The 57,671-nt window shown below is 62.4% G+C and carries 50 protein-coding genes (1 of these 50 running past the window's edge); 27 read left to right on the plus strand and 23 right to left on the minus strand.

What is annotated here, in order from left to right; translation table 11 throughout:
- Window positions 1-205 (minus strand): S46 family peptidase (locus VGH41_RS25320; protein ID WP_331600409.1); only part of this gene is annotated, 205 nt, incomplete at its 3' end.
- A gap of 255 nt (window positions 206-460) precedes the next feature.
- On the opposite strand from VGH41_RS25320, the gene VGH41_RS25325 reads away from it, so the two are divergent.
- Both VGH41_RS25325 and VGH41_RS25330 read left to right on the plus strand, forming a co-directional pair.
- Window positions 461-814: a hypothetical protein gene (locus VGH41_RS25325; RefSeq protein ID WP_331600410.1), complete on the plus strand. Its 354-nt coding sequence runs from the start codon at window positions 461-463 to the stop codon at window positions 812-814.
- A gap of 191 nt (window positions 815-1,005) precedes the next feature.
- The gene (locus VGH41_RS25330; protein WP_331600411.1) at window positions 1,006-1,947 is read left to right on the plus strand and encodes a LysR family transcriptional regulator; all 942 of its coding nucleotides are present in this window, start codon (window positions 1,006-1,008) and stop codon (window positions 1,945-1,947) included.
- An 8-nt stretch (window positions 1,948-1,955) separates the two neighbouring features.
- On the opposite strand, the gene VGH41_RS25335 is transcribed toward VGH41_RS25330, so the two are convergent.
- Both VGH41_RS25335 and VGH41_RS25340 read right to left on the minus strand, forming a co-directional pair.
- On the minus strand, window positions 1,956-2,900 hold the full coding sequence (locus VGH41_RS25335) for a cupin (RefSeq protein ID WP_331600412.1): 945 nt from the start codon (window positions 2,898-2,900) through the stop codon (window positions 1,956-1,958).
- Window positions 2,901-3,076: 176 nt separating this feature from the next.
- A complete protein-coding gene (locus VGH41_RS25340; protein WP_331600413.1) occupies window positions 3,077-4,060 on the minus strand; it encodes a dienelactone hydrolase in 984 nt (327 codons plus the stop codon).
- Window positions 4,061-4,550: 490 nt separating this feature from the next.
- On the opposite strand from VGH41_RS25340, the gene VGH41_RS25345 reads away from it, so the two are divergent.
- The 3 genes from VGH41_RS25345 to VGH41_RS25355 all read left to right on the plus strand — a co-directional run bounded on the left by VGH41_RS25345 (window position 4,551) and on the right by VGH41_RS25355 (window position 9,022).
- Entirely contained in the window at window positions 4,551-6,065 is a 1,515-nt protein-coding gene (locus VGH41_RS25345; protein WP_331600414.1) for an alpha-galactosidase, read from the plus strand.
- 274 nt (window positions 6,066-6,339) lie between these two features.
- On the plus strand, window positions 6,340-7,494 hold the full coding sequence (locus VGH41_RS25350; RefSeq protein WP_331600415.1) for a peptidyl-alpha-hydroxyglycine alpha-amidating lyase family protein: 1,155 nt from the start codon (window positions 6,340-6,342) through the stop codon (window positions 7,492-7,494).
- A 208-nt stretch (window positions 7,495-7,702) separates the two neighbouring features.
- The gene (locus VGH41_RS25355) at window positions 7,703-9,022 is read left to right on the plus strand and encodes an MFS transporter (protein WP_331600416.1); all 1,320 of its coding nucleotides are present in this window, start codon (window positions 7,703-7,705) and stop codon (window positions 9,020-9,022) included.
- A 25-nt stretch (window positions 9,023-9,047) separates the two neighbouring features.
- Here VGH41_RS25355 and VGH41_RS25360 read toward each other — a convergent pair whose 3' ends face one another.
- The 4 genes from VGH41_RS25360 to VGH41_RS25375 all read right to left on the minus strand — a co-directional run bounded on the left by VGH41_RS25360 (window position 9,048) and on the right by VGH41_RS25375 (window position 13,399).
- Window positions 9,048-9,953 (minus strand): ABC transporter permease, encoded by a 906-nt coding sequence (locus tag VGH41_RS25360; RefSeq protein WP_331600417.1) that lies wholly within the window; start codon window positions 9,951-9,953, stop codon window positions 9,048-9,050.
- A gap of 1 nt (window position 9,954) precedes the next feature.
- Window positions 9,955-10,869 carry an ABC transporter permease gene (locus tag VGH41_RS25365; protein ID WP_331600418.1) on the minus strand — a complete coding sequence of 305 codons (915 nt, stop codon included), beginning with the start codon at window positions 10,867-10,869 and terminating at the stop codon, window positions 9,955-9,957.
- Window positions 10,870-10,984: 115 nt separating this feature from the next.
- Window positions 10,985-12,286: a PotD/PotF family extracellular solute-binding protein gene (locus tag VGH41_RS25370; protein WP_331600419.1), complete on the minus strand. Its 1,302-nt coding sequence runs from the start codon at window positions 12,284-12,286 to the stop codon at window positions 10,985-10,987.
- A 54-nt stretch (window positions 12,287-12,340) separates the two neighbouring features.
- Entirely contained in the window at window positions 12,341-13,399 is a 1,059-nt protein-coding gene (locus tag VGH41_RS25375; RefSeq protein ID WP_331600420.1) for an ABC transporter ATP-binding protein, read from the minus strand.
- Window positions 13,400-13,730: 331 nt separating this feature from the next.
- On the opposite strand from VGH41_RS25375, the gene VGH41_RS25380 reads away from it, so the two are divergent.
- Entirely contained in the window at window positions 13,731-14,696 is a 966-nt protein-coding gene (locus VGH41_RS25380; RefSeq protein ID WP_331600421.1) for a polysaccharide deacetylase family protein, read from the plus strand.
- Window positions 14,693-15,409, plus strand: a complete 717-nt coding sequence (locus tag VGH41_RS25385; RefSeq protein ID WP_331600422.1) for a GntR family transcriptional regulator — start codon at window positions 14,693-14,695, stop codon at window positions 15,407-15,409. The genes VGH41_RS25380 and VGH41_RS25385 overlap by 4 nt, the downstream gene beginning before the upstream one ends.
- Window positions 15,410-15,494: 85 nt before the next feature.
- Here VGH41_RS25385 and VGH41_RS25390 read toward each other — a convergent pair whose 3' ends face one another.
- The 4 genes from VGH41_RS25390 to VGH41_RS25405 form a co-directional block, all read right to left on the minus strand.
- Window positions 15,495-17,099 carry a gamma-glutamyltransferase family protein gene (locus tag VGH41_RS25390; protein ID WP_331600423.1) on the minus strand — a complete coding sequence of 535 codons (1,605 nt, stop codon included), beginning with the start codon at window positions 17,097-17,099 and terminating at the stop codon, window positions 15,495-15,497.
- Window positions 17,100-17,229: 130 nt separating this feature from the next.
- Window positions 17,230-18,114 (minus strand): 4-hydroxy-tetrahydrodipicolinate synthase, encoded by an 885-nt coding sequence (locus VGH41_RS25395; protein WP_331600424.1) that lies wholly within the window; start codon window positions 18,112-18,114, stop codon window positions 17,230-17,232.
- Between the two features lie 2 nt (window positions 18,115-18,116).
- Window positions 18,117-18,464 (minus strand): hypothetical protein, encoded by a 348-nt coding sequence (locus VGH41_RS25400; RefSeq protein WP_331600425.1) that lies wholly within the window; start codon window positions 18,462-18,464, stop codon window positions 18,117-18,119.
- 159 nt (window positions 18,465-18,623) lie between these two features.
- The gene (locus VGH41_RS25405; protein WP_414696715.1) at window positions 18,624-19,586 is read right to left on the minus strand and encodes a DUF4410 domain-containing protein; all 963 of its coding nucleotides are present in this window, start codon (window positions 19,584-19,586) and stop codon (window positions 18,624-18,626) included.
- Between the two features lie 211 nt (window positions 19,587-19,797).
- On the opposite strand from VGH41_RS25405, the gene VGH41_RS25410 reads away from it, so the two are divergent.
- The 6 genes from VGH41_RS25410 (at window position 19,798) to VGH41_RS25435 (ending at window position 26,588) form a co-directional block, all read left to right on the plus strand.
- Window positions 19,798-21,189: a GH1 family beta-glucosidase gene (locus tag VGH41_RS25410; protein WP_331600426.1), complete on the plus strand. Its 1,392-nt coding sequence runs from the start codon at window positions 19,798-19,800 to the stop codon at window positions 21,187-21,189.
- A gap of 61 nt (window positions 21,190-21,250) precedes the next feature.
- Window positions 21,251-22,489, plus strand: a complete 1,239-nt coding sequence (locus VGH41_RS25415) for an ABC transporter substrate-binding protein (RefSeq protein WP_331600427.1) — start codon at window positions 21,251-21,253, stop codon at window positions 22,487-22,489.
- Between the two features lie 41 nt (window positions 22,490-22,530).
- Complete coding sequence (locus tag VGH41_RS25420; protein ID WP_331600428.1) at window positions 22,531-23,433, plus strand: sugar ABC transporter permease; 903 nt, start codon at window positions 22,531-22,533, stop codon at window positions 23,431-23,433.
- Entirely contained in the window at window positions 23,433-24,332 is a 900-nt protein-coding gene (locus VGH41_RS25425; protein WP_331600429.1) for a carbohydrate ABC transporter permease, read from the plus strand. The genes VGH41_RS25420 and VGH41_RS25425 overlap by 1 nt, the downstream gene beginning before the upstream one ends.
- A 4-nt stretch (window positions 24,333-24,336) precedes the next feature.
- Window positions 24,337-25,473, plus strand: a complete 1,137-nt coding sequence (locus tag VGH41_RS25430; RefSeq protein ID WP_331600430.1) for an ABC transporter ATP-binding protein — start codon at window positions 24,337-24,339, stop codon at window positions 25,471-25,473.
- A gap of 50 nt (window positions 25,474-25,523) precedes the next feature.
- Complete coding sequence (locus VGH41_RS25435; RefSeq protein WP_331600431.1) at window positions 25,524-26,588, plus strand: LacI family DNA-binding transcriptional regulator; 1,065 nt, start codon at window positions 25,524-25,526, stop codon at window positions 26,586-26,588.
- Here the strand turns inward: VGH41_RS25435 and VGH41_RS25440 are convergent.
- The gene (locus tag VGH41_RS25440; RefSeq protein ID WP_331600432.1) at window positions 26,571-27,428 is read right to left on the minus strand and encodes a PA4780 family RIO1-like protein kinase; all 858 of its coding nucleotides are present in this window, start codon (window positions 27,426-27,428) and stop codon (window positions 26,571-26,573) included. The genes VGH41_RS25435 and VGH41_RS25440 overlap by 18 nt on opposite strands.
- Before the next feature lie 184 nt (window positions 27,429-27,612).
- A complete protein-coding gene (locus VGH41_RS25445; protein ID WP_331600433.1) occupies window positions 27,613-28,515 on the minus strand; it encodes a LysR family transcriptional regulator in 903 nt (300 codons plus the stop codon).
- 119 nt (window positions 28,516-28,634) lie between these two features.
- Here VGH41_RS25445 and VGH41_RS25450 point away from each other — a divergent pair, with 119 nt between their 5' ends.
- The 4 genes from VGH41_RS25450 (at window position 28,635) to VGH41_RS25465 (ending at window position 34,574) form a co-directional block, all read left to right on the plus strand.
- Window positions 28,635-29,822 (plus strand): M20 aminoacylase family protein, encoded by a 1,188-nt coding sequence (locus VGH41_RS25450; protein WP_331600434.1) that lies wholly within the window; start codon window positions 28,635-28,637, stop codon window positions 29,820-29,822.
- A gap of 61 nt (window positions 29,823-29,883) precedes the next feature.
- Complete coding sequence (locus VGH41_RS25455) at window positions 29,884-31,053, plus strand: porin (protein WP_331600435.1); 1,170 nt, start codon at window positions 29,884-29,886, stop codon at window positions 31,051-31,053.
- 12 nt (window positions 31,054-31,065) lie between these two features.
- Entirely contained in the window at window positions 31,066-32,397 is a 1,332-nt protein-coding gene (locus VGH41_RS25460; RefSeq protein ID WP_331600436.1) for an MFS transporter, read from the plus strand.
- 467 nt (window positions 32,398-32,864) lie between these two features.
- Window positions 32,865-34,574, plus strand: a complete 1,710-nt coding sequence (locus VGH41_RS25465; RefSeq protein WP_331600437.1) for a SulP family inorganic anion transporter — start codon at window positions 32,865-32,867, stop codon at window positions 34,572-34,574.
- Window positions 34,575-34,636: 62 nt separating this feature from the next.
- Here the strand turns inward: VGH41_RS25465 and VGH41_RS25470 are convergent, their stop codons facing one another.
- Together VGH41_RS25470 and VGH41_RS25475 are read right to left on the minus strand one after the other, a co-directional pair.
- Window positions 34,637-34,993, minus strand: coding sequence for a hypothetical protein (locus tag VGH41_RS25470; protein WP_331600438.1), 357 nt, complete (start codon window positions 34,991-34,993; stop codon window positions 34,637-34,639).
- A 41-nt stretch (window positions 34,994-35,034) separates the two neighbouring features.
- A complete protein-coding gene (locus VGH41_RS25475) occupies window positions 35,035-35,673 on the minus strand; it encodes a LysE family translocator (protein ID WP_331600439.1) in 639 nt (212 codons plus the stop codon).
- 369 nt (window positions 35,674-36,042) lie between these two features.
- Between VGH41_RS25475 and VGH41_RS25480 the strand changes: the two genes are divergently transcribed.
- Window positions 36,043-36,489, plus strand: a complete 447-nt coding sequence (locus VGH41_RS25480; RefSeq protein ID WP_414696717.1) for a VOC family protein — start codon at window positions 36,043-36,045, stop codon at window positions 36,487-36,489.
- A 119-nt stretch (window positions 36,490-36,608) separates the two neighbouring features.
- On the opposite strand, the gene VGH41_RS25485 is transcribed toward VGH41_RS25480, so the two are convergent.
- The 3 genes from VGH41_RS25485 to VGH41_RS25495 form a co-directional block, all read right to left on the minus strand.
- Window positions 36,609-37,916 (minus strand): MFS transporter, encoded by a 1,308-nt coding sequence (locus VGH41_RS25485; protein ID WP_331600441.1) that lies wholly within the window; start codon window positions 37,914-37,916, stop codon window positions 36,609-36,611.
- Window positions 37,917-38,056: 140 nt separating this feature from the next.
- The gene (locus VGH41_RS25490; protein WP_331600442.1) at window positions 38,057-39,031 is read right to left on the minus strand and encodes a dihydrodipicolinate synthase family protein; all 975 of its coding nucleotides are present in this window, start codon (window positions 39,029-39,031) and stop codon (window positions 38,057-38,059) included.
- A gap of 229 nt (window positions 39,032-39,260) precedes the next feature.
- Window positions 39,261-40,151 carry a LysR family transcriptional regulator gene (locus tag VGH41_RS25495; RefSeq protein WP_331600443.1) on the minus strand — a complete coding sequence of 297 codons (891 nt, stop codon included), beginning with the start codon at window positions 40,149-40,151 and terminating at the stop codon, window positions 39,261-39,263.
- A gap of 125 nt (window positions 40,152-40,276) precedes the next feature.
- Between VGH41_RS25495 and VGH41_RS25500 the strand changes: the two genes are divergently transcribed.
- The gene (locus VGH41_RS25500) at window positions 40,277-41,401 is read left to right on the plus strand and encodes a mandelate racemase/muconate lactonizing enzyme family protein (RefSeq protein ID WP_331600444.1); all 1,125 of its coding nucleotides are present in this window, start codon (window positions 40,277-40,279) and stop codon (window positions 41,399-41,401) included.
- A 62-nt stretch (window positions 41,402-41,463) separates the two neighbouring features.
- Here the strand turns inward: VGH41_RS25500 and VGH41_RS25505 are convergent, their stop codons facing one another.
- Window positions 41,464-41,943: a hypothetical protein gene (locus tag VGH41_RS25505; RefSeq protein WP_331600445.1), complete on the minus strand. Its 480-nt coding sequence runs from the start codon at window positions 41,941-41,943 to the stop codon at window positions 41,464-41,466.
- Window positions 41,944-42,185: 242 nt separating this feature from the next.
- On the opposite strand from VGH41_RS25505, the gene VGH41_RS25510 reads away from it, so the two are divergent.
- From VGH41_RS25510 to VGH41_RS25530, 5 genes are all read left to right on the plus strand, one after another.
- Complete coding sequence (locus tag VGH41_RS25510; protein ID WP_331600446.1) at window positions 42,186-45,407, plus strand: efflux RND transporter permease subunit; 3,222 nt, start codon at window positions 42,186-42,188, stop codon at window positions 45,405-45,407.
- A gap of 23 nt (window positions 45,408-45,430) precedes the next feature.
- Window positions 45,431-46,660 carry an efflux RND transporter periplasmic adaptor subunit gene (locus tag VGH41_RS25515; RefSeq protein WP_331600447.1) on the plus strand — a complete coding sequence of 410 codons (1,230 nt, stop codon included), beginning with the start codon at window positions 45,431-45,433 and terminating at the stop codon, window positions 46,658-46,660.
- Complete coding sequence (locus tag VGH41_RS25520) at window positions 46,660-48,171, plus strand: efflux transporter outer membrane subunit (protein WP_331600448.1); 1,512 nt, start codon at window positions 46,660-46,662, stop codon at window positions 48,169-48,171. Before VGH41_RS25515 ends, VGH41_RS25520 begins: the two co-directional genes overlap by 1 nt.
- 81 nt (window positions 48,172-48,252) lie before the next feature.
- Window positions 48,253-48,939, plus strand: a complete 687-nt coding sequence (locus VGH41_RS25525) for a heavy metal response regulator transcription factor (RefSeq protein WP_117336918.1) — start codon at window positions 48,253-48,255, stop codon at window positions 48,937-48,939.
- Window positions 48,936-50,396 (plus strand): heavy metal sensor histidine kinase, encoded by a 1,461-nt coding sequence (locus VGH41_RS25530; protein ID WP_331600449.1) that lies wholly within the window; start codon window positions 48,936-48,938, stop codon window positions 50,394-50,396. Before VGH41_RS25525 ends, VGH41_RS25530 begins: the two co-directional genes overlap by 4 nt.
- Window positions 50,397-50,504: 108 nt before the next feature.
- Here the strand turns inward: VGH41_RS25530 and VGH41_RS25535 are convergent, their stop codons facing one another.
- Together VGH41_RS25535 and nikR are read right to left on the minus strand one after the other, a co-directional pair.
- On the minus strand, window positions 50,505-51,632 hold the full coding sequence (locus tag VGH41_RS25535) for a 3-deoxy-7-phosphoheptulonate synthase (protein WP_331600450.1): 1,128 nt from the start codon (window positions 51,630-51,632) through the stop codon (window positions 50,505-50,507).
- A 102-nt stretch (window positions 51,633-51,734) separates the two neighbouring features.
- Window positions 51,735-52,193, minus strand: a complete 459-nt coding sequence (gene nikR, locus VGH41_RS25540; protein ID WP_331600451.1) for a nickel-responsive transcriptional regulator NikR — start codon at window positions 52,191-52,193, stop codon at window positions 51,735-51,737.
- A gap of 188 nt (window positions 52,194-52,381) precedes the next feature.
- Here nikR and VGH41_RS25545 point away from each other — a divergent pair, with 188 nt between their 5' ends.
- Window positions 52,382-53,446: a HoxN/HupN/NixA family nickel/cobalt transporter gene (locus tag VGH41_RS25545; RefSeq protein ID WP_331600452.1), complete on the plus strand. Its 1,065-nt coding sequence runs from the start codon at window positions 52,382-52,384 to the stop codon at window positions 53,444-53,446.
- A 4-nt stretch (window positions 53,447-53,450) separates the two neighbouring features.
- On the opposite strand, the gene VGH41_RS25550 is transcribed toward VGH41_RS25545, so the two are convergent.
- A complete protein-coding gene (locus tag VGH41_RS25550) occupies window positions 53,451-55,007 on the minus strand; it encodes a diguanylate cyclase (protein WP_331600453.1) in 1,557 nt (518 codons plus the stop codon).
- Between the two features lie 420 nt (window positions 55,008-55,427).
- Here VGH41_RS25550 and VGH41_RS25555 point away from each other — a divergent pair, with 420 nt between their 5' ends.
- Entirely contained in the window at window positions 55,428-56,159 is a 732-nt protein-coding gene (locus VGH41_RS25555) for a DUF899 family protein (protein ID WP_331600454.1), read from the plus strand.
- Between the two features lie 30 nt (window positions 56,160-56,189).
- On the opposite strand, the gene VGH41_RS25560 is transcribed toward VGH41_RS25555, so the two are convergent.
- Window positions 56,190-57,122, minus strand: a complete 933-nt coding sequence (locus VGH41_RS25560; protein ID WP_331600455.1) for a hypothetical protein — start codon at window positions 57,120-57,122, stop codon at window positions 56,190-56,192.
- Between the two features lie 275 nt (window positions 57,123-57,397).
- Here VGH41_RS25560 and VGH41_RS25565 point away from each other — a divergent pair, with 275 nt between their 5' ends.
- Window positions 57,398-57,671: the 5' portion of a GAF domain-containing protein gene (locus tag VGH41_RS25565; RefSeq protein WP_331600456.1), read on the plus strand. The gene runs 227 nt beyond the window's last position; the window shows 274 of its 501 coding nt (coding positions 1-274); it begins with the start codon at window positions 57,398-57,400; the stop codon falls past the right edge of the window.

Raw genomic sequence — 57,671 nt, forward strand, 5'->3', positions numbered from 1 at the left:
GGCTCACCACCGCATCGAGCGGCCATGATTTCAGGGTAGCGAGTTGTTTGGGATCGAGCGCCAGTCCGCGTTGTTGAAGTTGAGGCGCGAGGCTGGGAAGTTGCGGCGGCTGCCACATGCCTTCATCGGCGGACGCGTTAAGGGATAGGAATGTGGCCGACGCAAGGAGCGTCACGCCTGTAGCCAACGAAGTCTTCAAAACCATCAGGTCCTCAAGGATTCTTGTTGTGGTTTGGGCATGTGCGTTGTGTGCAGTCAGCCCAGTGGATATCGCGCGGGTTCAAACCGGTCAGGCTCGACCTTGCGTTTTATTTATTTCGCATGAGACAAGAGGTTTGGCTCGCGTCCCAGCCGCGAAGAGTAACGTAGCCGTTTTTCGCACGCAATGCCGCCCTGCAAATTGCGGATGGTGCAGGCAGACCTTCAACTGTCAGTCAAACTCCACGCTACTGAAGGTCCGATGATCACGACTTTGAGTTGCTTCGACATCGCGACCGAATCCTTGAGAGCGACTTTCAGTTTGCCTTTCTGGATGGGCGTGAGCACGAGCGGCAGGACATTGGCGGGTCTGGTGATGGAGATGGATGATGTGGGGCTATGCCGGGGCGCTCAATTCAACGCGGCTGAATGCGCCAAGTTGTCGCACATCGGATTGCTCCGGTCCCGACGCGATCACGGTTTCGGCCCATGCCGCGGCGCCAGACAGGCTGCATGCTGCCAGCAGGCTCAACTGCAGGGCGCGGACGCAGCTTTTATTCTGGTTCATGCCGTTTGGCTCGCGGCTAAAGGAACCGGCAATGTATCAACAGCATGAAAGCAGGGCAAGCACGCGGCCGGAACGGACCGTCCTGTGTTTGAAGCCCGCACCGTACACTGACGGTTGCGGTACATTCGGTAAATTCGGTCGCAATGCTTCCGGTTCGCTTTCGACGCCAGGTTGGCTCTACCGAATCGGTCGCTATCTTGGCGGCCACCTTCAGCACCTTGATTCAAAGCAGATCATTTATGGACTATTTCGCGGCGGTACGCGCCTTCGTTCACGCAGCGGAAGTGCAGAGTTTCAGCAAGACGGCGCACGAACTGGCCGTCAAGACCTCGACTGTCTCCCGTTATGTCAGCGAACTGGAGAAGGACCTGGGCATCGCGCTCTTCAACCGCTCCACACGCGGCCTCGTGCTGACGGAGGGCGGCAGGGTCTTTCGTGAACACGCTGTGCTGGCGCTGCAGGCGCTCGACGAAGCGCGTCAGGTGACGTCTTCGCTCAATCTGACGCCGCAGGGTTTGCTGCGCGTCACGATCCCGTCGGCGTTCGGGCGGCGCCATGTGGTGCCGCATCTGCCGGAGTTCATGAAACAGAATCCGGATATCGACCTCGATCTCGTCGTGAGCGACGAGACGCTCAACATGATCGACACCAGCATCGACGTCGCGATCCGCATCGGCGTGTTGCCCGATTCGTCGTTGATGGCCAAACGCCTCGCGCCGCATCGGCGTATCGTGTGCGGCAGTCCGGCCTATTTTGAGCAACATGGTGTGCCCGGTGCGCCAGCGGACCTGAATGATCACGACGCGCTGCGCCTGTCGTTGGTGCCGGACAACAAATGGTATTTTGTGCGCGCAGTTGCGGACGATACGTCACTGGAGCCGACGCTGGTAGAACTGAAAGGGCGCTTTCGCGGCGACGATTCGGAGGCCGTGCTGGAGATGGCGTTGGCGGGTTGCGGCGTCGCGCTGCTGCCAACCTGGCTCGCCGGTCCGGCGCTGCGCGAAGGGCGCCTGATCCACGCACTTCCCGAGTGGCTGGCGCGCACCGGACGGGGCGAACCCGCGATCTGGGCCGTGTACCCGCCCAAGAAAATCGTTTCGTCGAAGGTGCGCGCGTTCGTCGATTTTTACGCCAGGGTGATTGGCGAGCCGCCGTACTGGGACGACGGACTCGTGTTGTAAAACGCGGTCTACTGCGCGAAGCGGATGTCGAGCGTGCGCAGATACGTCTGCAGGCCGGCATCCTGAATCGGAATCACATACGCGTTTTCATTGGTTTCGTTGAAATGCGCGTGCCAGTATCCGGGCGGCGTCACGAATGCCATGCCGGTCTCCCAATCCACGCGAGTCGGATTCACGATGTCGCCGTTCTCGTCCAGTTCCTTGCCGACCAGCGTATACACACCCGGATTGCCGCCGGCGATGAAGTCCAGTGCGATCGACTGGTGACGGTGCGGCTTTTGCACCGAATGCGGCGGCACGATGCCGAACATCGCCCACAGCACATGCGTCACAGTGCGGGTTTGCGGGAAGTTGGTGTTACCCATCAACACGCTGACGCGGTTGCGCAGGCTCGCATGGCCGTCTTCCGCCACCTTGCGCAGTTCGGCCTGCGCACGTGCGGCCGGATAAAGCGTGGCGGCAAAGCGCGCCTGCACACCGCTCGTACCCAGATAGGTCAGGAGCGGCGCGTCGTTGACGTAGTAGAGCGTGGCGGCGGCGTGAGCGGCAAGCTGGGCGGCGGTGCCGCCGGGCAGCGTGAAAAAGTCGCCTTGTGCAAACGGAAAGCCCGCTTCGCCTTGAGTCAGCTCGCCGTTGCCGCTAATGACATAGCAGAGCTGCGAAGTTGCGTTCGGGTCCAGCGTGAGGGTTTCGCCGGTATTGATGCGCAAGAAGCTCGCGCTCAGTCCGGGGCCGGTAGCCGGGCCGGGGCAGCCCAGTTCCGCGGAAAGGTCGAGCGGCACCACTCGCGTGGCGCCATCCGCATACAGCGAAGGGGCGAAATTGCGGAACGGCACACGTGAAATCAGCTTCGCGCCGATCGGGTTAGCGGACGACGTGTACTCGAAATATTCCGCGTCCCGGGTGGCGTTCGAGGTTTCCGCGAGCGTAGCGGGGGAGGTTCGGTTCAGCATGGTCAGCTCCTGTGCGTGAGAGGAAAGTCGTGCAGGCGCGCTTGCTGACGTGCGCCTGTCTGTCTGGGTGAACCCAGTTTAGGGAGCCGATCCTGCCCCAAGAAGTGCCCGGGGTCGAAATCACCTTTGCGAAAAGTGGCTAGCAGGTGGGGCTTTTTGCGCTCTGCTTCACCGGTTTAACGCAGCGTATCGTTGAAAAATCGCACTATGTCTGCGTTGAACTGCTCATGGAACGCCGCGCGGTCGAAGCCGGGCAAACTGCTGCAGATGCCCGGTGCAACCTTTGACAGATGCGTGCCGCATGGCGGCAAGAAATCATAGTGACCGGCGTTGGCGACCACGTGATATTCGGGTGGCTCCGGCAGGTTCACGCGCACTGCGTCGTCATAGAAAGGGGGCGGCTGGTGATGGTCTGCAGCCGCGCTCCACAACTGCACCGGCACCCGCACATTGCCAAGTCCCGCGCGGTCGAAGGCAAAGCCGAACGCCGGGGCGGCGACGACAATAGCCTTGATGCGCGGGTCATGAATCCACACGCCGGGCGCCACATTCGCAACCAGACGCGGATCGACGCCCGCCTGCCTGAGCGTCACGCAGAGGTCGTGGTCCGCGTGGGCCGCGCAATACGGACCCATCAGCGAGAGGTCCGGAATGCCACCTGCGGCCACCAGCACCGTGAAGCCGCCATTGGAAAAACCGAATGCGCCGACACGTGCCGCGTCGAGTTTGTCGTGCTGCGGCCATTCGCCGAGCATGTAGTCCACGAGGCGGTGAAGCTGGGCGGGGCGCAGCCATAACTGCAGGACGCGGCTTTCGTCCTTGCCGGTGTCGCCGGCATGACTGACGGCCGCTGCCACGAAGCCGGCGCGAGCGAGGCTTAGGGCCGTGTCGTAATGACCTTCGTACGAGCCGCCTCCGCCGTGCGATATCACCACGAGCGGCAGACCGTGACCCGCGACTGGCGCTTGCGGCGCCACGCTTTGTGTGGCGTCGCCCAAGGCGTGCTCCGCCGCTGCGACGTCGGTGGGATACCAGATGCCAACCGTCAAAGGCGCTTCCGGGCCATTCGGAATCTTGACTTCCTCGAAGCCGACATTCGCAGCAAAAGCCGGTGCGGCGAGACCGGCAAGCAGAATAACAAGTATGGCGAACCGTCTCACGTTGTCTCCTTTGCTAGCGGCCTTTGCCTACCAGGCGAAGGCCGTGTGCGAACTACAACGGCATGGCAACCTCGTGCAAAACGAATTGGCGAGCGTTCAATCATATCGCGGCCGTTCAGGAGGGCATGCAGGCGGACAGACCATAGGCCATGCATGGCATCATCATCTTCCGGAGCCAGCCGCGTGCAACAGCTCAAATGCGCTCTATTGAAGTGGCCTCCGAATGAGACGCGTGCATTGAACGATAACCTCGGGACATCAAACCATGCATCGCAAACGAAACATCGGGGCGAGCCTCGCACGAGCGGCCATGCTGCTGTGTTGTGTTTTGAGCATAAGCGTCCTTGACGCCTGCAGTGGCGCGTTCAATAAGCCGGACGCTTCCGGTATCGCGGCTGTGTTTCCCGCTGCGTCTGGTGCAACGCTTGAGCAGATAGCGGTGCCGCCACCGCCAATGGGCTGGTCGTCCTGGAACAGCCTGGCGGAGGGAGTGAATTACGCAGCCATCAAGGCGCAAGCGGACGGACTTGCTACGCTGAACGCGAAGATCGCCTCGGGTGCCCGCTACGAGTATGTGAATATCGACGAGGGTTGGTGGGCCTCGGGAGAACGGGACCCACGCGGCGACTTCGTCATCGACGAAAAGCAATGGCCGGGTGGCATGCCGGCCATTGCACGCTATATCCATGGCAAGGGGTTGAAGGCGGGCATCTACATTGATTCGGGTCCGCAAGGCTGCGGTCAACGCGCCAATGGCAGCCATTACGTGGGCAGCGATTACGCGCATTACGATCACGATTTTCTGCAGTTCGCCCGCTGGGGCTTTGACTTCGTCAAAGTCGACTTCTGCGGTGGCTTGCACGCGGGCTACGATCCGCAGGACGCGTACCGGAGAATTGCGCAGTCGATCCAGAACGCCGGTTTGCACACGGGACAGTATCTGACGTTCAGCATCTGTGATGCGGGCTATCGTCCGCCTGATGCTTCGTTTCCCGATCGTAACGAGGGCCCCTGGACTTGGGGCGCCGGTGTCGGCGCGATGTGGCGCACCACCGACGACATTTATGGCCCGGGCTCCGGCGCGCCTGACTTCAGGCGCGTCACCGGCAACCTCAAGGGCAACTATCATCCGCAGAGCCAGCATACGGGCTATTACAACGATCCCGACATGATGGTGGCCGGGATGGGCATGTCCGCGGAAAACGACCGGGCTCACATGAGTCTGTGGGCGATTTCAGGCGCTCCGTTGATTCTCGGCAACGATTTGTCGAAGCCGTTGGCGGACAGCACCGTGCGCCTGCTGACCAACGTCGAGATCATCGCGATCGATCAGGATGGGCTTGGCGTGCAGGGTCTCCTCGTCAACGAAGCGGCCGGCCGCCAGGTCTGGGCGAAGCTGCTGACGGGAACCGGCCGGCGGGCGGTCGCGCTCTTCAATAACACCGCAAACGCAGCGCCGATGAGCGTGACCTGGCAGCAGCTTGGGCTCGCGGTGTCATCGCAGGCAAGGGTGCGGGACGTCTGGGCGCACGAGGATCTTGGCCGCTTCGCCGGCGCCTTTACTGCGCAGGCTGTGCCAGCGGGCGGGGTGGTGATGCTCGAGATACAGGGCGTCGATCTCGCGGCGCAAGACTGGGTCGAAGCGCCATCAACAGAAACGAACGGTGCACCGTGTCCGTCGTGCGTCAAGGTTGCCTTCAACGCCGCAGTCGCAAACGAGGGTGGCGCTTTTATCCAGATCGCCTACATCAACGCCGGCAACCTCACGGGCAAGATGCACTTCAGCATGAATGGCGCGCAGGCAACTACGGTTGCGTTGCCGCCCACACGTGCAAACGGCGGTGCGGGAACGGTCGTCGTCTATGCATGGTTGCAGGCCGGACAAAACTCGCTTGCCATCACAGGAGAGGGCAATTCAAACCCCGTACCGGTGATCCGCGGCATAACGACGGTCGCCGGTCCTGTCGCCCAACCTGGCTTCGATGCATCGCACAAGGCGTCGTGAACTCGATCCTTCACTTCGCTAAACACTGAATACATGCACTATAGTGAGGACTGCGTTTGCGCTGAACATGACTCATCCATGTCCGGCCGGCAAGCTTACGACCGGAAAGCTTGCAGCACGCGTTGGCTGCCACATCGCATATGCAGCAACGAAACTGGAATCACGAAAGCCAGCGCAAGAAGAATGCTGTCTACGCAGATGCCATGACCCTGCGAGGTAGCGTGGAGACAACCGGAGTCCGGCACGGTCAATGAAGAACAAGGAGGTCAAACGAATGAAGCTCCAAGATTCGGAATCCTGTCCATGCTGTGGCGATCCGCAACACCGCGCGCTCACGCGGCGCCGCTTTCTCGCTTTGGCGGGGCAAGGCGCTGCCGCGCTCGCACTGGCGCCGCGCTTTGGCTACGCAGAAACTGAAACGGTTCCGAGTATTGCGTACGAGTCCGTGCCCGATCCCGTGCGATTGCCGCGCGACATCTACTTTGGCGAGTGTTCCGGCGTAGCGCTGAATTCGAAAGGTCATATCTTCGTGCTGTCGCGCGGCAATAGCACTGGGCCGGCTTACGGCGCGGCTGCCGCTCAGTTGCTTGAATTCGCACCTGATGGACGCTTCATTCGCGAGATTGGTCACAACCTGTATGCGTGGTCATTTGCGCACACGGTGAAGGTCGATGCTCACGACAACATCTGGGTCACCGACAAGGGCTCGGACATGGTGATCAAGTTCACGCCTGAGGGCCGCGTCGCCATGGTGTTCGGCCGCAAGCAGGAGGCCGCGGACGAAGACACTGCGCCGCTCAAGCATCCAAACCCGCCGCTGCCGGCCGAGCCCGGCCGCTTCCGGCAAGTGACCGACGTGGCATGGGACGCCGCCGGCAATACCTACATCAGCGACGGCTATATCAACTCGCGCGTGGCCAAGGTCGACAAGGACGGCAACTGGCTCAAGTCATGGGGCGAGCGCGGCACGGGCCCAGGACAGTTCCATACGCCGCACAGCATCGCGCTCGACAATAACGGCAGCGTCTATGTGGCGGACCGCAGCAACCGGCGCATCCAGGTGTTCGACGGCGAGGGCAATTTTCAGCGCCAGTTCACCATCGACGTGCCGGTCCCGCCCAATGCGCGCCCGGCCATCGGCTACGCGCCAGACGAGGCAGCCATTGCCGCCGGCACTTTCGCGCCAGGATCGCCATGGGCCATCTGCATTTCGCCTGGGCCGAATCAGGTGCTCTATAGCTCAGATGCCTTCCCCGGCCGCATCTACAAGATGACGCTCGATGGAAAGGTGCTCGGGGTGCTCGGCGAATCCGGCAAGCAGCTCAAGCAGTTCGGCTGGATTCATCAAATGGCCTGTCCTTCCGAAAACGTCCTTTACGTTGCCGAGCTGTTGAACTGGCGTGTGCAAAAGCTGATGCTGCACGCTTGAGCGCGCGAGTCACGAGCCGGTCGCGGATCGAGCCATGAGGGAGGAGACGCTCGAACGCGGCCGGCTATTCGATCACCGGTTCAAAGGTGGTCAGTCAAAAAAGAGCTCACGGCGGTCTTCTGATTGAGGATTAATATGTACAGGTAGGGCCGGCTTCAGATCACCCAAGCCAAGCATACCGGCGCATCCAAAACATTCAGGAGACGACATGCAACCCGACCATACCCCGCCAGCGTCCGGCGGCACGACTGCGGCGCTGTCGAAGTTTGGCGCGGTGCTGCGCGTGACGAGCGGCAACTTCCTCGAGCAGTTCGATTTCTTTCTGTTCGGCTTCTACGCCACGTACATTGCAAAAACGTTTTTCCCGGCCGCAAGCGAGTTTGCGTCGCTGATGCAGACCTTCGCCGTGTTCGGCGCAGGTTTCCTGATGCGGCCATTGGGGGCGATCCTCCTCGGCGCGTATATCGACAAGGTCGGGCGTCGCCGTGGCCTGATCGTCACACTGTCCATCATGGCAAGCGGCACGATCCTGATAGCCTGCGTGCCCGGCTATGCGTCGATCGGCCTGCTGGCGCCGGCCCTCGTGCTGATCGGACGCCTTCTGCAAGGCTTTTCCGCGGGCGCGGAACTGGGCGGCGTCTCGGTGTATCTCGCCGAAATGGCGACGCCCGGCAAGAAAGGTTTCTATACCGCGTGGCAGTCGGCGAGCCAGCAGGTGGCCATCGTCGTGGCCGCCGCGCTTGGCTATGCATTGAATCTCTGGATGGCGCCGCCGCAGATCGCCGCCTGGGGCTGGCGCCTGCCGTTCCTGATCGGCTGCATGATCGTGCCGTTTCTCTACGTGCTACGCCGCTCGCTGCAGGAGACCGCCGAATTCCAGGCGCGCCGCCATCATCCCGCCACGTCCGAAGTCTTTCGCTCAATGGTCACCAACTGGAAGACGGTGCTTGCCGGCATGCTGATGGTTGCGATGACCACCACGACGTTTTATCTGATCACGGTTTATACGCCGACTTTCGGTCGCACCGTGCTGCATCTGAGCACCGCGGACAGCCTCGTCGTGACCTTTCTCGTGGGCGTGTCGAACTTTATCTGGCTGCCGATCGGCGGCGCCATTTCAGATCGGATCGGCCGTCGTCCATTGTTGTTGTTCGTGTCGGCGCTCGCGATCGTGACCACGTATCCCGCCCTCGAGTGGCTCGCGCACGCACCGAGCTTTGTGCGAATGCTGGTCGTATTGCTGTACTTCTCGTTCTTCTTTGGCGTCTATAACGGCGCGATGGTCGCGGCGCTGACCGAAGTGATGCCGGTCGACGTACGCGTTGCCGGATTTTCGCTGGCGTACAGTCTGGCGACGGCGATATTCGGCGGCTTTACTCCGGCCGTCTCCACGTTTCTGATCGAGATCACCGGCGACAAGGCCGCACCTGCCTACTGGATGATCTTCGCGGCAATATGCGGGTTTGGCGCCACTGTGGTGCTTTATCGGCGTGGCGGCGCGGCCGAACTGCAGGGGAAGCTCGGATAAGGGGATGCCGCCTGCTGCGGCGCGGCTAGCGGAGCGCCGCGGCAAGACGCCTGCGCGTGAGCCAGCGTACCGCCACGAGACAGCCAATCAGGATCGTGAATGACAGCACCGTGGTCAGCGTGCCGAGCGCGTAAATTACCGGCGTCGTCACGGAGGTGGTGAGGCCCTGCAGTTCGAGCGGCAGGGTGTTCTGATCGCCAATCGCCTGTGAGGTGCGGGCGATTTCGTCCCATGACAGCGTAAAGCCGAACATCGCGACGCCGATCACGGAAGGGCCGATGATGGGCAGCACGATATGGCGGAAGTTTTGCCATGGCGTGGCGCCCAGGTCGCGGCCTGCTTCTTCATAGGCCGGATTGAAGCGGTTGAACACCGCGAACATGACGAGCAAGCCGAACGGCAAGGTCCACGTCAGATGCGCGCCGAGCGCCGAGGTGAACAGACCCATCGAGGTCGTATAGCTGTCGACGAAGGCTTGATGGCCAGTTACGGTGGCGAGATATTTGACGCCGCTATCCAGCAGACGAAACGTGAGGCCAATGCCGAGCGACACGATGATCGACGGCATGATCAGACTCGCCACGGACACATAGAATACTGCTGTATCGCCGCGAAACCGCTTGCGAAACGCGAGGCCGGCCGCCACCGAAAACAGGACCGTGAGCACCGTGACGGCCAGGGCGAGCCGTACGGAGCGCAGGAACGCGGACGCTATATCGACGTCGCCCACGCCGTCTCGCAGTGCCGAGAACCAGTGCAGCGAGACGCCGCGCATCGGGAAGGTGAGGCCGCCTTCCGGTCCCTGAAAGGACAGGATGAAGATGGTGATCACGGGTCCGTACAGGAACAGGACGAACAGGCCGAACAGCAACGCCAGCCAGTAAAAACTCGCGGGGCGCCGCTCACGATGTTTCAGTCTGACAGCCTGCATGCTAAAGCTCCTTACGGATGTCGACTACCCGCGTCAAACCCCAGACAATCATCAATACGACAGCGAGCAGAATGATTGCATTGGCGGCGGCCGCGGGAAACTGCAGATAGCCGGTCTGCACCTGAATGATCTTGCCGACCGAGGCGATCTGTTGACCGCCCATCACGCCGACCGTAAGAAAATCGCCCATCACGATGGTGATCACGAAGATCGAACCGATCACGATGCCGGTCTTCGAAAGCGGCAACACGACCTCGCGGATGACCTGCCAGCCGCTCGCGCCGGCATCGCGCGCGGCTTCGAGCAGCGAGCGGTCAATCCGCATCATCGCGTTGAAGATCGGCACGATCATGAAGAACGTGTAGAGATGAACGAAGGCGAGCACCACCGAAAAATTCGAATACAGCAGCCATTCGAGCGGCTGGTCGATCAGGTGCGTGCCAAGCAGGGCCTGATTCACGAGGCCGTTGCGGCCCAGCAAAGGAATCCACGAGATCATGCGGATTACGTTCGAGGTCCAGAACGGAATCGTGCACACGAGGAACAGGATGGTTTGCATGGCTGTCGTGCGCACGTGAAACGACAGGAAGTAAGCAATCGAAAAACCCAGCACGAGCGTGACTGCCCAAACGATCGCGCAAAACTTGAGCGTCGAAAGATAGGTCTTGAAGGTGACGCACAGGTCCGTCGTCGACGAGCATCCGTCGAAAATCGCCGCATAGTTCTTAAGCGTGAAGGCGGGAATGATCTGGTATTCGTTGTAGTCCCAAAAGCTTACGATCAACGTGATGACGAGCGGCAGAATAAAAAATAGTGCAAAGGTCAGCGTCAGCGGTGTCGCCTGCAGCCATGCGGACGCGCGCCGGTGTCGCGCGGGTTCATCCTGCACCTGAGTCGGAAGATTGATCGTTGCCATCGCGGGAGTTCCGTCGTCGTATCAAGCATGCAGGCGGCTGCCACCGGCGCCGGCAGAGTGGCAGCCAAAGTTGGGTCAAGGCGAAGAACGCGGTTCAGACAGGCGCCGGGCTACGCTAAGCGGCGATGAACTCGTTCCACTTCTGTACCATGTAGATGTTCTCGTCCATCACTGCATTCCAGCACGCAATGGCGCTCATGCGCTCGTTATACGAGCCGCCGTCGCGTACTGTGCCGGCCTTTTCGAGCAACTGGCCATCCGGTGCGTGGATATCCTGCGCCGCAGGTTTGCCTTCAATCCAGTAGTCCCATTCGTATGGCTGCATATGCGTCTTTGCGGTTTCGAGCACGCCGGAGTAATAGCCCTGGCGCATCAGATAGGCGCCGGCCCAACCGTCCTGGAACCAGTTGACGAATTCATAGCCGGCATCGAGCTTGCGGCCCTGCAGCGAGCGCGGAAAGCCGAAGCCCGACGCCCACGAACGATAGCCTTCCTTGAGCGGCTGAAACTTGCACGCAATGCCCATGGTGCGCACTTTGGTCACGGCAGGTGACCACATCGACTGGATCACCACTTCGCCTGACGCCATCAGGTTGACGCTTTCGTTGAAGTCCTTCCAGAATGCGCGGAACTGACCCGCACGCTTGGCTTCGATCAGGATCTTGATGGTCTGATCAATCTCGGACTTCGTCATGTTGCCCTTGTCGCCATACTTGATGTGGCCCATTGCTTCGATGGCCATTGCCGAGTCCATGATGCCGATGGCGGGAATGTTGAGCAGCGCTGCTTTGCCCTTGAATTCAGGGTTGAGCAACTGGGACCAGCTCGTGACGGGATGTTTGATCAGGTCGGGGCGAATGCCGAGCGTGTCGGCGTTATACGTGGTGGGAATCAGCGTCATCCACTCGGTTGGCGTCGCTGAAAATTCCGTCGATCGGGCGCCGGTCAGGAACATCACTTTCTTGGGCGCCGTGCCCTGATCGCCGATCTTCTTGCCGTTCACTTCACCTTGCGTGAGCACCGGCGTGATTTTGTCGGCGAGCTTGATTTTCTTCGCGTCCATGCCGGCCAGCGTACCGGCCGGAATCAGTTTCTTGAGCGAGAAATATTCGGTGTCGACGATATCGAACGAATTCGGCTGCGTGATGATGCGCTTGGCGACATCGTCGGTGGTGACGGGAATGTATTGAATCTCGATGCCGGTATCTTCCTTGAACTTCCTGGCAATATCCGAGCTCTGGTTGACCGCCGTCCCCAGATAGCGCAATACGATCTTTTCCTGCGCATGCACATACGGGAAACCGGCTATGCCTGCCGCCGCCACCGCGCCCTTGAGCAAGGTGCGGCGGGTCTGGCCTTGTCGCGTCAACTCGGGTTCAGCCGTTGCCGCTGCCGGGCTCTCGTTCTGCTCACTCATTGCAATCTCCTCAGTTGACGTTCTGGTTTAGTGCTACGCGAGAAACAAAACGGCCTAGGCCGCAAGCGGGTGGGCGTCGTGTTCGTTCCACCAGACCACGACGCGCGCTTCAGGTCCAAAACGCGCGGGATCGTAGTCGCTGTCGCTGACGAGCGAGACGAGTTCGGGGGAGCCGTCGAGCGGTACGAGAGTCATGCGCAAATGGGTGCCCTGATACTCGGTCTCACGCACGGTGCAGGGCACTCCGCCAATCCGCGTGACGCCATGTTCGCCAGTCAGCGTCTGAACCGGCGTGACGCCGTGCGGCACGATGCGCAGATGGTCGGCGCGTACCGTGAAGAGGCGCCCGTTGGTGTTGAAGACGTTATGACCGCCCAGAAAACGCGCGACAAATTCGGTGCGCGGGCGGTTGAAAACGGCATGTGGCGTACCGCTTTGCTCGATGTGACCGTGACTCATCACGACCACGAGATCGGCAAGCGCCATGGCTTCTTCCTGCGAATGCGTGACGTGAACGAAGGTAATGCCGAGTTCCTTTTGCCAGCGCTTGAGTTCCGCGCGCATCTGCACCCGCAAGAACGGGTCGAGCGCGGAGAGCGGTTCGTCGAGCAACAGACAGCGCGGCTGGTTCAGCAAGGCACGCGCAAGCGCCACGCGTTGCTGCTGGCCGCCTGACAACTGTGCGGGCTTGCGCTCGGCATACGCCGACATCGCGACGAGTTCGAGCAACTCACCGGCACGCTTGCGGCGTGTATCTTTGGCGACCCCGCGCATCTTCAGACTGAAAGCGACGTTATCGAGCGCGCTCAAGTGCGGAAACAGCGCGTAGCTCTGGAACACCATGGCGGTGCCGCGCGCCGCAGGTTCTTCGCGGGTGACATTGCGCCCGCCGATCAGTATGTCGCCTTCGGTCACGGATTCATGTCCCGCGATCATGCGTAAGGTCGAGGTCTTGCCACAGCCTGACGGGCCGAGCAGACAGCAATACTGACCGCCCGGAATGCGCAGGTCGATTGCGTCGACAGCCAGTGCGTCGCCGTACTGCTTCGAGACGTGCACGAGCTCGATGTCGGCGGCTTCGGTGTGTAGCACCGTTGAAGCAGGCTGGATCATGAAGAAAGTGTCCTCGTGAGCGGAATAGGCGGCACAGGTGGGGCATGTGCGAAGGCCCTCGAATGCAAGACATGTGCCATCTGGAGTGCGGCGAGCCAGACAGGCGCCAATGGGTTGCGTCGTCTAACGTCGACGAGTTGGCGCACATATTGCAAACGATCGGCAGCTCGAATCGTTGGCGATTTCCGATGCCTGTTTGCGCAATCGCGGTGCGTCGGCGGTCCGATACGGGGCACGGCCACGCCAAACCGGTTCATGCGGATCGCTAAGCGTTGCTAGCCCTTCAACCCGTCGTCCACGCGTTACTCACCTGCACTTATGGCTGCTCCAAATGACTGAATCACGGACCCTGAGCATAGCGCTGGATCGCGCGCGGGAACCGCTCGCCACGCATGGCCGCTTCGCGTATCGGCCTATTACGGATACCGATGCATTCCGCTGGCCGGGCGGCGCTGGACTCGCGGTGTACCTGGGCTTCAATCTCGAGCACTTTGCCTTTGGCGAGGGCCTCGGTGCGGCCCTTGGACCCGTCTCGCCGCAGCCGGACGTGCTTAACCACAGCTGGCGGGAGTACGGCAACCGGGTCGGCGCATGGCGCTGCATCGAGCTGTTCGAGCGCCTTGAAATGCCGGTAGGCACGCTGATCAATACGGCGCTTTACGATCATTGTCCGGAGCTGGTCGCCGCATGTGTCGCGCGTGGCGACGAACTGATTGGACACGGCCATTCGAATGCACACCGGCAAAGCGATCTGGACGAGAGCGGTGAGCGTGAACTGCTGTTGCATTGTCGTGAGCGCATCGCTCAGGCAAGCGGCGTCGCGCCGCTAGGCTGGCTCTCGCCGTGGATTTCCGAGTCGTATCTGACGCCTGATCTGCTGGCTGAGACGGGTTATGGCTATACATTGAACTGGTGCCACGACGACCGCCCGGTACGCATGGCTACGCGCGGAGCCCCGCTATGGTCGATTCCTTATCCGCAGGAACTGAACGACCTGCCGATGATGGTGGGGCGTCAGATGGACGGCAAGGCATTCGCGGACATGATTGTCGATCAGTTCGACGAAATGCTCGACCAGGCCAACCGGAGCAGCGCGCCGCAAGCGCTCGTGATGGGGATTGCGCTGCATCCTTATCTGGTGGGGCAGCCCTACCGGCTGCGACATTTGCGTCGGGCACTTCAGCATATCGCCGCGGCGCGAGCGAATGGCGACGTCTGGATGACCACGCCTGGCGCCATCGCACGTTTCATGGACGAAGTGGAGCGCAACTCAGCCACTCCGCAGAGCACACCATGACAGCGAAATCCACGGCGGTGGCCGCTAAAGAGACGGCCAAAGATGACGCCGATATCGACGCGCGCATCTATCAGTCGATCTTCGACGGAGTGCTGAACCATCGCTTGACGCCGGGTACCAAGCTCCCGGAGCCCGAGCTGTGCCAACTGTTCGGCGCAGGCCGTGCGGTCGTGCGGCGCGTGCTGGAAAGGCTCGCTTACGACGGTATCGTGGTGTTGCGCCCGAACAAAGGCGCGGTGATCGCCGCGCCGACGCCCGAGGAGACCCGCGAGATCTTCGAAGCGCGCCGCGCGCTGGAAAGCACCCTGGTGGAGCTTGCCGTGCAACGCGCAAGCGCGCGCGACATCGAGGCGTTGCGCCGGCAACTGGCAGAGGAACACGAGGCGATGCACCGGTTCGATCAACCCTCATGGGCCCGTCTCACAAGCTGCTTTCATTTGCGTATTGGCGAGCTCGCGGGAAATACTATTCTGCATAACTATCTGACGGAACTGATTTCGCGGTGCTCGTTGATCGTCGGCGTGTACGAAGCGCCGGGCAATGCGCCGTGTGAGCACGACGAACATGCGGCAATTGTGGATTGCATCGAAGCGCGCGACGCAGCGGGTGCGCTCGCTCGCATGTCGGCGCATCTTCGTGAGCTGGAAGCGCGCATTGAGACGTCACGCATGCCTCGCGAGAAAAGCCTTGGGCATTTGCTCGGCATGACCTGACATCGTTGCGGCGAGCGTTTGCTACCAGATGCAGATGCGGCCGAATTTACACGCGTTGGGCCGGCGGCCAGGTTTGAATACTGCGTTAAAGCGTGCCGTCTTCTTCGATGCCCATCGCGCGACCGTCGCTGCGCGGATCGTGTGCGCCGGTGATTGCGCCGTCAGGATCGATCCGGATCACGCCCGGATGACCGGCGAGCGGACTTTGCGCCGGTATTGCACTGACCTCGTGACCGCGCGCGGCAAGCGCTTCGAACAAATCGGCGCCGGCGTCTTCTTCGAGCTTGAGCGCATCGCGTGTATCCGAAAACGTTTTGCCGAGCAAAAAGCGCGGACGGGTGAGAGCGCTATACGGATCCAGCCCGTAGTCGATCAGACGCGTGAGGACGGCAGCGAGCGTTTGTGGCTGACCGTCGGCGCCTTGCGTGCCGAACAGCAGGTGCGGCTTGCCGTCTTTCAGATACATACCGGGGTTAAGCGTATGAAATGGCCGCTTGCCGGGTTGTAGCGCGTTGCGATGCGTGGGGTCGGTGCTGAATGAGGCACCACGGTTGTGCCAGAGAATACCCGTGTCGCCCGCCACGACGCCGCAGCCCCAGTCGAAGTAGACGGTCTGCAGGACGCTGACGCTGCGGCCGTGGCGATCCGTTGCGCCGATGAAAACCGTGTCGCCGGGCCGAAACACCTGCGGCCACGTGCGAGCCGTCTGCATGCTGATGGCGCGCGCGTGCGCGTCGAGCGTGGCCGTGCAAAGCATGTCGTCGACGGGTACGTGGCCGAAATCCGGGTCGCTCACGAAGCGATCGCGATCGATAAACGCGCATTTCACCGCTTCGACCAGCAGGTGGTAATAGTCGGCGCTGCCTTCGGCGATCGAGTGCACATCAAAACGATCTAGCATGCCCATGATCTGCAGCGTCGTTACCCCCTGCGTGGGCGGCCGCATGGAAACCAGTTCGCCGCCGCGATACGCGACGCGCAACGGCGCTTCATCGCGCGCCTTCGTTTTGGCCAGATCGGCTTTCGTCAGCGGCGAGCCCGCTGCTTTCAGTCCGCGTGCAATGAGGTCCGCAAGATCGCCTTCATAGAACTCGCGCGCGCCGCATTCGGCAATGCGTTGCAGACTGCGCGCTAGCGCGGGTTGAGCAAACCGCTCGGCGATGGCAGGAATCCTGCCGTCCGGCGCAAATGTGCTGGCGAAACCGGGAAACGCGTGCAAGTCATCGGCACGCAGGCTTTGCCAGAAATGCTGTGACGGCGTGACCGGAAAACCTGCCGATGCATATTCGATCGCACGGTCGAACAGCGACGACCAGGACCGCGTGCCGTGCCATGACGTCCTGCTGATCTCATACACCTGATGCCAGGTATCGACGGTCGCGGCGGAGGTCAACGCCGATGCAGGGCCGCGTACCGGAATGGCACCGTCATAGGCGGGCAGATTCGCCGCGGCCTGGCCGATGCCCGACACGGTGCGCAGCAGCGCGTCGCGGTCGCCGATGACCCAGAATGCGTCGCCGCCCAAACCGGTGAAATGCGGATACGTCACGCATAACGCCGTGCCGATCGCAATGGCCGCTTCGATGGCATTGCCGCCCGCACGTAATACCTCGAGGCCCGCAGCACTCGCCAGCGCGTGCGGACTCGTGACCATGCCGCCAATGGAGCGGGCGAGTTTGGTATGCTGCATGGAGGCTCCGCTGCGCAAGATTCGCCGTTGTGTGTGCCGAGTATAGTTGGCAGGCTCGAGCGAGGCAAAGGGCGGCAGGGCAGCGGGGTTGGCGGTTGACTCATCCTCGCCGCGGGCGGCGAGCGAAATGCTAGTTCGGTGCTCCAGAGAACACGGCACGCAGATCGTGTAGTACCTCGCGTGCTTCGCGCAAGCGCTCCACCAGTTGCGCAGAGGCGCGTGAGATCGGCATGCGCGTTTCATCGGTCATGGGATGATCGAACGCGAGGATTGCCTTGATCGCGGAAGGATTTGGCGCGGAAAACAAAAGCCGCAGCACGGGCAACAGGCTTGCGAAGAGTGCTTGTGCTTCTTCCGCGCAATTCGTATTGAACAGTTCCTGTACTTCGACCAGCAAATCCGCGCACACATGCGCGCTTGCCAGAATGCCGCCCGAACCGCCGGCGCGCAGACAGTCGAGAAACGCATCGTCGGTGCCGCATAGCAGGCTGACCGGCACATCGCTCAACGCGACGAAGTTGTCCTTTACGCATTCCTTGATCGCGACGATATTGTCATGTTCGGTCAGGCGCGCGACCGTGTCCGGCGTGAGCGCCACACCGGTGCGATGCGGGACGTTATAGAGGACGATCGAGCGTTCGGTTGCGCGCGCAACCTGTCCGTAATGCCATTGCACGCCGGCCTGGTCCGGGCAGATGTACGACGGCGGCGAGACCAGATAGCCATTGCAATCCCAATGTTCATAGAGGCGCATTTCGCGCACTACTTCGCGCGTATCGGAAGCGCCGACGCCCACCAGTACCGGCAGACGGCCGCCGACCACATCCGAGACGGCCTGCAATACGGTGACGCGTTCGGTTTCCGTCAGCAAGGCCGCTTCCGCGGTGGTGCCTAACGCGACGAAGCCGCTGATTTCCGTGCGCAAATAGTGATCGGCGAGACGCTGCAGCGCGTCGGTGTCGACCTCACCATTGCGAAACGGCGTGACAAGCGGCAACCAGATGCCTGAATACATGATTAACGCGTCTCCCGGGTGACATTGCGCCGCTTGAGCGGGCCGATCATTGCGTGCGGCAGCGAGGTGATCAACGCGTGCATCGTGAAGTCGAGATCGTCCGGGGCAATGTCCAGTTGCAAACGCACCTGGTTTCGGACCAGTTCGGTGCTGATGACGTAGACGCCGAGCGGCGAGTGCAGGAGCGCTCTGAGTTGCGCCCGTGAATCCTCTTCGGATTCGCTCAGCAGGGTCACCGGTAGCTGAACGCGCGGTGAGGGGAAGGGGATGACGTTGTGACGTGAGACTGACGGAGTACGTTGACGTTCGGGGCCGACGTCGAAAACCTGGAGTGACTGAATGAGAGCCATGTTAGGCGGCGAGGCCGCAGCGGTTGTTCAACACAGTCACTAGCGTAGTCGCCTCGGTGTAAACATCGCGCAAAAATCCGCAGGCGGGGCGGAAAAATGCGGTTGTGGCTTTTAAGGCGGCCCCTTGCGATCACAAGAAGGCCGCCAGAGCTCGGGTGCTTAGCCCCGGGTAGGGTCGGAGCTCATCCAGCCTTGGGCTTTACCGAGGTCCTGTACCTGTTTGGCGATCGACTCCGCCAGTTTCTTCGCATCGCCGGCCGCGCCGTCCTTGCGGGTCTCGGACGCGCCGTGCAGTCCGGCGCCCGCTGCGGCGGAGGTGGCGATATGGCCCGCCGCGGCGCCGACGCCCGCCGTCTCGGCAATGCCCGGCATCTTGCCGCTGTCGGCGCTGGCTTCGAAGCTTTGAATCAGCTGCGGGGTACCGCCAGCGGGCTTATACACGAGTTGCACCGAAGTACTGAGTTCGCTCTTGCCTGCGCCGAGGCCGATCAACGTCCGGCGGCGGCGATTGCCGGCGTCGATGGTATCGAAACTGCCTTGCACCATCAGGACGTTTTGATCGGAAGGGGCCGGAGTGTCTGAACGGACTGCGTGCAGCCCCATCTTTTGCAGCTGGTGAACGAGTTCGTTGGCGACCTGTTCGCGGACTTCGGCAGCTTGCTCGGCCTGCTTCTGCTGCGCGGTGGTGCCGCTCAACGCAGCCTCCACTTTGTGGATCACGCCGCTGTTGTCGAGCTTGACCTGATCCGCGCTGCTGGCAAAGGAATAGACGTAAATGTTGTCCGGGCGCACCGGCACTTGAGACGAATACTGGGTGGCGTTCGTGACGGTGCCTGCGCACCCGCTCAGCAAAGCGGAAACAGCAATGACGGCTACGGCGGCACAGCGTGCGCCCTGTTTGCCTACGAATTGGATTGATGAAGAGAACATGGTCATCCTTTGATTGACACGATCGTGTCGCGACTCGCTTAAACGTATCGTCCGATGATTGGCGAAATCGTAGGATGCGGGTTCATCTTCGATCTCATTCATGCGTGATACACCTGCTGATCTCATGCACTCTTGCAGGCGCACCGGCAGCAGAAGCGAGTATGGTGGAATGACCGTGCGGACTCCATTCATGAAGTATGTCTTTCTATGTCATGAGTGGCGGGGCTGAAGCGCGGACCTGAGCGGATTGCGTTGCGAGCCTGCCCAACCCTATCCAGACAAACCCTCATTGCTGCGATGAATTCGCGACTGCTATCGTGCGTTGGTCTTGTGGAAGCGCTTCCACTGCGCTTCTGCTGAGCTGCAACCCAACCCGGTTCAACGACCTCGCGCAGGAGAATCCGTGGCACACGACGCATCCGCTCCCACCCAAGACCTGAACGGCGACCCGTTCACGCCGCCGGCCGATTCCACCCTCTGGCGCAAGAACTTCCTGCTCGGCGCGGCGACCGCCTCGTATCAGATCGAAGGCGCCATCAGCGAGGACGGCCGCCTGCCGTCCATCTGGGACACCTTCTCCGCCACACCGGGCAAGGTACTCGCGGGCGACACGGGCGCGGTTGCCTGTGATCACTATCATCGCTGGGAAGCCGACTTCGACATGCTGTCGGCGCTCAACTTCGAAGCCTACCGTTTGTCGATTGCGTGGCCGCGCGTGATGGACGAAGCCGGCAAGCCGAACCAGAAAGGCCTCGATTTCTACAGGCGCCTGCTGGGCCGTCTGAAAGAGAAAGGCCTGAAGACGTTCGTGACGCTGTATCACTGGGACTTGCCGCAGCATCTCGAGGATCGCGGCGGCTGGCTCAATCGCGATACGGCTTACCGTTTTGCGGATTATGCGGATCTGATGAGCCGTGAACTGGCGGGCCAGGTCGACGCATGGGCCACACTCAATGAGCCGTGGTGCTCGGCCTATCTCGGCTATGGTAATGGCCACCATGCGCCGGGACTCGCAAACGGGCGCTTCGCGACGCAAGCCATGCATCACCTGCTGCTGGCGCACGGCAAGGCTGTGCCCATCTTGCGCGCCAATGATCCGGCTTCGATGAAGGGCATTGTTGCGAACATCGGCCGTGGTACGGCGAATTCCGCGAGCGAAGCGGATCAACGTGCCGCGCACCTGTTCGAGGTCCAGCACAACGGATGGATTCTCGATCCGCTGCTCAACGGCGCCTATCCGCAGGACCTGTTCGAACTCTGGCCGGGTACCGAGCCGCTGGTACTCGAGGGCGACATGCAAACCATCGCCGCGCCGCTCGATTTCCTCGGCATCAACTATTACTTCCGCACCAACGTGAAGAGCGACGGCGCGCATGGTTTTACGGAAGTGCCGCTGGAAGGCGTCGAGCGCACGCAGATGGGCTGGGAAGTCTATCCGGACGGGCTGCGTGATCTGCTGATCGGCTTCAACCAGGCCTACGCGAATCTGCCGCCCATCTACATCACCGAAAACGGCATGGCCTCGGACGACCAGGTGATCGAAGGGCGCGTCGACGATCCGCAGCGTATTGCGTTTCTCAAGCGCCATCTGGCGGCGGTGGATAGCGCGATCAAGGCCGGCGTCGATATTCGCGGCTATTTCGTCTGGTCGCTGATGGACAACTTCGAGTGGGCCTTCGGTTATGAGCGGCGCTTCGGCGTCGTGCATGTCGACTACGGCACGCAAGAACGCACCGTTAAACGCAGTGCGGAACTGATCGCAAAGTTTCTGGCGGAGCGCAAAGCCCACGCCTGAATGTGTTGAGCTGGTTTGTATGTCGACCTGAAACAAAGGCGCAAAGCCTCGAGGAGACGGAATGAACAGCAGAAGGAAAATTGCGAGCGGCATGGCTTTAGCTTTGGCGCTAACCGGCATCACCGCGCATGCGGATCCGTTGAAGGCCAACGTGATCCACTGGTGGACCTCAGGCGGTGAATCCGCCGCCATCCGCCAGTTCGCCGACGCGTACAACAAAGCCGGCGGCCTGTGGATCGATAATGCGGTGGCCGGTGCCGACCAGGCGCGCTCCACCGCAATCAACCGGATCGTCGGCGGCGATCCACCCACCGCCGCGCAGTTCAATACCTCCAAGCAGTTTCATGACCTGATCGATCAGGGCATGCTCAACAACGTCGACACGGTGGCCGCCAAGGAAAACTGGAACGCCATCTTCCCGCAATCCATTCTCGATTCGATCAAGGTCAAAGGACATTTCTACGCCGCGCCCGTGGATATTCACATGCAGGACTGGTTCTTCTATTCGAAGCCGGCCTTCAAGAAAGCGGGTATTACAGGCGAGCCGCAAACCTTCGACGAACTCTTCACGGATCTGGACAAGCTCAAGGCAGCCGGACTGATTCCGCTCGCGCTCGGCGGCCAGGCCTGGCAGGAAAAGATCACGTTCGACGCGGTGTTTGCAGATGTGGGCGGAACGGACCTGTATATGAAGGTCTATCGCGATCGTGACCAGAACGCGGTCAACTCCGCAGCGTTCAAGAACGTGCTGACCACCTTCAAGCGTTTGCACAACTACGTCGACCCGGGCTCGCCCGGCCGCAACTGGAATGATGCAACCGCACTGGTGATTTCCGGCAAGGCCGGCGTGCAGATCATGGGTGACTGGGCGAAGGGCGAGTTCTCCGCGGCGCATCAGGAAGCCGGCAAGGACTTCGGCTGTTTCCCGGGCTTTGGTCCGAAATCGCCGTACATGGTGGCGGGCGACGTATTCGTTTTCCCGAAGACCGACAATCCCGAAGTGATCAAGGCCCAGAACCTGCTTGCCACGGTGATGACTTCGCCCTCGGCCCAGGTTGCGTTCAGCGAGAAGAAAGGCTCGATTCCGATTCGTCCTGATGTAGACACGTCGAGCCTCGACATCTGCGCGAAAGAGGGGATTGCGATCATGAAAGACAAGTCGCGCCAGTTGCCGAATCCGGAAATGCTGATTCCGCCTGACGTGCAAGGTGCATTGACGGACGTGATCACCAACTTCTGGAACAAGAACGAGTCGGTCGACGATGCGCAAAAGGCTTTTGCCAGCGCGCTGAAGAGCTGAGCGTCACGATGCGCGCGCTCGGCCTGTCAACGAGGACGGATATGACGACGAAGCGCGCCAGGCCACTCGGCCGACGCTGGCCGCTGGCCGCGTGGGTGGCGCTGTTGCCGATGGTGGCAACCGTCGTCTTCGCGTACCTCGGCACCATGCTGTGGACCGCACGGGTGTCGCTCAGCAATTCGCGCACGTTTCCGTCAGGTGATTTTGCGGGCGTCACGCAGTACGTGCGGCTCTTTCACAACGACCGGTGGATGGTGTCGCTGCAGCACATCGTGATCTATGGCGTGTGTTTCATCATCGCGTGCATGGTGATCGGTTTGCTGCTGGCGATCTTCATCGATCAGCGCGTGGTCGCAGAGGGCGCCCTGCGCACGGTGTTCCTGTATCCATACGCGATGTCGTTCGTGGCGACGGGCCTCGTCTGGCAATGGATTCTCAATCCGCAACTGGGCGTGCAGGAAGTCTTGCATCGTCTTGGCTTCACGCATGCGCGCTTCGACTGGATTGTCGACCAGGACTACGTGGTCTATACGCTGGTGATCGCAACGGTCTGGCAGGCGTCCGGGCTCGTGATGGCGTTATTGCTCGCCGGACTGCGCGGCATTGACGACGAAATCTGGAAAGCGGCGCGCATTGACGGCATTCCGCGCTGGCGAGTGTACGTCAGCATTGTCGTGCCGATGCTCAAGTCGTCCATGTCCACCGCGTTCGTGCTGTTGTTCGTGATGGTCGTGAAGCTGTACGACGCCGTGGTCGCCATGACTCAGGGTGGCCCCGGCACGGCAAGCGAAGTGCCCGCCAAATTCATCATGGACTATCTGTTTGGGCGCGCGAACATCGGGCTCGCGTCAGCGGCCTCGATTGTCTTGCTGACCACGGTGCTGGCGATTCTCGCGCCGTTCTTCTATGTGCGCAGCCGCGCCGCGTTGCGAAAGGACGTTTGATGAACACGGCCCTGTCTGCGGCAAGAGCCGCTCCGAAAAAGCGCCGTGCGCGCTTCACGCCGGCCCGCTTCGGCGTCTACGCGTTCCTGATTACCGCGGCCTTGTTCTTCCTGCTGCCGCTTTACGTGATGCTCGTCACGTCCGTCAAGCCGATGACCGAGATTCGTCTCGGTAACCTGCTGGCGCTGCCCGTGCAATTCACGCTTGCACCGTGGCGCGATGCATGGGAAGCCGCCTGTACGGGGCTGGATTGCAACGGCATTCAGGTCGGCTTCTGGAATTCCGTGCGTATCGTCGTGCCGAGCACGATTCTGTCAATCATGATCGGCGCGGTGAACGGTTACGCATTGTCGTTCTGGCGGCCGCGCGGGGCGGGTATCCTGTTCGCCGTGTTGCTGATGGGCGCGTTCATTCCCGTGCAGGTGATGGTCTATCCGCTGGTGCGTGTGCTGGCAAGCGTGCATCTGTTCAGCTCGTTGCCGGGCATCGTGGTGATTCATACCATCTTCGGCATGCCCATCATGACGCTGCTATTCCGCAATTACTATGCGGCGATTCCGCTTGAACTGTTCAAGGCCGCACGCATCGACGGCGGCGGTTTCTGGCGTATTTTCCTGCAACTGATGCTGCCCATGTCGACGCCGATCATCGTCGTCGCGGTGATCATGCAGGTCACGGGCATCTGGAACGACTTCATTCTGGGCCTGGTGTTCGCGGGCACCCGGAATCTGCCGATGACGGTGCAGCTCAACAATATCATCAATACCACGACCGGCGAGCGGCTCTACAACGTGAACATGGCGGCGACGATTCTCACGTCGATGGTGCCGCTTGCAATCTACTTTATTTCGGGCCGCTGGTTTGTCCGCGGCATTGCTACCGGTGCAGTCAAGGGGTAGTTGCATGAACAACGTATCTGGTGTGCCCAACGTGGCGAACGGGGCAAACGTCGCGAATGGGTCGAATGTGTCGAATGTGTCGATCCGCAACCTGCGCATCGATCTGGGCGCGAACACGATCATCGATTCGCTCGACCTGGATGTGAACGCGGGCGAATTCATCGTCCTGCTCGGACCCTCGGGTTGTGGTAAATCCACCTTGCTGCACAGCATCGCGGGGTTGATCGACGTCGCCGAAGGCAGCATCGAAATCGGCGGCGAGGACATGACCTGGGCCGATCCGAAAGACCGCCGCATTGCGCTGGTGTTCCAGTCGTATGCGCTTTATCCGACCATGAGCGTGGAGCGCAATCTGTCGTTTGCGTTGCGCATCAACGGCACGCCCAAGGCGGAAATCGAGCGCCGCGTGACGCGCGCCTCCGAGATGCTGCAACTTGGACCGCTGCTCAAGCGCAAGCCTGCGCAACTGTCCGGCGGTCAGCGGCAGCGTGTTGCGATTGGCCGCGCCATCGTGCGCGAAGCGGACGTGTTTCTGTTCGACGAACCGCTTTCCAATCTCGACGCCAAACTGCGCACCGAACTGCGCCGCGAGCTGAAGCAGCTGCATCAACGGCTGGGCGCGACGATGATCTATGTGACGCATGACCAGGTCGAGGCCATGACACTGGCCACGCGCATGGCGGTGATGCGCGGCGGGGTGATCCAGCAGTTCGGTACGCCCGCCGAAGTCTACGCTCGGCCCGACAATCTGTTCGTGGCGACCTTCCTCGGTTCGCCTGCCATGAACATGCTGAAAGGGAAACTGGAGCGGCGCGAGGAAGGGATGCGATTTCGCACGGCGCATCTGGATCTGGATGTGTCGAAGTACCCGTTCAGGCGCCTGCCCGACATCAACCTGCCGGTCGTGCTGGGCATCAGGCCGGAGGACGTACGCGTGGGCGCCGGTCTTGCGCAGAATGGCAAGGTGTCGCTGGTCGAACCAATGGGCAACCACCAGGTTATCTGGCTCGATTATCATGGCGCCCAGATCGCGTCGATCGATCAGGACAAAACGCCCGTCGAGATTGGGCAAACGTGGTCTTTTTCGCTCGACAGCGCCCATATTTCGCTGTTCGACGAGGCCGGTGGCGCCCGTCTTTGAGCAGCATGGCTCATTGAGATGCGACGCGGTGAGCGCAACGCGGAGTGCGTGTGGCAGCAACCTTGAAAGACGTGGCGGAACTGGCGGGTGTCGGGATGTCGACCGCATCGCGGGCGATCTCCGGGAAAGGACCGGTTTCGGCCGATGCCATGCGCCGCGTGCAGGCCGCCATCGAGGCGCTGAATTTCCGGCCCTCGTCGATCGGTCGCGCCATGGCGACGCAATCGCTCGGCATGATCGGTCTGTTCGTGCCGACCTTCTTCGGCTCGTACTACGGCACGATTCTCAAGCAGACCGATACGGAGCTGCGCGCCGTGCACCGCCACGTGGTGGTGGCCACCGGTTGCGGCGAGTCGTCGCCGCGCGAGCAGGCCATGGAAGCAGTCAAGTTTCTGATTGGCCGCGATTGCGACGGCGTGGTCGTGATCAGCCACGACTTGCACGACGAGGACCTGATCAAGCTGCACGGCATGCATCCGAAGATGGTGTTCCTCAATCGTGGGTTCGAGCAGTTGCCGGAGGCGTCATTTTGCGCGGATCATTTTCGCGGCGGCGAACTGGCGGCACGCACGCTGTTCGAACATGGACACCGCGATATAGCGGTGATTTCCGGCCCTTCTACCGCATCGGACAATCAGGCGCGTCTCGACGGGTTCTTCGCTGAACTGGCGCGCAACGGGATTGAGCGCGGCGCGACGACGCTGATCGAATCCGACTTCTCGCCGGAGGGCGGCTATGCGGCCACGCAGACGCTGCTCGAATCGAAGCGGCGTTTCACGGGTCTGTTCTGCGCCAACGACACGATGGCAGTGAGCGCGTTGGCGCGTCTGCAGCAAGCGGGTATTTCAGTGCCGGACGATGTCTCGGTGATCGGCTACGACGACGACTATTCGGCCGCTTACGCGGCCCCCGCGCTTACATCCGTGCGGATTCCCACGGCGGACCTGACGCAAAACGCGGTGCGCTGGCTGGTGAATCAATGCTACGGCACGCACTGGGACATCTTTCGCGAGTTTCCGGTCACGGTGACGATGCGCGCCTCGGTGGGTGCGCCGCCTGCCTCGGGTGGCCGGCGCAAGAGCCGCCAGCGCACCCGCTCAAGTGCCGCTGCGTAGCACCAGTTCATGCCGCTGACGCGCTTCTTCGTCAAGACGCGTATCTTCGAGTTCCTGCAGCACCGCGTCCAGATCGACGGGTGTCGTGTCCAGTTCGACACGTCCGGTCAAGGTCGCATCCGGGTGCAGACTGCCGCCCTCATACAGGGCCCAGATTTCCTTGCCGTAGCTCGCGTCGAGCAATCCAGGCGCGAAGCGGCCAAAGTATGACGCGAGGTTGTCCACGTCGCGTTCCAGCATTGCAGGGGCTTCGAGATTGCCGGCGGCGTCCACCGCCTGCGGCAGGTCGATGATCACCGGGCCATCTGCTGCGAGCAGAATGTTGTACTCGGACAGGTCGCCGTGAATCACGCCTGCGCACAGCATGCGCACCACCTGGTTGACGAGCGCGGCGTGCAGGTCGAGGGCGCGTGCTTCGCTCATCTCCACGTCGTTCAAACGCGGTGCGACGTTACCGTCTGCGTCCGTGACGAGTTCCATCAACAGCACGCCGTCCGTGCAGATATACGGCTGCGGCACGCGCACGCCTGCGTTGGCGAGGCGAAACAGCGCGTCGACTTCGGCGTTCTGCCACGACTGTTCCTGCACCTCGCGCCCGTAGCGGCTGCCTTTGGCCATGGCGCGCGCCTCGCGGCTGTTCTTGACCTTGCGTCCTTCGCGATACGACGCGGCCTGGCGGAAGCTGCGCTGTTTCGCGTCCTTGTAGACCTTCGCACAACGCGTGGAATCGCCGCTACGCACGACGTAGACGGTCGCTTCCTTGCCGCTCATCAACTGGCTGATGACTTCGTCGATCAGGCCCTCTTCGACGAGCGGGAGCAGGCGTTTCGGTGTTTTCATGCGGCCACCGCCTGCAACGCGCAATCAGGCGCAGGCAAAGCGGGGCGCGGGAGGGTAGGGGGTGTGAGCGAGGCTGCCGCAAAGGGAGCAGCCGGAAACGAAAATAGAGTCATGCCGGATTATAAGGTGTGCGCGCCAGACAGCAGAATTCGTGTGGAACCGGGGTGAAACGCGCGACTTGTCTTTATGGACAGGCAAGCATCGGTTCGATGGCCCGCGCGATGCAATCAAGCAGATATTCCGCGGGCCTCGTCAACTGCGTTTCGGGTGGCGACAGCAGGTAAAGCTGCAACTGCGGTGGCACCACCGGCAGCGCGAGCTGCACGAACGAACGGCCCAGTTCGGTTGTTTCGAGCGAATGACGGGTCCACGCGAACACCGCATCGATGCTTTGCGTGAGGCTATAAAACAGCGCATACGAGGTGCACCGCGTGATGCAGTGCGGCGGCGCAAGAGCCGCGCGCTCGTAGAGGGTGCGAACGAAAGCGGGGTAGCTCTCCGTGACGTCGGTGTGGATCCATTCGGCATCCTGCAAGGCCTCGAGCGAATCGGCGCACGCATAGGGACCGTTGGCGCGGGTCACGAACACGGTTTCGAACGAGAACATTTCCTTCACGCTGCCCGAATCGGCCATGGGCTTCGCGAATGCGGCAAACGCCAGGTCCAGGGTGCGATTGCGTAACTGCTCGTTGAGCTGGTTGAAGCCCAGCTCGCGAAATTCGAGCGTGACGCGCGGCCAGCGCTTGCGGAATTCCACCAGTGCGTCGGTGAGCCCGACGGTGCCGACAATCGGCGTAATGCCCACCACCAGGCTGCCGTCACGCAACCCCTTCAGATGCGCCATGTCCTCCTCGGCGCGTTCCATTTCCCGCACCACCGTTCTTGCGCGACTCACCAGCGCCGCACCTTCAGCCGTGGGTACGACGCCCCACTGATTGCGCTCCAGCAGACGCACGCCGAATTCCGCTTCGAGTTCGCGCACCGCCTTCGTGATGGCGGGCTGCGTGACGTAGAGCGCCTTGGCCGCGCCGTTGATGCTGCCGGTCGAGGCGATGGCGACCAGTGCGCGCAGGTGATGAATTTTCATGATGCGGAAATATAGCACTACTGGTTATACCCATCAAAATCCGTGCTTTTTTGTTTTTAAGGCAAATCTCTACGCTTGGTTCCGACGGCTGCCCCGACAGCCGCATAACGGAGCGACAAATGACTCAGGCTTTTGCACAATTGCTCGCGGAACTCCGCGAGTCTGAAGATGAATTCGTGGCGATTCGTCGTGACATCCACGCCCATCCGGAACTGGGCTTTGCGGAAACGCGTACCGCGGATCTGGTTGCCCGCAAGCTGACGCAGTGGGGCTACGACGTGACGACGGGCGTAGGCGGCACCGGCGTGGTCGGCCAGTTGCGGCGCGGCACCTCCAGCCGCACGATCGGCCTGCGGGCGGACATGGACGCGCTGCCCATCCAGGAAACGACCGGCCTGCCGTATGCGAGCACGGTCGCGCAGACCATGCATGCCTGCGGCCACGACGGACACACGGCGATCCTGCTGGCTGCCGCGCATCACCTGGCGGCCCGCGGCGAATTCGACGGCACGCTGAACCTGATCTTTCAACCGGCTGAAGAGGGCCTGGGCGGCGCGACGCGGATGCTCTCGGACGGCCTCTTCACGCGCTTTCCGTGCGACATGGTGTTCGCGCTGCATAACGCGCCGGGCGTGCCGCTCGGCCATTTCACATTGCGCCACGGCTGCATGATGGCATCGTCCGACACGGTGACGATCACCGTGACCGGCAAGGGCACGCACGGCGCAATGCCGCAGCTCGGCTGCGATCCGGTTGTCGCGACGGCCAATATCGTGCTGGCGCTGCAGTCGATCGTTTCGCGCAACGTCGAGCCGACCAGCGCGGCAGTCGTGACGGTGGGCGCGTTCAACGCCGGCATCGCGCCGAACGTGATCCCCGAACAGGCCACGCTGAAGCTCTCGGTGCGCGCGCTCGACGCCGCCACCCGCGACATCATCGAAGCGCGCATTCGCAGCATCGCCGCACTGCAGGCGCAAACCTACGGCGCGACCGCACGGGTCGACTACCGGCAGATCTCGCGGCCGCTCATCAACGAGCGCGGTGCCACGGAGCTCGCCATTGCAACGATCGAAGCACTGGTCGGGCGCGACGCGCTCGTGATGATGCCCGACGCTGTGATGGGCAGCGAGGACTTCTCGTGGATGAGCGAACAGGTGCCGGGTTGCTACGTGATGCTCGGCAACGGTGTCGAGTCGAAGGGCGGCTGCGCGGTCCACAACCCGGGATACGACTTCAACGACGCCGCCCTGAGCTGGGGCGCGGCGTACTTCGTCGCACTCGCGCAGCGTTATCTGCACGCGGTCTGACGGCAGTTTCGATCCGGCCACGTCGGCGGATTTTTTGTAAGAGCAGGGACAGGGAGACAAAATGAAAAAAAGTATTGCATTGAGCGCAGCATTGCTGTCGCTCGGGACCGGTTCGGCCGAGGCCGAACCGTATCAGGCGACGTTGCTGTCGGCGGTCCCCGAGTTCAACGGCAAGTTGACTTCGGGACTGGCGCTGTACGGCTCCGTGGATACGGGCATCAACTATCAGAGCGTGGGCGGCAAGTCGCTCTGGCAAACCCAGAGCGGCGGCGAATGGACCTCGAAGTTCGGCATGTTCGGACGCGAGGATCTGGGCGGCGGTCTGCGCGCCGAATTCAATCTTGAAAGTGGATTCTTCGCCAACAGCGGCGTGATGCAGGACCGCGCGTCGATGTTCAATCGCCAGTCCTGGGTCGGACTTGGGTCGACGACGTTCGGACGACTGCGTTTCGGCCGGCAGATCGGCACCGGCTTGCCGCTTTTCATCGACGTGTTCGGCACGGTCGGCACTAACTCGGCTTATACGTCGCTCGGCACGGGTCTCGTGCAATCATCGAAAGGTGTGGGCTACAACAGCGACCTTGGCGCGGGCGCAACCCAACTGCCCGCACGCGTCAACAATGCAGTGACCTATCTGTCACCGAGTTTTGCGGGACTCAGCACGCAGCTGATGTATGCGCCCAGCAATGTGGCCGGGCAGTCGCCTGCCGCGGCGGCGCAAGGCGCATTGCTGCAGTGGCGCAACGGCGCGGCCTATATCGCCGGCAGCTATAACCAGGTATGGGCGCAAAGCGGCGCCGGTAGCGTGCGCAACGACCTGTACGGCATTGGTGCGGTGTACGACTCGGGCAAGATAGTGCTGTCCGCGGCGTTCAATCAGTATGCGCCGCGGCTGGCGGGCGACGGCATCGCGCGGGTTTATACGCTCGGCACCATTGTGCCGGTCGGACGTCACGCGTTGCGTGCCTCGGTGGTGTATCGGGATACCTCCGGGGTGCGCGACACGGCGGAAAATCCAGCGAAAGACGCTGCGTTCGGCACAATGCTCGGCTACGATTACACGCTCTCGAACCGCACGGGACTGTATGCGCGAGCGGGTCTGATTCGCAACTACGGTATTTCCACCGTTGTCCTGAATAACAATCCTTTACCGACGCAACCAGGCAGCGCCGTGCCGCAAACGGGCACCACGCCGCTCACGGCATCCGTGGGTATGTACCACAACTTCTGAGGGTGCCTTCTTATGAACACAATCAACCAACGCGTAGGCGCCGTGGCGCCGCGCAGTGCAGCCGAACAGCGTTCGGCGCGCAAGACCGTGTTCGCCGCCGCACTCGGCAACGGGCTGGAATTTTTCGACTTCACGGTCTTCAGCTTTTTCGCGGTGGTGATCGGCAAGCTGTTCTTTCCGGTCGGCTCGGAGCTGGGTGCCTTGATGCTGTCGCTCGCCACTTTCGGGGTCGGTTTCGTCGCGCGGCCGCTCGGCAGTATCGTGATCGGGGCGTATGCCGATCGCGTCGGCCGCAAGCCTGCGCTGGTGGTGACCGTTACGCTGATGGCGCTCGGCACCGGCATGATCGGACTGGCACCGACGTACGCAAGCATCGGTCTCGCGGCGCCCGCGCTGATCGTGCTCGGCCGCCTGCTGCAAGGCTTCTCGGCGGGCGGCGAGGTCGGTGCGGCAACCACCTTGCTGATGGAGTCGGGCGGCACGGGGCAGCGCGGCGCGCTAGTCAGCTGGCAGATGGCCAGCCAGGGCGGCGCTGCGCTGGCGGGCGCGCTAGCTGCGGCGACGCTCACCGGCGCCTTGTCGCATGAAGCATTGCTGGAGTGGGGATGGCGCGTGCCGTTCCTGATCGGGCTGTTGATCGGGCCGGTGGGTTTCTACCTGCGGGGGCACCTCGATGACACGCTGCCCGTCGCGCATCGGGCGCAGACCGACCAGACTGGAAAGGCGGCGAAGGCAGCGAAGTGGTCCGAGCGCATGCCGCTGCGGCAGATCGCGGCCGGCACGATGCTGATCATTGGCGGTACGTCGACGATGTATACGATCGTGTTCTTTCTGCCGTCGTTTTTGACGCTGACCACCGGCATGCCGGCGGCCGTGTCGCTGCTGGCCGGCTGCACGGCGGGCCTCGTGTTGCTGCTCGGTTCACCGTTCGCCGGCCGTCTGGCCGACCGCATGCCGCGTCGCAAAACGCTGTTGTATGCGGTGTCGATCGTGTCGCTGGCGGTGCTGCTGCCGGCTTTTCACGCCATCAAAGTCTGGCCTTCCATCTTCACGGTGATGCTGGTGGTGTGTGTGCTGATCGGCTTGATGACGCTGTCGACGCCCGCTGCGCTCGTGTTGATTCTCGAAGCGTTTCGGCCGGAGGTGCGGGCCACGTCGCTCGGCGTGATCTACGCGCTCGGTGTGACGATCTTCGGGGGCTTTGCCCAATTGATCGTCAGCGGCTTGTGGCGAATCTCCGGTAGTTTCTATGCGCCCGCGTGGTATGTGCTGGCGTGCGGGCTGGTGAGCCTCGTGGGCCTGATGCTGTTCAAGGAGGCGGATCCTCGGGGGGCGTCAAACTGAGTTAAATCGCGGCGTCGGGAGCATGGCTTCGACGCCGCATGCCTTGCGGGCCGTGATGTTTCGCTCCGGCCACTCGCGGGGTTTACCTGATTTAAAAGCACGCCCGGTCATTTACACTCGGGCAACAATTTGTTACGGGGTGCAGGATGCTCACCACTTTCCTGATTGCATCGCCTATCGCGATTGCAGCGCTGTTTGCTTTTGCACGGTTCGTCGATCCGGTCACAGGGAAGTTGAAGCGTTAACCCTGGCGTAGATGCCACGCTCGCCACGCTCGCACCACTGCCCATCTTCTGTACCTGATGCCCTGACGAGCCGCCGCACGGCTCTTCGTACTCTCTGCTCTTCGATGTTCTCCTCGCCGTCCAGGCAAACGTTTTCCGGCAAATTCGTCAGCAAGCCTTGCGTTGCGACGCCCACTCGCGGCAGGATGCGGCATATCCACTCGATTGCCACGGTCTCTGCGCATGCAAGCATTTCCAGAAAAAGTCGTCACACGTATCAGGTTGTTGAAAGGTGTCCTTCCTCTCACGCGCGCAGCCGCCTTGCGCGATGCGCTGGCCGGCGTGAGTCTCGCGTCGATGGATATTCCGCAGGTGCTGGGTTACGCGCGCATCGCCGGCATGCCCGCGGTAACCGGCCTGTACACGGTATGTTTGCCGCTGATCGCATTTGCGTTCTTCGGTGCATCGCGTCACCTGGTCGTCGCTGCGGACTCGGCCACCGCCACTATCTTCGCCAGCAAACTTTCGGCCATGGCGCCGACTGCCAGCGCCGAATACGTCGCGCTCGCCGGAATGGTCGCGCTGCTGACCGCGGTGCTGTTGTTGATTGCGCGCGTCTTCAAGCTCGGCTTTCTCGCGGATTTTCTATCTCGTACGGTTCTGGTCGGCTTTCTGGCAGGCGTGGGCGTGCAGGTCGGTATTGCGATGCTGGGCGACATGTGGGGCATTGGCGTATCGTCGTCGCATAGCACGGACCAGTTAGTGCAACTCGTCAGTCATCTGCGGCAGATCAATTTACCTACCTTCGCCATTTCGTCGAGCGTCGTGCTTGCGATCCTGCTGGCCAAGCAGTTTGCGCCGCGCTTGCCGGTGTCTTTGCTGGCCGTGGTGGGCGGGATCGCCGCAAGCGACCTGTATGATTTCGCCGGGCATGGCATCGCCACGCTGGGTCCGGTTGCGGGCGGACTGCCGCCGTTTCATCTGCCCATGGTGAGCTGGCGGCAGATGCTGGACCTGCTGCCGGTGGCGGCGTCGTGCTTCGTGATGATCGTCGCGCAGAGCGCGGCCGCCGGGCGCGTGTTTGCGCAGCGCTATCACGAAGAGGTCGATCTGAATGCCGACATTCTTGGACTTGCCGCGGCGAATACGGCGGCGGCGTTGAGCGGCGCGTTCGTCGTCAACGGCAGTCCGACCCAGACCGCGATGGCTGATCGGGCGGGCACGCGCAGCCAGTTTGCGCAACTGGTGTTCGCCGCGGTGGTGGTCGTGGTGCTGCTGTTTTTCAGTCGCTATTTGCAGTATCTGCCGCACTGCGTACTGGCGGGGATCGTGTTCACGATTGCGATTGGCCTGATCAACGTGCCGAGTCTGACGGCAATTCGCGCCGAGAGTCCCGGCGAATTCACGCTGGCCATTGTCACGGCGCTGGCAGTGGTGGTGCTGGGTGTCGAGCACGGCATTCTGATTGCCGTCGCGCTGTCGTTGCTGCGCCACGTGCGCCACAGCTACCGTCCGCATACGATGATGCTGGCGCCCGGTGCCGATGGGCGCTGGCTGCCGGTACCGGCGCTGCCGGGCACGCAGACATCGGCGGGGTTGATCGTCTATCGCTTCGGGGCGGACCTGTTCTACGCCAACGATCATTTCTTTGTCGAGGAGGTGCGCCTGCTGATCGACCGCGCGCCGAGCCCGGTGCACTGGTTTGTGGTGGATGCAGGCGCGATTACGGACCTGGACTATTCGGCGGCGCGTTCACTGAGCGACTTGTTCGAAACCTTGAAGGAACAGCATGTGACCGTGGTGTTTGCGCGAGTGAATGTTTATCTGCATGCCGATATGAACCGGCACGGAATCACGCAGATCATCGGAGCGTCATGCGTCTTCAGCACGATGCATGAGGCGTTGGCAGCAGTGGGGGTGGCGGGGGATGTGAAGGTGCAGGGGGTGCTGTAGGTTTGCGCGGATTTGCCGTGCGCCAGCATCGGCAAACGGAGTGCCGCAATACTGCTGCAAACCTAACTATCCCGCTCATCCCCGCGCTCATCCGGTAAATCAAAAGCCAGAAAATGGCCGATCAAAAAGCACACCACGGCGGCGGCCGCGCCAAGAGCCGCGACCGTATAAGCCAGTGCCTTACCGTTCCAAAGGCTGTCAAACCATTGATGAAGCCCGGCGGCGATCACCTCGGCCGTGCCGCCGATCTGTTGCAACGTGATCTGATAGCGCGGGTCCTTCGCGGCATAGAACTGTTCCGCGCTGTCGGGCGCGGGGGTGGTGAGATAAATGACGCAGGCGCCGATCAGCGCCGCCACGAGAATCACCACACCCGTCACATACAGACGAATCTGCAGTGGCGAGTACTTTGCCGGCACGCTGCGCGGGTGGTCTTCACTCATGCGGTTCCCGTTGCGCGTCAGCTTCGCGAAGTCAGCAGCTTGACGCCCGCCAGGCTGAACACGACGGCAAGCGACCCGTCCAGCCAGCGCCGCATCGAACCATACACACGGCGCGCCGTCGCGGTGGAAAACAGCACGGCGTAGCTGCTGAACACCAACGCGCCGATCCCCATGCAGCCGAGTACGACCGGTGCCGCGCGCGAAGCGCCGCCCGCTGCCGGAACGGCCAGCGAGACGATCGACAGCCATACGAGAATCGCCTTCGGGTTGGTGAGATGCAACAGCAGGCCACGTAGATAGAGCCGCCGCGATGCCTCTGGCGCGCGCTCGAGGCCGGCGAGCGGTGGATGACGCGTGCAAGCGGAGCGAGCCGATTTCCACGCGAGCCACAGCAGATAAAGTCCGCCGGCGAGGCGGATCGCGACCAGCAACTGCGAATAGGTGGCGAGCACCGCCGACAGACCGAGCGTCGCCAGCATCGCCCATGAAAACGAACCCGTCATGACGCCCAGCGCGAAGGCGAATGCGGCCTTGCGTCCCGAACCCATTGCCAGCGACATGATGGCGAGATTGCTCGGGCCGGGACTTGCCGTGCCGACAAAGTAAGCGGTGTACGCAATCAGGACATTGGCTGACAGAAAGGCGCTGGCATTCATTGAACAGGGCTTCCGCGGAGAGAGTGGCAGGGCGTGACGACGTTCCGCGGAGCATGAAGGGCCGCCGCGCAGGTGTCCATTCTGCACGACGGCGCGGTGCTTCTCACAGAGACAGTTGATTTCGCCTCGGGCAGGACAATCTGCCGTCACCCGGCCGCCAGCCTGTTCGAGGCGCGCAGGCGGAGGCAAACCTGCCGCACGGGTTGACGGCGACACCAATTTTCAGTTTGCCGGGGAGCGGCGATTCATCAATTTTGCTGTTGGTCAGATCCAGAATATATCGTTTTTCACCAATTTATTTCATGGATAAACTAGCCCGCGAGTCGTAGTTTTTGCCAGTTCAATCGAGGGGTCCAGACCACCATGAGCATGAGCACCACGAGCGCCGCCGAACCAGCCGTCCTGCCGCCGTTCCATCTGGCGTTTCCCGTCCATAGCATCGCCGCTGCCCGCGAGTTTTATGGCGAGCTTCTTGGCTGCCCCGAAGGCCGCAGCGCCGTCGACTGGGTGGACTTCAATTTTTACGGGCATCAGATCGTCGCGCATCTGGCGCCGGAGGAGGCGGGGCATCGGCAGACCAGCGCGGTGGATGGCGATGCGGTGCCGGTGCGTCATTTCGGCGTCGTGTTGCCGATGGAGCAGTGGCAGGCCGCCGCCGACAAGCTCAAGCAGGCGGGCATGAAATTCATCATCGAGCCGCACGTGCGCTTCAAGGGCGAGGTGGGCGAGCAGGCCACGATGTTCTTTCTCGACCCGTCGGGCAATGCGCTTGAATTCAAGGCGTTTGCGAATCTTGCGTCGCTGTTCGCGAAGTAACGGTTCGCAGGGTACGGTGAAACTTCGCAGGGCGAAGTGAAACAAAAGGCCGGTGAGCTGATGTCAGCGTCAGCTCACCGGCTTGCGCGTTGATACGCCACGGGACGATCTGTCGTGGCTTAACGGTTCACCAGCCGCGCAGGAATAAAAACCAGAATCAGCAACGCGGACAACGTCAAGGTGCCGGCCACCACGAACAGTCCCGACGACAGCGTATGGGTGAGCGTCTTCAACCAGCCGATCAGCGCCGGACTGATGAAGCCCGCCAGATTACCGGTGCAGTTGATCAACGCAATCCCGGCCGCCGCGCCGGTTCCGCCAAGGAAGGCGGTGGGTAGCGCCCAGAACATCGGCAGCGCGGTGACCACGCCGATGGCGGCGAGCGTGAGCCCGATCATCGACAGCACCGCGCTCTCGCCGTTCATGGCGCAGATGCCGAAGCCGGCCGCGGCAATCAGCGCCGGCGCGGCGATATGCCAGCGCCGTTCACGGCTGCGGTCAGCGCTGCGGCCGGTCGCGATCATCGAGATCAGGGCGGCGGTGTAGGGAATCGTCGTCAGCAGGCCAATCGTCAACGGGTCGCTGACGCCGGTGCCGCGGATGATGGTGGGTTGCCAGAAGCCGATCGCATACGAACCCATCACGATGCCGAACAGGATCAGGCAAAGCAGCCACACGCGCGCCGAAGTGAACACCGCGCGCACCGAGGCGTGGGTGTGCACGGCGGCATCGGCGGCGATCTCCTGCTGGATCTGTTTTTTTTCCGCGCTGCTGAGCCACCGGGCGTCGGCGACGCGATCGTCGAGATAGAAAAAGATCAGCACGCCGAGCACGATGGACGGCAGTGCTTCGACGACGAATAGCCACTGCCAGCCCTCGAAGCCCCAGGCGCCGTGCAGCGCATGCATGATGTAGCCGGACAGCGGGCCGCCGACCAGCCCCGAGACCGGATTGCCCGCCATCAGCAATGCAACCATCTTGCCGCGCCGGTGCGACGGAAACCAGTACGTCAGATACAGGATCATGCCTGGGAAGAAGCCGGCTTCGGCCACCCCCAGAAAGAAGCGCACGACGTAGAACATGAACGGCGTGTCGACCCAGGCGGTGGCCATCGACAGCGCGGCCCACGTCACCATGATGCGGGCAATCCAGCGCCGCGCACCGAGCCGGTGCAGCAGCAGATTGCTGGGCACCTCGAACAGAAAATAGCCGATGAAGAACAGACCCGCGCCGAGTCCATACGCGGCCTCGCTCAGATGCAGGCTGTTGAGCATCTGCAGCTTGGCAAAGCCGACGTTGACGCGATCCAGATAGGCGACCACGTAGCCCACGAACAGCAACGGCATGAAGCGCCACGCGACGCGCCGGAACAGCGTGTCGCCCGGATTCACTTCGACCGCAGGGGAAAACGACGTACGGGTGAACAAAGTTGTCTCCTGGCCCGTCACGCGGATTGTTGTGGGAAGCTGTGCGGGCGAAATAGATGTTGGAGTGGAAGTACGAGCCTTGTTGCCGGAAGGCGTGAATGCGACGCAGGTGACAGTGCTTGTGCCCGGGTGCTGCCGGCTCAGGATGAGGCGGCTGCGTCAGGCTCGGGCGCGAGCGACGCAGCCTCGGGCAATTCGAAGCCGATACGCGTCAGCGATGCCTGCAGATCCTCGCGTTGCGCGGCGTCCAGTTCGACGAGCGGCGGCCGCAGGTTGACCCATTGCTCGTCGCCGGATTGCCATGCAAGCGCGGCCTTCATCGCGGCGATCATCGGGAAGCGCTGGAAAGCGGCACGCGTGGTATCGAGCCGTTGCTGCTGTTCGGCCGCGTCGGCGTCCCGCCAGCTGCTGGCAAGCTGCGCGATCGCAGCGGCATTGACATTGCCCGTCGCCGTGATGCAGCCGGCACCGCCGGCGCGCAGCGTCGCGAGCAGGAAGGTCTCGCTGCCGGCAAAGACGTCGAAGCCGGCTGGCTGGAATTCCTTGAGGAGACCGGCGGTGTTGTCCCAGTCGCCCGAACTGTCCTTGATGCCCGCAATGATGCCTGGGTAACGCTTGAGCAACCGTTCGATCAGCGCAAAGCTGATGCCCACCTGGGCAACCGGCGGGATGTGATAGAGATAGATGCGCAAGCGCGCATCGGCCACTGCGTCGATGACCTGCGCGAAGGCGCGAAACAGGCCTTCGTCGCTCACGCCCTTGTAGTAGAACGGCGGCAACATCAGCACGCCGGCGCAGCCGCTTTGCACCGCGTGGCGCGTGAGTTCGATGGTGTCGGGGAGGGCGCAGGCGCCGGTGCCGGGCATCATCCGCGCGCCGGGCAGGCCGGCTTCGATCAAGGCGTCCAGCAACAGCCGCTTTTCGCGCACCGAAAGCGAGTTGGCCTCCGAATTCGTGCCGAACGCGGCGAGTCCCACGCCCTGGTTCAGCAAGGCGCGGCAGTGCCGCACGAAGCGCGCGGCCGAAGGCGAGCCGTCGGCGTTGAAGGGTGTCAGGACCGGCGACAGGGCGCCGCGCAAACCAGAGATGGTTGAGGCGGAAGCAGGGGTGCTCATGCGACATGTCTCCTTCGGGTTCCGTTTGCGGCGGGCCGCGGCAGTGGACGCGCATGCCCTCGATTCACGTGGAATACGTGCTAATGGAGTATTGCGTGACCGGACATCACGAAGAAGCGTGGCGCGGTTGCTTCAAACCTTAATTATTTTTGTGTCTGGACGCGCCAGCCCTCAGTCTCCGGCATTTGCTGGCGGGTTCGTCCGGGTTTGTTGCGGGCTGATTCCGGCTCTACTCGACACGCGCGCCGGTCAGTCCCAGCTCCACCGCGGTGTTGAGGAAGGCCTGCACGAGCCGCATGCGGGCGGACGAGCGTCCCCACAGCAGTCCCACTACACGTTTAGGAAAAGCATGCGGCAGCGGCCATTTGGCGAGCGCGAGTCCGGCGTAGCGCGTCATCAGCCAGTCCGGCACCAGTGATACGCCGAGGCCGCGATCCACCAGCACCGCAAGCGCGTCGAGTCCGTCCAGCTCGCACCGTTGATGCGGCTTGATGCCGTGCTGGCGCAGATAGCCGTCCGCGAGCTGTCCCCCGACGACATTGCGGTCGTAGCGCAGGAACGGCTCGCTGCGCAGCACCTCGTGCACGTTGGCGACCTGCATCGACGCCGGCGTCAGGAGGACCAGCGGTTCTTCACGGAACGTATGCCAGTCGCAGCTTTTAGGCATGTCGAAGAGCGGTTGCACCAGCATCGCGGCGTCGAGATCGCCGTTGACGACCTTGCGGTAGAGATCGATCGAGGTGCCTGGCTCAAGGTAGATATCCATTTGCGGATGGCGAGCCAGCAATTCGGCGAGCACGTCGGGGATCAGGCTCGTCATCATGGTCGGCGTGCCGCCGAGGCGCAGTTGACCGGCAAGCACTGATGCATCGTTCAGGTCCGACTTCAGATCGCGGATGTCGTGCAGAACCGCACGCGCGCGATCCAGAATGCGTTCGCCCGCCTCGGTGGTGCCCACCGTGCGCCCCGAGCGCCGCACCAGTTTCGCACCGAGTTCCTCCTCCAGCATCTTGACGCGCTGGGCCACCGCGGCAGGCGTCAGATCCAGCCGCCGGGCGGCTTCCGCAATCGAACCGAGCTCGACCACGTAGACAAAGCTTTGTAGATAGCGCGAATCCATCGAATAAAACTTTTATCTTTTGAAGAAGCCAAAGGATACTGTTTTTGACGCCTCGCGGCTATCACACTTCGCTCATGCCAGGCCCGCATCAGACGCGGACGGCAGCCCATTTGGAGGAGTGTGAAATGCCCAGAATCGAATCGGTCTCGGTCTGCACGGCGAGTGTTCCGCTGGATCGCGTGACCTCGTTCGCCACCCGCACGGTGTCCACGCGCCACTATGGCCTCGTGAAAGTCCGTTCCAGCGACGGCGTGGAAGGGATCGGGTTCTGCTACGTCGGCAGCGCGGGCGGCGAACTGCTGCGTGTCGCGGTGGAGCAGCTGCTCGCGCCGGTGCTGATCGGCAAGGACTCGTATGCAACCGAAGGCCTGTGGCAGGCCATGTATCAGGAGGCGTTGCTGCAGGGCCGGGCCGGCACGGTGATGCGCGCGCTGAGTATCCTCGATACGGCGCTGTGGGATCTCAATGCGCGTACCCATCAGGTGGCGCTGCACAAATACCTTGGCGCCAATGAACTCGACACGGTGCCCGCTTACGCAAGCGGCGGCTACTACCTCGAAGGCAAGACCCCGGGCATGCTCGGCGAAGAAATGGCGCGCTATGTCGAACTGGGCTTCAAGGCCGTCAAGATGAAGGGCGGCCGTCTTTCGCCGCGCGAGGAAGAGGCCCGCGTGCGCGCGGCGCGTGAGGCGGTCGGTCCGGACGTCGAGCTGATGATCGACATCAACAACGGCTGGGCCGATGCCACGCAAGCCATGCAGCACGTGCGCCGCATCGAACAATTCGATCCGTACTTTATCGAAGAGCCGTTTTCACCCGACGACATCGACAATCATGCGCGTCTTGCGAAGCTCACGCGGGTGCCGATTGCGACCGGAGAAATCGGTTATGGCCGCTGGTATCACAAGGAACTGCTCGACAAGGGCGCCGCGGCGATTCTGCAAAGCGATGCGCTGGTGTGCGGCGGGATCAGCGAATGGCGCCGGATTGCGGCGACCGCGGCAAGCTACGGTGTGGTGATGTGCCCGCACTGGTTCCACGACGTGCACGCGCCGCTGGTGGCGGCGACACCGAATGCACGCTACGTTGAATACTTCTGGGACGATCAGGTGCTCAACTTCCGCCGCCTGATCGACCGTCAGCTCGAACACAGGAACGGCCGGATCATCCTGCACCAGACGCCGGGGCTGGGCTTTAACTTCGACGAGCAGGCGGTGGCGAAATATGGAAAGTGGAGTGTGGTGAAGTAAGAACGATTGACGACCACCGGGCGCCGCTGTGACTGGATGTTGTCCCTCAGTCATAGCGGACATCAGACACAATACACAATACGCCCGCGCAAACCGGTGTCATGGTCCAGCTTGTGCACGCGCGCGCACCCCGCACGCGCCGCCGCCGCAAAGACAGGTTGTTGAAAATCCGTGCGGTGCCGCTCAGGCAGGCGCCTGCGATCGGCCTGCGCGTAGCCATTACGCCCGTCGCGGCAGAGACGACGAAACGTCGTGAGCGGCACCCCATCCATGAAGAGCACGCCGTCGAGCGGCGTCTGAGCATCTACGCAGCAGGCTTGCTGTGTTGTCTGCTTGGCGACGCTCTGTCGAGCGGAACGAATCCGATTCGCTGCGCCGGCCAAAGCGGCTATGCTGAAGGCCGGCGTTTGACCTGTCTGGAAGCAGCGTGCGGCGGAGCCGATTGAATTCGAAAAAAGCCCATGGCTCAGCTCTATAAACTTACAAATAGCTTCCTGACAGTTTTGCCATTTTGGCGCCATGCAGACGTTGGTGCTTACCATCTAGCATAGCGGCAGACTAACGGTGAGACGTGCTCAGCATCCGCTGAAAAGCATGCCGTGCGGAGACAGGTTTGGATATGGCGTGCGCGCGTCCTGACGGAGCGTGCTGTTCGGCTGTCCCGTGATTCGACTGGCGGCGGCTGCGTGATTCTCTCAGCGTTGATAGTGGCGACGAATGTCGCGCGTGCATTGGCGCCGCGGCGACCTTTCATCCTTTCCTGCATTCTTTCGGGCGCGTTTCAATGTGGATCGTCAACGTTGCGCTAAAGCGGCCATACACGTTTCTCGTAATGGCCATCCTGATTCTGCTGGCCACGCCGTTTGTGCTGATAACCACGCCGGTCGATGTGCTGCCGGAAATCAACATTCCGGTCGTCAGCATCATCTGGTCTTACACGGGTCTGTCGGCCGAGGACATGGCCAACCGGATCACGTCGGTCAATGAGCGCAGCCTGACCACGACGGTCAACGACATCGAGCACATCGAGTCGCAGTCGCTTGCCGGCATCACCGTCATCAAGCTGTTTCTGCAGCCTACTGCGAATATCCAGACCGCGATCGCGCAAACCGTGGCGGTCGAGCAGGCGCAGTTGAAGCAGATGCCGCCAGGCGCCACGCCGCCGCTCGTGATCAGCTATTCGGCTTCGAGCATTCCGGTGATCCAGCTGGGGCTGTCGAGCCCGAAGGAATCCGAGCAGCAGCTGAACGACACCGCGCTCAACTTCCTGCGCCCGCAACTGGTGACGATTCCGGGTGCGGCAGTGCCCTACCCGTATGGCGGCAAGTCGCGTCTGATCTCCGTCGACCTCGACACGCGGGCCTTGCTTGCCAAAGGCCTGACGCCGGCGGACGTGGTGAATGCTTTCAACGCACAGAACCTGATCCTGCCGACCGGCACGGCGAAGATCGGCCCCACCGAATACACCGTCAACATGAATGGCTCGCCGGAAACGGTGGCCGGCCTGAACGATATTCCGGTGCGCACCCTCAACGGCGCGACCACCTATCTGCGCGAGGTCGCGCACGTGCGCGACGGCTTCTCGCCGCAGACCAATGTGGTGCGCCAGGACGGTCACCGCGGCGTGCTGATGTCGGTGCTGAAGACCGGCAGTTCGTCGACGCTCGCCATCGTCAGTGCGTTGCATGATCTGCTGCCTAACGCGCGCGCGGCGTTGCCGCCCGATATCAGCATTACCGCGCTGTTCGACCAGTCGGTGTTCGTGAAGGCGGCGGTACAGGGCGTGGTGCGCGAAGCCCTGATTGCCGCTGCGCTCACCGCCGCGATGATTCTGCTGTTCCTCGGCAACTGGCGCAGCACCTGCATCATCGCCGTGTCGATTCCGCTGTCGATTCTCACCTCGCTGATCGTGCTGCACGCGCTCGGTCAGACGATCAACATCATGACGCTCGGCGGTCTCGCGCTGGCAGTCGGGATTCTGGTCGACGACGCGACGGTGACCATCGAAAACATCGAACGCCACCTGCACATGGGGACGGATTTGCACGAGGCGATTCTCGAAGGTGCCGGTGAAATCGCGGTGCCCGCGCTCGTCTCGACGCTGTGTATCTGTATCGTGTTCGTGCCGATGTTCTTCCTCACGGGCGTGGCCCGCTACCTGTTCGTGCCGCTGGCTGAGGCGGTGGTGTTCGCGATGATCGCGTCGTACATCCTCTCGCGTACGCTCGTGCCGACTCTCGCCATGCTGCTGATGGGCCACGCGCACAAGCCGAAGGACGGCAGCCGGCCGAACTTCTTCATGCGGATCTATCACCGCTTCGACCGCGGCTTCGAGCGCATGCGCGCGGCCTATATCGTGATCCTGAGCACCGTGCTGGTGCGGCGCGGGCTCTTCGGCGGCGTGTTTCTGGGCTTTTGCGTGGTGTCGATGGGACTCGTGTTCGTGCTCGGCGAAGACTTCTTTCCGACCGTCGACGCCGGCGACATCCGTCTGCACATGCGCGCGCCGACCGGCACCCGGATCGAGGAAACCGCGCGCCTCGCCGACAACGTGGAGAAGGTGATACGCCAGGTGGTGCCGCAAAAGGAACTGGCGACGATTCTCGACAACCTCGGCTTGCCGTACAGCGGTATCAACCTGTCCTATAGCAACTCGGGCACGATCGGGACGTTCGACGGCGAGGTTCAGGTAGCGCTGAACGAGGACCACAAGCCGACGGCAGGCTACATCGACAAACTGCGCAGCGTCTTGCCGCAGCACTTTCCGGGCGTGGAGTTTTTCTTCCAGCCGGCTGACATCGTGACGCAGATCCTCAATTTCGGTCTGCCGGCGGCAATCGACGTGCAGATTGTCGGCGCCGACCAGCAAGGCAACTTCGACGTGGCGCGCAAACTGTACAAGCAGGTGCGCATGATTCCGGGCACCGTGGACACGCACATCCAGCAGAAGCTCGACGAACCGGTCATCAATCTTCAGATGGATCGGACCCGCATGCAGCAGCTCAATCTGAACGCGAACAACGTGGCGCAGAACGTGCTCATTTCATTGTCGGGCAGCTCGCAGACCGCGCCGAGTTTCTGGTTCAACAATAAGAACGGCGTCGAATACAGCGTCGCGGTGCAGACGCCGCAGTACGATATTTCGTCGATCGACCAGTTGTTGCGCACGCCCGTTTCGGCGAGTACGAGCGGTCCGACGCAGTTGCTGGGCAACCTCGTGCGCGTGTCGCCGCAGAATCAGTTCGCGGTGGTCACGCATTACAACATCCGGCCGGTGATCGACCTGTATGTGAGCGTCGAAAAGCGTGACCTGGGCAGTGTCGCGCGCGACGTCAACAAGCTCGTGGATCAGGCGCGCAAAAGCTTGCCGCGCGGCAGCCAGATCGTGGTGCGCGGCCAGGTGCAGACCATGAGCACGTCGTTCTTCGGGCTGGGCGTGGGTGTGGCAATGGCAATCGTGCTGGTGTATCTGCTGATCGTGGTGAATTTCCAGTCGTGGGTCGACCCGCTGATCATCATCAGCGCGTTGCCGGCGGCACTGGCCGGCATCGTCTGGATGCTGTTCCTGACCGGCACTCACCTGAGCGTGCCGGCATTGACCGGCGCCATCATGACGATGGGTGTGGCGACCGCGAACAGTATTCTGATGGTGGCCTTCGCACGGCAGCGCCTGCAGGCGGGCGCACCGCCGCTGACCGCCGCGCTCGAAGCCGGCGCGAGCCGGATCCGGCCGGTACTGATGACGGCGTTCGCGATGATCATCGGCATGATTCCGATGGCGCTGGGTCTCGGCGAAGGCGCCGAGCAAAATGCGCCGTTGGGGCGCGCGGTGATCGGCGGTCTGTTGTTTGCGACGATTTCCACGCTGTTTTTTGTGCCGCTGGTCTTTGCAGCCATCCATACGCGCCTCGCGCGGCGCAATGGTGGAACGCACGGCGGCACCTCTGACGAACAGGGTCCGAACGGCGGCGCTGACAACGCCCCGGGCGACGGCAAGCACGCGTAAAAGTTAAATGACGGCTGACTGAGATGACTGAAAAAACTCATGCTTCGCTAGCGATCCCCGCGCGGGAAAACGAGGACGGGCACGCCCTGCCGCCGCGCAACCGTGAATGGAAACGCGCGAGGATCGCGGTCTGGATCGTGCTCGCGGTGCTCGCAGCGGGCGCGATACGCACCGTGGTGGCGAACATCCTGCAAAACCGTTCGGTCGCCGACACGACGCGGCTCAACGCCGTGCAATACGTGAACGTGGTGACGCCCACCCAGGCGGACGGCAGCGGCAACACCTTGCTGCCGGGCACGTTGCGCGGCTACGTCGAGTCGCCGATCTTTGCGCGCGCAACCGGTTATCTGCTGCACTGGTACGTGGATATCGGCGCGCACGTCAAGCAAGGGCAGTTGCTGGCCGATCTCGATACGCCGGAAATCGATCAGGAACTGGCGCAGGCAGTCGCGCAGCGCGACCAGATCAACTCGAGCCTCGCCCTCGCCAAGAGTTCCTATGAACGCTGGCAGCAGTTGCGTCAGCGCGACGCGGTTTCGCAACAGGAACTGGATGAGCGGCAAAGCACGTATACGCAGGATGTCGCGAACCTTGCTGCGGCCAATGCCAATGTGCAACGTCTGCAGCAACTCGAATCGTTCAAGCGGATCATTGCGCCGTTCGCAGGCGTGGTGACGCAGCGCAATGTCGACGTCGGCGATCTGATCGACGCGGGCAGTGGCACGAGTCGCGCACTGTTTGCGCTGGCCCAGTCGGATCCGTTGCGGGTGTACGTGCAATTGCCGCAGGCGTACGCGGAGAACGTGAAGGTTGGGCAGGACGTCATCGTGACTCAGGCGGAACTGCCGGGCAAGCCGTTCCACGGCACGATCACGCATATGTCCGGCGCGATCGACGTGCCCACCCGTTCGTTGCAGCTCGAAATCAGGCTGCCGAATCCCGACGGCGCGTTGCGGCCGGGCGCGTATGTGCAGGTTGCCGTGCCGGCGGTTGCCCATGCCGACATCATGGTGCCGGGCAACGCGCTGCTGTTCCGCGCGGAAGGTCCGCGGATCGCGGTGGTGGACGGCAACGGTGTCGTGCATTTGCGTAAGGTCGTGATCGCACAGGACCTCGGACAGTCGCTCGAGATCGAGAGCGGCATCGAGGCCAGCGACAAGGTCATCATCAACCCGAGCGATTCGCTGGCGGACGGCGATCATGTGCAGATCACGCCGCCCTCGGCGTCGCACGGCAACAAGGGGACTTCGTGATGCGGCTGCGCTCTCTCGCGGTGCCGCCGGCTTGCATGACGGCGGCCATCAGCGCAGCGTTGCTGACGGCCTGCACCGTCGGCCCCGATTACGTGCAGCCGCACACCGACGCGCCACCGGAATGGCAGACGGATTCCTACTGGCACGTGGCGAACCCGTCGCATGCGCCGATCGCGCCTGAGTGGTGGAAGGGCTTTGGCGACGCGACGCTCGACACGCTGGAAACTCAGGCACTGGATCAAAACCAGACGCTCGCCGCAGCGGTCGCGCACTACGAACAGGCCAAGGCGACGCTCGCGAATACGTCCGCGCAGCTCGTGCCGGAAGTGGATCTCGGCGCCCAGGCCGAGCGGCTGAAAATCTCGAAGAACCGGCCGGCGACCACCTATTCCACGCCGAACCAGTCGACCGTGCAAAACGCGGTGCAGGTCGGTCCGAGCATCGACTACGACACGGACCTGTTCGGCCGGATTCGCCGCGAAGTGGAAGGGGCGAAGGCCTCGGCGGAGCAGTCGGCCGACGATCTCGCCAACGCGCGTCTCGTGCTGACCACCGATCTCGCCACCGACTACTACTCGCTGCGCGAACTCGACGCCGAGATCGACGTGCTGAACCAGTCCGTGATCCTGCAGCAAAAGGCGCTCGACTATGTAACCTCCGAGCACGATCTGGGTTCGGTGTCGGGACTCGACGTATTGCAGCAAAAGTCGGAACTGGACGCGACCAAAGTGCAGGCGCAACTGCTGCTGGTGCAGCGGGCCCAGTTCGAGCATGCGATTGCCGCGCTGGTGGCGGTGCCGGCGCCGCAGTTTGCACTGGCGCCGAAAGTGATCGCCATGCAGGTGCCGGCGATTCCGCTGGGCGTGCCGAGCGACGTGTTGCAGCGGCGCCCGGATGTGGCGTCGGCGGAGCGCGCGATGGCGGCGGCGAACGCGCAGATCGGCGTGGCCAAAGCGGCGTTTTTTCCGAGCCTGACGCTCACGCCGAGCATCGGCTGGGAGAGCACCAATTTCGCCGATCTGCTTAGCGCGCCGAGCTTGATGTGGACGCTCGGCGCAGCCGTCGGGCAAGTCATATTCGACGGCGGGCGCCGCTCGGCGAACGTCAAGTTTGCGAGCGAAGGCTATCAGGCGGCGCAAGCCATGTATCGCCAGACCGTGCTGAATGCATTCCAGCAGGTCCAGGACGGCGTGACCGGACTGTCGGTGCTGGACGGCGCGTCGCAGCAGTCGCAAGAAGCGGTGACCGACGCGCAGCATCTGTTGTCGCTGGCCAATGACCGCTATTCGGGCGGCCTCGTCGCCTATCTGGATGTGATCACCGCGCAGCAGTCGCTGCTCACGAGCGAACGCCAGGATGTGCAGATTCACGGCCAGCAGATGACCTTGTCAGTCGCGCTCGTAAAGGCGCTCGGCGGCGGTTGGGATGTGAATATGCCCGGCACGCCGAATCTCGCCACGGGGCCCGCTGCCGATGCCGAACGGCAGCAGGCCATGAATCATGCGAACTGAATGGGTTGTGAGAGGACGTACGCAGTGCCGCGCACGCGAAAAACGGGCCTTTCGTATAATCTGGCCAATTAGGGGGCGCGAATGAAATTGCTCATCGTTGAAGATGAACACAAGGTGGTGGACTATCTGCGCTCGGGGCTGACAGAGCAGGGCTGGGTGGTGGATATCGCGCTCGACGGCGAGGAAGGCATGCATCTGGCCACGGAGTTCGACTACGATGTGATCGTCCTCGACGTGATGCTGCCTAAGCGCGACGGCTTTAGCGTGCTCAAGGCGCTGCGCATGCGCAAGTCGACTCCGGTGATCATGCTGACTGCGCGCGACCACGTGAACGACCGCGTGCGCGGCCTGCGCGAAGGCGCCGACGATTACCTGACCAAGCCTTTTTCTTTCCTCGAACTGGTCGAGCGCCTGCATGCGCTCGCGCGCCGCACCCGTTCGCAGGAATCCACGCTGATCTCGGTGGGCGACCTGTTTGTGGATCTGATTGGCCGTCGTGCCACGCGCGACGGTGTGCGGCTCGATCTGACCGCGAAGGAATTCCAGTTGTTGAGCGTGCTGGCGCGTCGCCAGGGCGATATCCTGTCCAAGACGGCGATCACCGAACTCGTGTGGGATGTGAATTTCGACAGTCATACGAACGTGGTCGAAACCGCGATCAAACGATTGCGCGCCAAACTGGACGGCCCGTTTCGCACCAAGCTGCTGCACACGGTACGCGGCATGGGCTATGTGCTCGAAGTTCGGGAGGAGGCGGAATTGTCATGAACCGCTCGATTGCGCGCCGTCTTGCGATGATGTTCGCGCTTGTCGCATTGTCCGTGTTCACGCTGATCGGCACGGGGCTTTTTCTCGTGCTGCGCACCCAGCTCGATCATCATTTGCGCGAGTCGCTCGACGATCGCATGGAGATTGCGAAGATCATGGTGACGCATGCCGTCACGCCGGATAAATGGCGCATGACGCGAGAAAAGCTCACCGACATGTCGCCGCGCGACGGCGCCACGACCTACTCGGTGTCGAGCGACAACCCGTCTTATCATTTTGGCAAGCCGATCGACGGTGGCGTGCGGGACAGCTGGGCAGGCGGTTATATGCGCGTGCGACCGGCCTCGGGCGGCCCGGACATGCTGACCCATACGATTGCGATTCCCGCCAGCGGCGGGCGCCCCACGGTCCAGTTGCAGGTGGCGGCCAGTTATCAGCCCAACGTGCGGACCATGCGCGTGTTTGGCGCGGCGCTTGCCGCGCTGTCGGCGCTCGGTAGTCTCGCGGTGCTGTTGCTCAGCTATTCGGTGACACGCATCGGACTTGCGCCGTTAAGGCGTCTGACCAAGGATGCCTCCGAGGTGAGTCCCAACAATCGCTCGCAACGTCTGAATACGGCTTCGCTGCCGCTCGAACTGAACGACCTGGCCAATTCCTTTAACGGCGCGCTGGAACGGCTGGACGGCGCGTATGGCCGGCTTGAATCGTTTAACGCGGACGTGGCGCACGAACTGCGCACGCCGGTGACGATCCTGATCGGGCAGACGGAAGTGGCGTTGACGCGCAATCGTTCGGTCGACGACTTGCGCCATACGTTGCAATCCAATCTGGAAGAATTCGAGCGCATGCGCGCGATCATCAACGACATGCTGTTCCTCGCGCGCGCCGATCAGGGCGAACGCGCGACGGGGCTGGTCGAAGTGTCGCTGGCGACCGAAGTGGCGCGCACGCTGGAATTTCTGGAAATTCCGTTCGAAGAGGCGCGGGTGCATGCCGTCTCGCACGGCGATGCAATGGCGCTGGTGAACCGTTCGCTGTTCGGGCGCGCGTGCACCAATCTGCTGATGAACGCGATCCAGCACTGCGGGCGCGGCGACACCGTCACGGTGACGATTGCGCAGCACGGCGGGCAGGTGCGCATCGCGGTCGCCAATCCCGGCGAACCCATCGAACCCTCGACGCTGGATCATCTGTTCGACCGCTTCTATCGTGCCGAGGTGTCACGCACCAACAGCCGCGAGAATCATGGGCTGGGGCTGGCCATCGTAAAGGCGATTGCGGAGATGCACCGTGGTGCCGTGTTCGTGGAGAGCGCCAACGGCGTCAACACGTTTGCGTTTTCCGTGGATGCGTCGCGCGTGGATGCGCAAGCCGTGCGCAATGCGGAGGCGACGGTCGAGCGCACTGCCGAAGTGGCGCAGCAGGCTCAAGCGCCGGCGCGGCGTGTGGCGATGTGACGACGTGATGTGATGTGAGCGGAGCGGGCGCGCGAGGAACCGCGCGCATGCCGTCAGCCGCAAGCAGCGCCGGATGCGAGCCAGGCACGCGCGGATCCGGCAAAGGCGCTACCTGGCGCGCCGTTCACGGCGGGCACGCGCTGCTCTCGCCAGCGTTTCCAGAACAGGCTCGGTCTGAATCCAGCTCAGGCACGCATCGGTAATCGACACGCCGCGACGCAGCGGCACATCCGGCTTCAGATCCTGACGGCCTTCCTCGAGATTGCTCTCGACCATCACCCCCATGATGCGGTTCTCGCCCTGCGCCAGTTGCTGCGCGAGATCCTGCGCCACGTCGACCTGGCGCAGATGCGACTTGCCTGAATTGGCGTGCGAGCAATCAATCATTACCTGCTCGCGAAGCCCCGCCTGACGAAGCACCGCGCAGCTTTCTTCCACCGACGCGCTGTCGTAGTTCGGGCCTTTCTTGCCGCCGCGCAGAATCACATGGGCGTCGTCGTTGCCGCGCGTTTCGAAGATGGCGGCCATGCCCATCTTGGTCATGCCCATGAACGCGTGGCTCGCGCGTGCCGCGACGATGGCGTCCGCCGCGATCTGCACGCCGCCGTCGGTGCCGTTCTTGAAGCCGATCGGGCAGCTCAGCCCCGACGCCAGCTGACGATGGCTCTGGCTTTCCGTCGTACGTGCCCCGATCGCGCCCCACGCCACCAGGTCCGCAATATATTGCGGGCTCAGCAGGTCGAGGAATTCGGTGGCGGTGGGCAGCCCCAGGTTGCTGATATCGAGCAGCAGTTGCCGCGCGCGCCGCAAGCCTTCATTGATGCGGAAGCTGCCGTCGAGCCGCGGGTCGTTGATATAGCCTTTCCAGCCCACTGTCGTGCGCGGCTTTTCGAAGTACACCCGCATGACGATCAGCAGGTCGTCCTTCAGTGCGTCAGCGGCCGTCTTGAGTTGGCGCGCGTATTCGATGGCCTGATCGTGATCGTGGATCGAGCACGGACCGACGACGATCAGCAGACGGTCGTCGCGGCCATGCAGGATATCGGCGATCGCGGTGCGGCTTTGCTCCACGAGCGTCTGCACGGCCAGAGGCACGGGCAGCTCATCCTGCAGCAAGGCGGGCGAAATCAGCGGGCGCACTGCGCCGATGCGCGTATCGTCGATCCGCGTGGTGTCCTGGGTCGGGTCGGCGGTGCCGACTTCGCGGTCGTGTAAGGGGTTGTCGAGGCTGCTCAAAATCTTCTCCTGAATCGGCATTGGCCGCCCGGATTATGGCATTCCCGGGCCGCTTCGAACGGCTCCGGGCGCGCGTGGCGGCCTGCTGCAACAAACGTGTGATCAAACGTGCAAATGCTCGTGGCGGGCGTCGTCGCCACCATGGTGGTGCTGGGTATGTTCGATCGTGACGGGAATCGTATGCAAGTGTGCGTAGCGTACACCGCGCTGACTGGTGAGGCTGTCCGCGAATGCAGCGACATCCTGTGCGCGGCCTCGCAACACCGACGATTCCAGCAGGCTCTCGTGGTCCAGATGCACCCGCATGCTGGCGACAGCCAGATCATGCCGGTCGTGATGCGCCTGAGTGATGCGCCGTGCCAGATCGCGCGTGGCGTGGTCATACACGTAGGTCAGGGTGGCGACGCACTGGCTCTGTACTTCATTGCCGTGGGCGCGCGCCTGGCTTTCGCGGACGATGTCGCGAAACGCCTCGGAGCGGCTCGTATAGCCGCGCTGCGCGACGAGCGAGTCGACCACCGCCAGCAAATCGTCGTCAATAGTAATGGTGATTCGTTGCATGAGCACTCCCGACTGCAGATCTGGCTACTGATCGCCAATCCTAACCGACTGTGCATCGATATGATCTTTTTTGAAAAAAGTATTATTCGCGCGAAAAGGCGTCAGAATGACGGAGACGATTTGCCTGACCCGGCAGCGAACCTGTACCGGACGCGCAGGCAACCAGCGGCGCTCCAGCGGCGAACCTCATGACCCATCTAGTGAAAGCACTCTTCGGCGACGGCCATGCGCACCTGCGGCAGAAAATTACCGCGCTCTACGCGGTCTTGCTGGCCTTCAACGTGGCGGCGTGGGGCTGGGCCTTCAGCGCATTTCACCCCTATCCGCTGCTGATGGGCACCAGCCTGCTGGCGTATTCGCTCGGCCTGCGGCATGCGGTGGACGCCGATCACATCGCCGCCATCGACAACGTGACGCGCAAGCTGATGCAGTCCGGCCAGCGCCCCATCAGCGTCGGACTGATGTTTTCGCTCGGCCATTCGAGCATCGTGGTGCTGGCGTCGGCGGGTATCGCCGCTACCGCGCTGGCGTTGCAAAGCCGCGTGGCAGGTTTCAAGGAAGTCGGCGGTGTAATCGGCACACTGGTGTCGACCGTTTTCCTCTTCGCGATTGCGCTGATGAATCTGCTGATTTTGCGCGCGGTGCTGCGCGCGTTTCGCCGCGTACGGCGCGGCGAGCCTTACGTGGATGAAGACTTCGATCTCCTGCTGGCCGACCGCGGGCTGCTCGCGCGCTTCTTCCGGCCGCTGTTTCGTCTGATCACGAAAAGCTGGCACATGTACTTTCTGGGTTTTCTGTTCGGGCTGGGCTTCGATACCGCGACGGAAGTCGGCGTGCTGGGCATATCCGCCGCAAGCGCCGCGCAGGGTCTGCCGATCTGGTCGATTCTGGTCTTTCCCGCGCTGTTTACCGCAGGCATGACACTGATCGACACGACCGACAGCATCCTGATGCTGGGCGCGTACGGCTGGGCCTTCGTCAAGCCGGTTCGCAAGCTTTACTACAACATCACGATCACCGCGATGTCGGTGCTGGTCGCGCTGCTGGTGGGCAGCATCGAGGGACTCGGGTTGCTGGCCGATCGGCTCCATCTGTCCGGCCGCTTTTGGGTAGCGGTGGGTGGTCTGAACGACAACTTCGGTTTGATCGGTTATCTGATCGTCGGCGTGTTTGTCTTCAGCTGGCTGCTGTCAGCGGCCATCTACCGGTGGAAGCGTTTCGAAGAAGTGGAAATTCGCGTCGAGCCGTTCTAGCGCTTCAGGGCGGACTCGCCATCGTTCCCTGCTGCGAAAATTCGCCTTCGGCACTCGCTTCGATGCGGTCGCGGCCACCTTCTTTGGCGCGGTAGAGCGCCTGATCGGCGGCTTCGACGATATCGGCGGCGCGCGCTCGCGGCGATTCGAACACCGCGATCCCGACACTGATGGTGGCGAAGTTGCCGGTCGGGGTCTCGTTGCGGATCTTGAGCGCGCGCACGGCTTCCTGCATCTTGAGCGCGACGATGCGTGCGCCGGCTTCGTCGGTTGCGGGCAGGATCGCGGCAAACTCCTCGCCGCCATAGCGTGCCAGCAGATCGCCGCTGCGCGGTAAGGCGGATTGCAAGGCGATCGCCACCGACACCAGACAACGGTCGCCGGCCGGATGACCATAACGGTCGTTGAGCAATTTGAAGTAGTCGAGGTCCACCAGCAGCAGCGCGAGCGATTGCTGGTTGCGGATCGCGCGATTCCATTCCAGTGTCAATGCCGCATCGAAACGGCGACGGTTCGCGGTGTTGGTGAGCGCGTCCGTGAGCGCCATTTGTTCAAGCCGGTCGCGGGCTTCGTGCAGCTCGCGCTGCACCCGGATGTAACGGCCTTGCAGCGTGGTCGAGCGGATCGCGTACACCACCAGCGCCGTGAATATGCCCACCGTGCCCACATAAAAATGCTGGCGCATCAGCGAGATGCTGAGCAGGAGCAGCGCGACCGTATAGAAGATCGGGCTGATGTTTTCGATCACGAGCGCGAGCGTGCTGCGCTTGCGTTCCGTTTGCGCGGCTTCGGCGGCGAGTTCATGGGCCGCCGCCGCGCGCGGCGCGTGCGGCGCCATCACCGCGACGCTCAGCAGCAGGAACGGCAGGTCGATGAGAAGGTCGACCGGATCGTGAACGTCCGAGGTCGCCGCCCAGTTGTTGTAGAAGTACGCGCAGATCGCATAGATCCACAGAAACAACACGAGGATCACGTAAAAGCGGCGCTCTTTGCCGCGCGGCTGGGCGAACAGCCGCAACGAGGCGGCCACGGCCAGAATCAGGTTCTCGGCGTTATACGTCAGCAGCAACATGGACACCGCGATCGGCTCGATCGGGGCAGAGGAAAACGGCACCACCGAAAAAATGCTGATGTAGGCCAGATAGCCGGTCATCACAGCCTGCGCGGTGTCCATCCAGACGAAAAACGGCATGCGCTGTTTCGCCGAGACGGACGACACAGCCAGCAGAATCGGCACGCCGTACAGGAAGAACGAAAAATCGGAGAACCAGGCAATGCTCTGCGGGATGTGCTGGAAGATATCTTCCCAGGCGCTTAGCACCATGCCGCAGGTCCACAGAAATGATCCGACTGCGAGCAGAATCCAGGCCGAGCGCGAGCGCGCCTCTTCCCTTGTCGCGCGCCAGCAGCAGCTGAGGCAGGCCAGAGAGGGCGCGAGCAGCAGGAAGGGATAAGTCACGAACGTCGCTTGCGGACGCAGGGCCAGCAGGGCTATCGCGTGCAGACAGATGAAAGCCACAGCGAACAGCACGAGATAGATCAGCTTCAGCGGGCGGCGCAAGGTTAGACCCCGGTGTTGAGGACGGCGGGCGAACCGCCGCAGGGCATCCGCCGATTCGGGCCCTTTTTATGGCTGGTGATATCAGCGAGTCTCATTTTCTAGACTACGGCACTCAGGGCGGAAACTTGAATGCAGAGCTGGATCGCCGTTTTGTCTGATGTTTGGATAGTTATACGCGTCATTGTGTATCGCGCTGGCTCAAGATGGCGTCACGTCGACGCGCATTTTTCAGTTTATCCCGACAATCAGCCCGTTCAATATTCTGATGATTATCTTTTGGCGTCACCCCGATTTGAGGCTGGGCGTGTCGATTCCGTGTTGCGTGGTTCGTCGTATTAGCAGGCGGGAACGAGCGCGGCGACGGTAGTGGGTCGTGCCGCGCATCTCTCATGGGTTGGGCATCCTGACAGGAGAAGGTCGATGACTGCTGCAGAAGGAGGGACACCGGCACTCAGGCCGGCGCGTGAACTGGCCCGGTCGTCCAGCCGGTATCCGGGCGAAAGCACGGCTTACCGCGAGGCGCGCAACGCGCTGCTAGCGGAGGAAATCGAACTGCGGCGCCATATCGAGCGGGTCGCGGCCCAGCGCCGCGCGCTACCGCCGGGCGGCGAGGTGCCGGAAAACTATCTGTTTGAGGGCGAGGGCGGTCCGGTCACGCTGGCGCAGATGTTCGGCGAGCACGACACGCTCGTCATCTACAACTGGATGTTTGGCCCGAAACGCGCGCGGCCTTGTCCGATGTGCACGTCGTTGCTGAGCGCGCTCGACGGCGAGATGCCCGACATTCTGCAGCGCGTGTCGTTTGCGGTGGTCGGGCGCGCACCGATCGGGCGTCTGGCGGACTTCAGGAAAGAGCGCGGCTGGCGCTATCTAAGGCTTTATTCGTCGGGCGGTAACACGTTCAACCGGGTCTACGCCCACGAAGATCCCGACGGCGACGACAACCCGGCGCTCAACGTCTTCACGCTGCGGGACGGCATCATTCGTCACTTCTGGGGCGCGGAAATGGGCCCGGACTCCGCCGATCCCGGTCAGGATCCGCGCGGCGCGCCAGACCTCATGCCGCTCTGGACGATTCTCGATACGACGCCCGGCGGGCGCGGCGTGGACTGGTATCCGAAGCTGGAGTACGGCAAGCCCGGCGGTGTGTAGCCTGGCGCCGGGTTTTGCCTGCTGCTGCGTTTACCTGAGCGGAAAGCTGCGGATGTAGCTGGTGCCGGTGGCAGAGGTGGCGCGATCGACTGCGTACAGCGTGTGATGGGCGGCATCGACGGCGACGCCGCGGGCGTTCTGGAAATCGTCGGCCAGCACGCCGACCACGCCGTCCGGCGCGACCGTACACAGCCCCGTCTTGTTGCACTTCGTGTAGAGCGTGCCGTTGGCGTCGATAGCGAGCAGATCGGGACTGTCGATCTTCGCAAAGGTGGCGTTCGCCGTGACTGCCGCAGGCGAGTTCAGCAGGACTGAAAGGCTTGCTTTGACGATGCGGTTATTCGCCTGATCCGAGACGTACACCGTATCGCCCTGGACGGCCACGCCCACCGGTTTGCCGAAGCCGCTCATCAGATCGCGTTCCTGGGTGGTGTGCGTCGCTGCATCGTAAGTCAGGAGACTCAGTCCGCCTTGCTGCGGGGCGTTACCGGTCTTGATGAACCACGTCGAAAGCAGTTGCCCATGGCCGATCGACGCCAGGCCGAGCCTGCGCCGCGCCGGGTCGAGGCCGGTCAGCGGCGTCGGCGCGCCCGCGCCCGCTCCCGTCAGCTCGAACACCGCGCTCGCTGTGCCAAACCCGAAGCGCTCGACCATCAACGTGTCGGCATCGACGAAGACCAGCTGGCTCAAGCCGCCCTGCTGGCCGCTCACGGCAGGCAGCGCCGCGAAGCGCGCGAAAGGCTGGCCGCCCACCGACGCGAGCACGCTGTTGGTGGCGTCGTCCGTGATGAAGAGGGCGCCGTCGGATGGCCGGATTGCGATGCCGTTAGGACGCGCCTCGACGGCGATCCGTTGCGGTGCGACCGGCAGCGGTCCGCTGCTGCAGGCGCCCAGCGCGGCCAGCACGCCCAGCGTCGCAAAGAGTAAACGGCTCTTGCGCAAGACGGCTCGCGATACCAGCATGTTGGACTCCAATGCAGCCCCACCTGCGCAAACGGCGCTTCGAAGCAGGGCGAACGATGAACGCCCGCAGATTGGCCGCGCGGGGATCCGGCAGGCGAGTCCGTTCTGTCGTACGATCTCGCGTGTCTTGACTGGCTGGATTTCACCCTGACCGTGGCTCCCGGCAGTCGAAGCGTAATATACACACTCGCATAACGCAGGGACAACCTCGCCGGCACCGTGCCGCGCGCCGTTCCTGTTGTTTGGTTTCTTTTGTTTCCGCTACGGACGGCACCATGTTTCAAGTTTCAAGCGACACTTCGCAACTCTCCAAACCGGCGCAATACGAAGAGCTGGCCGCCCAGGCGCGCTCGCTGATGGCCGATGAGACCGACTGGATCGCCAATGCGGCCAACTTTGCGTCATTGGTGTTCAATTCGCTGCCGGGGTTGAACTGGGCGGGTTTCTATTTCTATGACGGCACCGAACTGGTGGTGGGTCCGTTCCAGGGCAAGCCGGCCTGTGTGCGCATTGCGCTCGGCAAGGGCGTTTGCGGCACCGCGGCGCAAA

Origin of the sequence: Paraburkholderia sp. (assembly GCF_036488795.1) — a bacterium.
Taxonomy (GTDB): domain Bacteria; phylum Pseudomonadota; class Gammaproteobacteria; order Burkholderiales; family Burkholderiaceae; genus Paraburkholderia.

What these genes read in the sequence shown, in the direction of transcription:
- VGH41_RS25325 (WP_331600410.1), top strand. Translation starts at nt 461, where the DNA reads ATGATCACGACTTTGAGTTGCTTCGACATCGCGACCGAATCCTTGAGA.
- VGH41_RS25330 (WP_331600411.1), top strand. Translation starts at nt 1,006, where the DNA reads ATGGACTATTTCGCGGCGGTACGCGCCTTCGTTCACGCAGCGGAAGTG.
- VGH41_RS25335 (WP_331600412.1), bottom strand. Translation starts at nt 2,900, where the DNA reads ATGCTGAACCGAACCTCCCCCGCTACGCTCGCGGAAACCTCGAACGCC.
- VGH41_RS25350 (WP_331600415.1), top strand. Translation starts at nt 6,340, where the DNA reads ATGAAGCTCCAAGATTCGGAATCCTGTCCATGCTGTGGCGATCCGCAA.
- VGH41_RS25355 (WP_331600416.1), top strand. Translation starts at nt 7,703, where the DNA reads ATGCAACCCGACCATACCCCGCCAGCGTCCGGCGGCACGACTGCGGCG.
- VGH41_RS25360 (WP_331600417.1), bottom strand. Translation starts at nt 9,953, where the DNA reads ATGCAGGCTGTCAGACTGAAACATCGTGAGCGGCGCCCCGCGAGTTTT.
- VGH41_RS25365 (WP_331600418.1), bottom strand. Translation starts at nt 10,869, where the DNA reads ATGGCAACGATCAATCTTCCGACTCAGGTGCAGGATGAACCCGCGCGA.
- VGH41_RS25370 (WP_331600419.1), bottom strand. Translation starts at nt 12,286, where the DNA reads ATGAGTGAGCAGAACGAGAGCCCGGCAGCGGCAACGGCTGAACCCGAG.
- VGH41_RS25375 (WP_331600420.1), bottom strand. Translation starts at nt 13,399, where the DNA reads ATGATCCAGCCTGCTTCAACGGTGCTACACACCGAAGCCGCCGACATC.
- VGH41_RS25380 (WP_331600421.1), top strand. Translation starts at nt 13,731, where the DNA reads ATGACTGAATCACGGACCCTGAGCATAGCGCTGGATCGCGCGCGGGAA.
- VGH41_RS25385 (WP_331600422.1), top strand. Translation starts at nt 14,693, where the DNA reads ATGACAGCGAAATCCACGGCGGTGGCCGCTAAAGAGACGGCCAAAGAT.
- VGH41_RS25390 (WP_331600423.1), bottom strand. Translation starts at nt 17,099, where the DNA reads ATGCAGCATACCAAACTCGCCCGCTCCATTGGCGGCATGGTCACGAGT.
- VGH41_RS25395 (WP_331600424.1), bottom strand. Translation starts at nt 18,114, where the DNA reads ATGTATTCAGGCATCTGGTTGCCGCTTGTCACGCCGTTTCGCAATGGT.
- VGH41_RS25400 (WP_331600425.1), bottom strand. Translation starts at nt 18,464, where the DNA reads ATGGCTCTCATTCAGTCACTCCAGGTTTTCGACGTCGGCCCCGAACGT.
- VGH41_RS25405 (WP_414696715.1), bottom strand. Translation starts at nt 19,586, where the DNA reads ATGAATGGAGTCCGCACGGTCATTCCACCATACTCGCTTCTGCTGCCG.
- VGH41_RS25415 (WP_331600427.1), top strand. Translation starts at nt 21,251, where the DNA reads ATGAACAGCAGAAGGAAAATTGCGAGCGGCATGGCTTTAGCTTTGGCG.
- VGH41_RS25420 (WP_331600428.1), top strand. Translation starts at nt 22,531, where the DNA reads ATGACGACGAAGCGCGCCAGGCCACTCGGCCGACGCTGGCCGCTGGCC.
- VGH41_RS25425 (WP_331600429.1), top strand. Translation starts at nt 23,433, where the DNA reads ATGAACACGGCCCTGTCTGCGGCAAGAGCCGCTCCGAAAAAGCGCCGT.
- VGH41_RS25430 (WP_331600430.1), top strand. Translation starts at nt 24,337, where the DNA reads ATGAACAACGTATCTGGTGTGCCCAACGTGGCGAACGGGGCAAACGTC.
- VGH41_RS25440 (WP_331600432.1), bottom strand. Translation starts at nt 27,428, where the DNA reads ATGAAAACACCGAAACGCCTGCTCCCGCTCGTCGAAGAGGGCCTGATC.
- VGH41_RS25445 (WP_331600433.1), bottom strand. Translation starts at nt 28,515, where the DNA reads ATGAAAATTCATCACCTGCGCGCACTGGTCGCCATCGCCTCGACCGGC.
- VGH41_RS25450 (WP_331600434.1), top strand. Translation starts at nt 28,635, where the DNA reads ATGACTCAGGCTTTTGCACAATTGCTCGCGGAACTCCGCGAGTCTGAA.
- VGH41_RS25455 (WP_331600435.1), top strand. Translation starts at nt 29,884, where the DNA reads ATGAAAAAAAGTATTGCATTGAGCGCAGCATTGCTGTCGCTCGGGACC.
- VGH41_RS25460 (WP_331600436.1), top strand. Translation starts at nt 31,066, where the DNA reads ATGAACACAATCAACCAACGCGTAGGCGCCGTGGCGCCGCGCAGTGCA.
- VGH41_RS25465 (WP_331600437.1), top strand. Translation starts at nt 32,865, where the DNA reads ATGCAAGCATTTCCAGAAAAAGTCGTCACACGTATCAGGTTGTTGAAA.
- VGH41_RS25475 (WP_331600439.1), bottom strand. Translation starts at nt 35,673, where the DNA reads ATGAATGCCAGCGCCTTTCTGTCAGCCAATGTCCTGATTGCGTACACC.
- VGH41_RS25480 (WP_414696717.1), top strand. Translation starts at nt 36,043, where the DNA reads ATGAGCACCACGAGCGCCGCCGAACCAGCCGTCCTGCCGCCGTTCCAT.
- VGH41_RS25490 (WP_331600442.1), bottom strand. Translation starts at nt 39,031, where the DNA reads ATGAGCACCCCTGCTTCCGCCTCAACCATCTCTGGTTTGCGCGGCGCC.
- VGH41_RS25495 (WP_331600443.1), bottom strand. Translation starts at nt 40,151, where the DNA reads ATGGATTCGCGCTATCTACAAAGCTTTGTCTACGTGGTCGAGCTCGGT.
- VGH41_RS25500 (WP_331600444.1), top strand. Translation starts at nt 40,277, where the DNA reads ATGCCCAGAATCGAATCGGTCTCGGTCTGCACGGCGAGTGTTCCGCTG.
- VGH41_RS25505 (WP_331600445.1), bottom strand. Translation starts at nt 41,943, where the DNA reads ATGGTAAGCACCAACGTCTGCATGGCGCCAAAATGGCAAAACTGTCAG.
- VGH41_RS25510 (WP_331600446.1), top strand. Translation starts at nt 42,186, where the DNA reads ATGTGGATCGTCAACGTTGCGCTAAAGCGGCCATACACGTTTCTCGTA.
- VGH41_RS25515 (WP_331600447.1), top strand. Translation starts at nt 45,431, where the DNA reads ATGACTGAAAAAACTCATGCTTCGCTAGCGATCCCCGCGCGGGAAAAC.
- VGH41_RS25520 (WP_331600448.1), top strand. Translation starts at nt 46,660, where the DNA reads ATGCGGCTGCGCTCTCTCGCGGTGCCGCCGGCTTGCATGACGGCGGCC.
- VGH41_RS25525 (WP_117336918.1), top strand. Translation starts at nt 48,253, where the DNA reads ATGAAATTGCTCATCGTTGAAGATGAACACAAGGTGGTGGACTATCTG.
- VGH41_RS25530 (WP_331600449.1), top strand. Translation starts at nt 48,936, where the DNA reads ATGAACCGCTCGATTGCGCGCCGTCTTGCGATGATGTTCGCGCTTGTC.
- nikR (WP_331600451.1), bottom strand. Translation starts at nt 52,193, where the DNA reads ATGCAACGAATCACCATTACTATTGACGACGATTTGCTGGCGGTGGTC.
- VGH41_RS25545 (WP_331600452.1), top strand. Translation starts at nt 52,382, where the DNA reads ATGACCCATCTAGTGAAAGCACTCTTCGGCGACGGCCATGCGCACCTG.
- VGH41_RS25555 (WP_331600454.1), top strand. Translation starts at nt 55,428, where the DNA reads ATGACTGCTGCAGAAGGAGGGACACCGGCACTCAGGCCGGCGCGTGAA.
- VGH41_RS25560 (WP_331600455.1), bottom strand. Translation starts at nt 57,122, where the DNA reads ATGCTGGTATCGCGAGCCGTCTTGCGCAAGAGCCGTTTACTCTTTGCG.